Annotated in this window: 48 protein-coding genes and 1 tRNA gene (1 of these 49 running past the window's edge); 25 read left to right on the forward strand and 24 right to left on the reverse strand. The window is 40.4% G+C overall.

What is annotated here, in order from left to right:
* Positions 1-286 precede the first annotated feature (286 nt).
* The 12 genes from DS742_RS22270 to dnaA all read right to left on the reverse strand — a co-directional run bounded on the left by DS742_RS22270 (position 287) and on the right by dnaA (position 13,442).
* Positions 287-374 (reverse strand) — tRNA-Ser (locus DS742_RS22270).
* 86 nt (positions 375-460) lie between these two features.
* Positions 461-1,174 carry a lysophospholipid acyltransferase family protein gene (locus DS742_RS22275; protein ID WP_117419162.1) on the reverse strand — a complete coding sequence of 238 codons (714 nt, stop codon included), beginning with the start codon at positions 1,172-1,174 and terminating at the stop codon, positions 461-463.
* Positions 1,175-1,182: 8 nt separating this feature from the next.
* The gene (locus DS742_RS22280; RefSeq protein WP_117419163.1) at positions 1,183-1,734 is read right to left on the reverse strand and encodes a Fe-S-containing hydro-lyase; all 552 of its coding nucleotides are present in this window, start codon (positions 1,732-1,734) and stop codon (positions 1,183-1,185) included.
* A gap of 25 nt (positions 1,735-1,759) precedes the next feature.
* Complete coding sequence (locus tag DS742_RS22285; protein ID WP_117419164.1) at positions 1,760-2,602, reverse strand: fumarate hydratase; 843 nt, start codon at positions 2,600-2,602, stop codon at positions 1,760-1,762.
* Positions 2,603-2,719: 117 nt separating this feature from the next.
* The gene (locus DS742_RS22290) at positions 2,720-3,145 is read right to left on the reverse strand and encodes an RrF2 family transcriptional regulator (RefSeq protein WP_117419165.1); all 426 of its coding nucleotides are present in this window, start codon (positions 3,143-3,145) and stop codon (positions 2,720-2,722) included.
* Positions 3,146-3,258: 113 nt separating this feature from the next.
* On the reverse strand, positions 3,259-4,581 hold the full coding sequence (locus tag DS742_RS22295; protein ID WP_117419166.1) for a hemolysin family protein: 1,323 nt from the start codon (positions 4,579-4,581) through the stop codon (positions 3,259-3,261).
* Positions 4,582-4,735: 154 nt separating this feature from the next.
* Positions 4,736-7,309, reverse strand: coding sequence for a DNA gyrase subunit A (gyrA, locus tag DS742_RS22300; protein ID WP_117419167.1), 2,574 nt, complete (start codon positions 7,307-7,309; stop codon positions 4,736-4,738).
* A gap of 14 nt (positions 7,310-7,323) precedes the next feature.
* A complete protein-coding gene (gene gyrB, locus DS742_RS22305) occupies positions 7,324-9,237 on the reverse strand; it encodes a DNA topoisomerase (ATP-hydrolyzing) subunit B (protein WP_117419168.1) in 1,914 nt (637 codons plus the stop codon).
* 24 nt (positions 9,238-9,261) lie between these two features.
* A complete protein-coding gene (gene recF, locus DS742_RS22310) occupies positions 9,262-10,347 on the reverse strand; it encodes a DNA replication/repair protein RecF (RefSeq protein WP_117419169.1) in 1,086 nt (361 codons plus the stop codon).
* 63 nt (positions 10,348-10,410) lie between these two features.
* Positions 10,411-10,617 (reverse strand): RNA-binding S4 domain-containing protein, encoded by a 207-nt coding sequence (locus tag DS742_RS22315; protein WP_104439514.1) that lies wholly within the window; start codon positions 10,615-10,617, stop codon positions 10,411-10,413.
* A 68-nt stretch (positions 10,618-10,685) separates the two neighbouring features.
* Positions 10,686-11,807, reverse strand: coding sequence for a DNA polymerase III subunit beta (gene dnaN / locus DS742_RS22320; protein ID WP_117419170.1), 1,122 nt, complete (start codon positions 11,805-11,807; stop codon positions 10,686-10,688).
* Positions 11,808-12,065: 258 nt separating this feature from the next.
* Positions 12,066-13,442, reverse strand: coding sequence for a chromosomal replication initiator protein DnaA (dnaA, locus tag DS742_RS22325; RefSeq protein ID WP_117419171.1), 1,377 nt, complete (start codon positions 13,440-13,442; stop codon positions 12,066-12,068).
* Between the two features lie 458 nt (positions 13,443-13,900).
* On the opposite strand from dnaA, the gene DS742_RS22330 reads away from it, so the two are divergent.
* Entirely contained in the window at positions 13,901-14,530 is a 630-nt protein-coding gene (locus DS742_RS22330; RefSeq protein WP_117419172.1) for an ECF transporter S component, read from the forward strand.
* Positions 14,531-14,611: 81 nt separating this feature from the next.
* Here DS742_RS22330 and DS742_RS22335 read toward each other — a convergent pair whose 3' ends face one another.
* The 6 genes from DS742_RS22335 to DS742_RS22360 all read right to left on the reverse strand — a co-directional run bounded on the left by DS742_RS22335 (position 14,612) and on the right by DS742_RS22360 (position 21,136).
* A complete protein-coding gene (locus DS742_RS22335) occupies positions 14,612-16,057 on the reverse strand; it encodes an MGH1-like glycoside hydrolase domain-containing protein (RefSeq protein ID WP_242996686.1) in 1,446 nt (481 codons plus the stop codon).
* Positions 16,058-16,080: 23 nt separating this feature from the next.
* Positions 16,081-16,923 carry a carbohydrate ABC transporter permease gene (locus tag DS742_RS22340; protein WP_117419173.1) on the reverse strand — a complete coding sequence of 281 codons (843 nt, stop codon included), beginning with the start codon at positions 16,921-16,923 and terminating at the stop codon, positions 16,081-16,083.
* Between the two features lie 13 nt (positions 16,924-16,936).
* Positions 16,937-17,842 (reverse strand): carbohydrate ABC transporter permease, encoded by a 906-nt coding sequence (locus tag DS742_RS22345; protein WP_117419174.1) that lies wholly within the window; start codon positions 17,840-17,842, stop codon positions 16,937-16,939.
* A gap of 69 nt (positions 17,843-17,911) precedes the next feature.
* Complete coding sequence (locus DS742_RS22350; RefSeq protein ID WP_117419175.1) at positions 17,912-19,225, reverse strand: ABC transporter substrate-binding protein; 1,314 nt, start codon at positions 19,223-19,225, stop codon at positions 17,912-17,914.
* 169 nt (positions 19,226-19,394) lie between these two features.
* Positions 19,395-20,255 carry a helix-turn-helix domain-containing protein gene (locus DS742_RS22355; RefSeq protein WP_117419176.1) on the reverse strand — a complete coding sequence of 287 codons (861 nt, stop codon included), beginning with the start codon at positions 20,253-20,255 and terminating at the stop codon, positions 19,395-19,397.
* On the reverse strand, positions 20,252-21,136 hold the full coding sequence (locus DS742_RS22360; RefSeq protein WP_117419177.1) for a glycoside hydrolase family 43 protein: 885 nt from the start codon (positions 21,134-21,136) through the stop codon (positions 20,252-20,254). The genes DS742_RS22355 and DS742_RS22360 overlap by 4 nt, the downstream gene beginning before the upstream one ends.
* Before the next feature lie 247 nt (positions 21,137-21,383).
* Here DS742_RS22360 and rpmH point away from each other — a divergent pair, with 247 nt between their 5' ends.
* From rpmH to rsmG, 8 genes are all read left to right on the forward strand, one after another.
* Positions 21,384-21,518: a 50S ribosomal protein L34 gene (gene rpmH, locus DS742_RS22365; RefSeq protein ID WP_013274848.1), complete on the forward strand. Its 135-nt coding sequence runs from the start codon at positions 21,384-21,386 to the stop codon at positions 21,516-21,518.
* A 72-nt stretch (positions 21,519-21,590) separates the two neighbouring features.
* A complete protein-coding gene (gene rnpA, locus DS742_RS22370) occupies positions 21,591-21,938 on the forward strand; it encodes a ribonuclease P protein component (RefSeq protein WP_117419178.1) in 348 nt (115 codons plus the stop codon).
* A 4-nt stretch (positions 21,939-21,942) separates the two neighbouring features.
* Positions 21,943-22,158, forward strand: a complete 216-nt coding sequence (gene yidD / locus DS742_RS22375; protein ID WP_117419179.1) for a membrane protein insertion efficiency factor YidD — start codon at positions 21,943-21,945, stop codon at positions 22,156-22,158.
* Positions 22,159-22,177: 19 nt separating this feature from the next.
* Entirely contained in the window at positions 22,178-23,458 is a 1,281-nt protein-coding gene (locus DS742_RS22380) for a YidC/Oxa1 family membrane protein insertase (protein WP_117419180.1), read from the forward strand.
* Positions 23,459-23,470: 12 nt separating this feature from the next.
* A complete protein-coding gene (gene jag / locus DS742_RS22385) occupies positions 23,471-24,136 on the forward strand; it encodes an RNA-binding cell elongation regulator Jag/EloR (protein ID WP_117419181.1) in 666 nt (221 codons plus the stop codon).
* Between the two features lie 93 nt (positions 24,137-24,229).
* On the forward strand, positions 24,230-25,609 hold the full coding sequence (gene mnmE / locus DS742_RS22390; RefSeq protein ID WP_117419182.1) for a tRNA uridine-5-carboxymethylaminomethyl(34) synthesis GTPase MnmE: 1,380 nt from the start codon (positions 24,230-24,232) through the stop codon (positions 25,607-25,609).
* A 23-nt stretch (positions 25,610-25,632) separates the two neighbouring features.
* Positions 25,633-27,534 carry a tRNA uridine-5-carboxymethylaminomethyl(34) synthesis enzyme MnmG gene (gene mnmG / locus DS742_RS22395; RefSeq protein ID WP_117419183.1) on the forward strand — a complete coding sequence of 634 codons (1,902 nt, stop codon included), beginning with the start codon at positions 25,633-25,635 and terminating at the stop codon, positions 27,532-27,534.
* 10 nt (positions 27,535-27,544) lie between these two features.
* Complete coding sequence (gene rsmG, locus DS742_RS22400; RefSeq protein WP_117419184.1) at positions 27,545-28,276, forward strand: 16S rRNA (guanine(527)-N(7))-methyltransferase RsmG; 732 nt, start codon at positions 27,545-27,547, stop codon at positions 28,274-28,276.
* Between the two features lie 70 nt (positions 28,277-28,346).
* Here the strand turns inward: rsmG and DS742_RS22405 are convergent, their stop codons facing one another.
* The gene (locus tag DS742_RS22405) at positions 28,347-29,297 is read right to left on the reverse strand and encodes an alpha/beta fold hydrolase (protein ID WP_117419185.1); all 951 of its coding nucleotides are present in this window, start codon (positions 29,295-29,297) and stop codon (positions 28,347-28,349) included.
* Between the two features lie 229 nt (positions 29,298-29,526).
* Between DS742_RS22405 and DS742_RS22410 the strand changes: the two genes are divergently transcribed.
* The 4 genes from DS742_RS22410 (at position 29,527) to DS742_RS22425 (ending at position 32,093) form a co-directional block, all read left to right on the forward strand.
* Positions 29,527-30,297, forward strand: coding sequence for a ParA family protein (locus tag DS742_RS22410; protein ID WP_117419186.1), 771 nt, complete (start codon positions 29,527-29,529; stop codon positions 30,295-30,297).
* A gap of 2 nt (positions 30,298-30,299) precedes the next feature.
* Positions 30,300-31,244: a ParB/RepB/Spo0J family partition protein gene (locus DS742_RS22415; RefSeq protein WP_117419187.1), complete on the forward strand. Its 945-nt coding sequence runs from the start codon at positions 30,300-30,302 to the stop codon at positions 31,242-31,244.
* A 24-nt stretch (positions 31,245-31,268) separates the two neighbouring features.
* Complete coding sequence (locus tag DS742_RS22420) at positions 31,269-31,775, forward strand: DUF4446 family protein (protein WP_117419188.1); 507 nt, start codon at positions 31,269-31,271, stop codon at positions 31,773-31,775.
* Between the two features lie 66 nt (positions 31,776-31,841).
* Positions 31,842-32,093, forward strand: a complete 252-nt coding sequence (locus DS742_RS22425) for a hypothetical protein (protein ID WP_147325849.1) — start codon at positions 31,842-31,844, stop codon at positions 32,091-32,093.
* Here DS742_RS22425 and coaW read toward each other — a convergent pair whose 3' ends face one another.
* The gene (gene coaW, locus DS742_RS22430) at positions 32,094-32,936 is read right to left on the reverse strand and encodes a type II pantothenate kinase (RefSeq protein WP_117419190.1); all 843 of its coding nucleotides are present in this window, start codon (positions 32,934-32,936) and stop codon (positions 32,094-32,096) included.
* Positions 32,937-33,385: 449 nt separating this feature from the next.
* Between coaW and adhE the strand changes: the two genes are divergently transcribed.
* Positions 33,386-36,001 (forward strand): bifunctional acetaldehyde-CoA/alcohol dehydrogenase, encoded by a 2,616-nt coding sequence (gene adhE / locus DS742_RS22435; RefSeq protein ID WP_117419191.1) that lies wholly within the window; start codon positions 33,386-33,388, stop codon positions 35,999-36,001.
* Positions 36,002-36,129: 128 nt separating this feature from the next.
* On the opposite strand, the gene DS742_RS22440 is transcribed toward adhE, so the two are convergent.
* Positions 36,130-37,143: a LacI family DNA-binding transcriptional regulator gene (locus DS742_RS22440; protein WP_117419192.1), complete on the reverse strand. Its 1,014-nt coding sequence runs from the start codon at positions 37,141-37,143 to the stop codon at positions 36,130-36,132.
* Positions 37,144-37,301: 158 nt separating this feature from the next.
* Here DS742_RS22440 and DS742_RS22445 point away from each other — a divergent pair, with 158 nt between their 5' ends.
* The 7 genes from DS742_RS22445 (at position 37,302) to DS742_RS22475 (ending at position 46,365) form a co-directional block, all read left to right on the forward strand.
* Positions 37,302-38,702, forward strand: coding sequence for an L-fucose/L-arabinose isomerase family protein (locus tag DS742_RS22445; protein WP_117419193.1), 1,401 nt, complete (start codon positions 37,302-37,304; stop codon positions 38,700-38,702).
* Between the two features lie 16 nt (positions 38,703-38,718).
* A complete protein-coding gene (locus DS742_RS22450; RefSeq protein WP_117419194.1) occupies positions 38,719-39,537 on the forward strand; it encodes a transketolase in 819 nt (272 codons plus the stop codon).
* On the forward strand, positions 39,534-40,478 hold the full coding sequence (locus tag DS742_RS22455) for a transketolase family protein (protein ID WP_117419195.1): 945 nt from the start codon (positions 39,534-39,536) through the stop codon (positions 40,476-40,478). Before DS742_RS22450 ends, DS742_RS22455 begins: the two co-directional genes overlap by 4 nt.
* Positions 40,475-41,947, forward strand: a complete 1,473-nt coding sequence (locus DS742_RS22460; RefSeq protein ID WP_117419196.1) for an FGGY-family carbohydrate kinase — start codon at positions 40,475-40,477, stop codon at positions 41,945-41,947. The genes DS742_RS22455 and DS742_RS22460 overlap by 4 nt, the downstream gene beginning before the upstream one ends.
* On the forward strand, positions 41,904-43,010 hold the full coding sequence (locus DS742_RS22465; protein ID WP_170313549.1) for a LacI family DNA-binding transcriptional regulator: 1,107 nt from the start codon (positions 41,904-41,906) through the stop codon (positions 43,008-43,010). The genes DS742_RS22460 and DS742_RS22465 overlap by 44 nt, the downstream gene beginning before the upstream one ends.
* A gap of 202 nt (positions 43,011-43,212) precedes the next feature.
* Positions 43,213-45,066: a beta-glucoside-specific PTS transporter subunit IIABC gene (locus tag DS742_RS22470; protein WP_117419198.1), complete on the forward strand. Its 1,854-nt coding sequence runs from the start codon at positions 43,213-43,215 to the stop codon at positions 45,064-45,066.
* Positions 45,067-45,087: 21 nt separating this feature from the next.
* The gene (locus DS742_RS22475; RefSeq protein WP_117419199.1) at positions 45,088-46,365 is read left to right on the forward strand and encodes a glycoside hydrolase family 140 protein; all 1,278 of its coding nucleotides are present in this window, start codon (positions 45,088-45,090) and stop codon (positions 46,363-46,365) included.
* A gap of 81 nt (positions 46,366-46,446) precedes the next feature.
* On the opposite strand, the gene DS742_RS22480 is transcribed toward DS742_RS22475, so the two are convergent.
* Positions 46,447-47,277, reverse strand: coding sequence for a pentapeptide repeat-containing protein (locus DS742_RS22480; protein WP_117419200.1), 831 nt, complete (start codon positions 47,275-47,277; stop codon positions 46,447-46,449).
* Between the two features lie 204 nt (positions 47,278-47,481).
* Here DS742_RS22480 and DS742_RS22485 point away from each other — a divergent pair, with 204 nt between their 5' ends.
* A complete protein-coding gene (locus DS742_RS22485; RefSeq protein ID WP_117419201.1) occupies positions 47,482-48,042 on the forward strand; it encodes a PadR family transcriptional regulator in 561 nt (186 codons plus the stop codon).
* Entirely contained in the window at positions 48,042-48,515 is a 474-nt protein-coding gene (locus DS742_RS22490) for a flavodoxin family protein (protein ID WP_117419202.1), read from the forward strand. Before DS742_RS22485 ends, DS742_RS22490 begins: the two co-directional genes overlap by 1 nt.
* Positions 48,516-48,523: 8 nt before the next feature.
* Here the strand turns inward: DS742_RS22490 and DS742_RS22495 are convergent, their stop codons facing one another.
* Complete coding sequence (locus tag DS742_RS22495; RefSeq protein ID WP_117419203.1) at positions 48,524-49,333, reverse strand: MBL fold metallo-hydrolase; 810 nt, start codon at positions 49,331-49,333, stop codon at positions 48,524-48,526.
* Positions 49,334-49,402: 69 nt separating this feature from the next.
* Between DS742_RS22495 and DS742_RS22500 the strand changes: the two genes are divergently transcribed.
* Entirely contained in the window at positions 49,403-50,035 is a 633-nt protein-coding gene (locus tag DS742_RS22500) for a DUF3267 domain-containing protein (RefSeq protein WP_117419204.1), read from the forward strand.
* Here the strand turns inward: DS742_RS22500 and nudC are convergent, their stop codons facing one another.
* On the reverse strand, positions 50,036-50,902 hold the full coding sequence (gene nudC / locus DS742_RS22505; protein ID WP_117419205.1) for an NAD(+) diphosphatase: 867 nt from the start codon (positions 50,900-50,902) through the stop codon (positions 50,036-50,038).
* Between the two features lie 456 nt (positions 50,903-51,358).
* On the opposite strand from nudC, the gene DS742_RS22510 reads away from it, so the two are divergent.
* Positions 51,359-57,671, forward strand: the 5' portion of a protein-coding gene (locus tag DS742_RS22510; protein WP_117419206.1) for a SpaA isopeptide-forming pilin-related protein. Its footprint extends 3,662 nt past the window's final position; the window shows 6,313 of its 9,975 coding nt (coding positions 1-6,313); its start codon is at positions 51,359-51,361; its stop codon lies off the right edge, out of view.

The following is a 57,671-nucleotide window of genomic DNA, read 5'->3' on the forward strand; positions in this document are numbered from 1 at the left end:
TTTATTCGTTCTGAATTTCTCATTCAAAGCTGCTCAAACGCAGCTTATTATTAGAATTTTCAGGGTTTTACATACTGTTCAATCTTCTGTTTTCAAAGTGCTTTTTGTTGTTTTGTTTCTCAACAGCAACTTGTTAAGTATATCATATTGTTTCTGTCTTGTCAACAACTTTTTTTATTTTCTTTTTACTGTTTTTCGACAGCTGATATATAATACCATGGTTTTTTATATGTGTCAACCACTTTTTTCACTGCCCAGAAGAAAAAAATAATCATCTGGAAATGAGCGGAGAAAGAGGGATTTGAACCCTCGCGCCGGTTGCCCGACCTACACCCTTAGCAGGGGCGCCTCTTCGGCCTCTTGAGTATTTCTCCGTAGTTCTTAATCTCCATATGATGCCGTCTATCAAGTATATCTTTTCCAGACGCATTGACAATTATACAAGATATAATTCGACTTGTCAACCTATTTTTTGATTTATTTCTTCCTGTATTTTATTGTGCACGTATTCAGCAATCTGAGTGGTTTTTAAATGCTGATAATCCTCATAATAAAGGGGTTTTAAAAAGCAGACTTCCACCTTTTGTTTTCTGGATGAATTCTCATCAAAGGGTTTGAAACTGTCGATCAGCGCAACTGGTACAATGGGACAGCGGGCATTTACCGCACTTTTAAACGTACCTGCTTTAAATGGCAGCAAGCTGTTTCCCTCTCTGCTGCGGGTTCCCTCTGGGAAGATTACAAAATTCTTCTTTTCTTTCACTCCAGCTGTCATCTTGGATATTATCTCTAAGGAAGCTTTTATGTCCTGGCGGTCTATATAGAAACCATCCAGTGCTTTTACTACTTCCTTAACCAGGATCAGATTGGCCGCCTCTTTTTTTACAACTACGCTTAATGGTTTAGGACAGGCCTCCATAATCGCCAGCATATCAAACAGACCCTGATGGTTGGGAAAAAGAATAAATCCGTTCTCAGAAGGAATATTCTCTATTCCATGAACGGTAACCTCCACACGCCCTGACTTATTTACTTTCTTTACTACATTGCGGATATATTCATAACGTTCTTTGTGAGGATAATATTCCTCCTTAATTCCCATCTTCCTGATTTTATAGAACCACAGGGGCACACGGTAAAAATTTCTTACTACCATATAGATAATTCGGTTCATGGACTGGTCTATTCCTCTCTGAATTGTGCTAGCGCGGTTTCATATAAATTATTACCTTTACTGTCAATTACTACGATAACAGGAAAGTCTTTTATTTCCAGACATCTGACTGCCTCTGTTCCAAGATCTTCGTAAGCAACTACCTTTGATGAGTAGATACATTTGGAAAGAAGTGCACCTGCCCCACCTACCGCTGCAAAATAGACGGACTGATTTCTTATTATTGAATCAATTACTTCTTTACTTCTTTTTCCTTTTCCAATCATAGCTCCAAGTCCCAGGTCCAGTAGCTGTGGCGTATACCGGTCCATACGGCTGGCTGTTGTAGGACCTGCAGACCCGATAGGACGCCCTTCTCTGGCCGGGGATGGTCCCATATAATAAATTACATTTCCTTTTATATCAAAAGGAAGGGACTCATTATGATCCAGTGCTTCTTTCATTCTTTTGTGTGCTGCATCTCTGGCTGTATATATAGTTCCTGTAAGATAAACGTAATCTCCTGCATTCAATCTTTGTGCATCCTCTTTACTTACTGGCGCTTTCATATGATAATCCATGGTTTCCTCCCTTTTCTAACCAATCCTATATAATTCTGTGTGCATGACGGTTCACATGACAGCAGATATTAACTGCTACTGGCAGGCCTGCTATGTGGGTAGGATATGTTTCAATATTCACTGCAAGCGCAGTAACGGTTCCACCTAATCCTCCGGGCCCAATTCCCAGTTTATTGATTTTATCCAGCATTTCTGTTTCCAGTTCTTTTACATATGGAACAGATGGTTTTTCATCTAAGTCTCTGGTCAGCGCATGCTTTGCCATCTGGGCACATTTTTCAAAAGTACCTCCGATACCCACTCCTACAACCATGGGCGGACATGCATTGGGTCCTGCTTCCTTTACAGCTGTTAGAATTGCTTCCTTTACCCCTTCCAGGCCATCCGCGGGTTTCAGCATAAAAATACGGCTCATATTTTCACTGCCGAATCCCTTTGGTGCAACGGTTATATCAATCTGTTCTCCCTGTGTGATTTCATAATGAATGACCGCTGGGGTGTTATCCTTCGTATTAATTCGTTCAATGGGTTCAACTACGGATTTTCTTAAATACCCTTCTGTATACCCTTCGCGCACTCCCTGATTCACGGCATCTTCCAGGCTGCCTCCCTCAATATGTACATCCTGACCTATTTTTAAAAATATCACTGCCATACCGGTATCCTGACAAATAGGTATGAGATCTTCTCTGGCTATTTTCAGGTTTTCTTCAAGCTGGCAGAAAATCTGTTTTCCCAAAGCTGATTTTTCTTTCCTGGCTGACTGCAAAAATACTTCTTCCATATCCTTTGACAGGACATGATTTGCTTCTATGCACATTTCCTTAATATTTTTTGTGATTTCTTCTGCTCTTATGGTTCTGATCATGATCTCCTCCAGATAAACGGTAATTCACTGTCTTTACTTAATCATATACGAATCATATGACGAAATCAAGATAAAAAAAGGGGAATGGCATTCACCACTCCCGCTTACTTTGTTTCACTATATAATAAGCCGATTCCGGATTAATTTTTCATGTATATCCTTTATCGTTATCTGCTCCATTCTGTCTCTGCATAAATCATTAAGTTCTCCATAAATCTCATCCATCACTCCGGACATCCCGGAAGCGACCATGCAGGGATTGTTCTCATCTCCTGATTTCCAGGAAGACGACACAAAGGCTACATCAAGGGCATCGCATATCTGCTTCAAATTAATTGTGTCCGGATCACCAATCAGATGATATCCTCCTTCCAGACCTTCTTTTGTTGCAATGATACCTGCCTTTTTCAGTTTTGCCATAACTTTTCTGACACGGGCAGGATTTGTGCAGACATTGGAAGCCAGTTCTTCACTGGATGTGGTAATCTGTCTCTGATTCAGATATACCAGTCCGTGAACTGCGACTGCAAATTCACTTGTCATGCTAATCCCCCATTCTCTTAAATCTCGCATCTTTATCTGTAATTGTTATAGTTTCAGTTTGTATCTTACCAAGTTGTATGCTGATTGTCAAGCAGGAGACCGAAAACAAAGTTCTATTTAATCTTATCTTTTATACGGATAATAACTTTCTTAATTACCCGGTCCTCTGCCTCAAGAATGGTATAATGATTTGATTCATCTTGAATTTCCATGGGAATCTGGGACTGCATGGGAATAAAGCCCAGCAATTCAATTAAATATCCGGAAAGTGTATCACAGGAACTGTCAATTTTTTCATGAAGGACTCCATCCAGATCATAGAGGGAGATTCCTCCTGAAGCTTTGAAGACAAATGGCTCCAGTTCTGTGAGCTGCGGTTCAGATTCTTCATATTCATCCTGAATATCTCCCACAATTTCCTCAATTAAATCTTCCATAGTTACTAGACCTGAAACACCTCCGTATTCATCAATTAATATAGCCAACTTCAACTTTTTTTTCTGCATTTCAAGAAACAGATTATCCGTTTTTTTATTTTCTGGTATGAAATAAGGTTTCTGAAGTATGGTACGGATATCAATGGTATTTGGATCCATCCTTGTCATTTCTATGGAAAAATCCTTCATAGACAAAATTCCGATTATATTGTCAATCTCACCCTCATAGACTGGAATTCTGGAATGCCTGGTATTTAGAATATTGTGAAGTACCTGATCTACCGGCTGCCCAATGTCAATGGTTATCATATCCTGCCTTGGTGTCATTATTTCTCTTGCTCTTTTGTCATCAAAAAGAAAGATTGATTTGATCATTTCCTCTTCTATTTTATTAAACACACCGCTTTCCCGTCCCGTCTGCAGCATGGATCTTATTTCTTCTTCGGATACCTCTTCATCCAAATTTTCAGTCTTCATACCAAGTATTTTTAAAACACCATTGGTAGATATTGAGAGAAGTTTGATGAACGGGGCCATTACTTTTGATATTGCATAAATGGGTCCCACTGCAAACATACTAAATTTTTCCGCCTTTTGAAGAGCAATACGCTTGGGTACCAATTCACCAAAAACCAGGTTGAAATAAGACAGAAGTATGGTAACTGCCACCATGGATAAACTTCTGGCATAAGGAATTCCCAGTAAATCCAGCTTTACTCCCAGAACCTGGGAAATTCCAGTTGCTGCTGAAGCACTTGAAAAAAAACCTGCAAATGTAATAGCCACCTGGATGGTTGATAAAAATCCTGTAGAGTCTTCTGAAAGCTTTTGAATCAGAGATGCCTTTTTATTTCCGCCGTCTGCTAACATTCGGATCCTGTTTTTATTGACTGATACAACGGCCATTTCTGCCCCTGCAAAAAAAGCATTCATTACGGTAAGGGCAATAAGCAATAAGATCTGTGCGGCTATCTGCGCCGCGCCTGGGTCAGTTTCCAAGCTGAATTTCCTCCTTTTATCTGGACTAAAGAAAAAGTCTCAGGTAGCAGTAAAATAATAATTGCTGCATCCTGAGCCTTTTTTACTGTCCTCTGTTTGTGATTGGTATTATAAAATAAAGAACAGTTTTTTTCTATATTGTTTGTGTTAAGATTTATTCTTCTGTTTCTGGAATTTCATTTATATCAGAACTATCCTCTGTCTCTTGGATATCCTCTGCATCTTCCAGATCCAGTTCATCTAAACCTTCTCCTTCGGATTTGCTTCCGTCATCCCTTACCTTTGCAATACTTGCAACAATAATATCGGAATCCTGGTCAATGTTCATCAGTTTTACACCGGACGTATTTCTTCCAATAACAGAGATATCATTAACGGAAATTCTGATTACTATTCCTTCGGTTGTTATAAGAAGAAGATCATGATCATCCTGAACCAGCTTTGCCCCTACTATATCTCCGGTTTTTTCTGTAATCTTATAGCACAGAACACCTTTACCGCCTCTTCTCTGAGGAGTAAATTCTTCAATAGGAGTTCTCTTACCCATTCCGTTTTCAGAAACGATCAATAGCTTTGGTCCCTGAGAATCCATCTGCATTCCCACTACCTGATCATCATCATTAAGCTTCATACCAATTACACCTATGGAAACACGGCCGGTTACACGTACATCCTTTTCATGGAACCGGATACACTGTCCCTTTTTCGTCACCAGGAATATATCGTTGGTATCGTCTGTAGCTTTTACTTCAATCAGTTCATCATTTTCACGAAGAACAATTGCCTGAAGACCGTTCTTTCTGACATTGGCGTATTCCATCATCGGTGTTTTCTTAACCATACCGTTTCTGGTTGCCATGAATAAGAACTTGTCATCATCATATTCTTTCATGGGAATAATGGCTGTAATATTTTCTCCCGGGAGCATCTGTAAAAGATTTACGATGGCAGTTCCTCTGGAAGTTCTGCTTCCTTCGGGAATCATATATGTTTTTAAGCGGTAAACCCTTCCCGTATTGGTAAAGAACATGAGATAGTGGTGGGTCGTTGTCATCATCAGATCTTCGATGTAATCCTGATCAATGGTCTGCATACCCTTGATACCTCTTCCGCCACGATTCTGGTTTTTGAAATTATCTACGGACATTCTCTTGATGTAGCCCAGCTTTGTCATGGCAACGATGGTATTTTCATCAGGAATTAAATCTTCCATAGACATATCAAACTCATCAAATCCTATAGAGGTTCTTCTGTCATCCCCGTATTTTGCGGAAATGATGCTGATCTCCTCTTTGATTACTCCCAGAAGTTTTTTCTCATCAGCAAGAATAGCTTTTAATTCTGCAATTTTCATTTCCAGCTCTTTGTATTCGTTTTCAAGCTTCTCTCGTTCCAGACCCGTAAGAGCTCTTAACCGCATATCAACGATTGCCTGGGACTGAGGATCACTTAAACCGAACCGGCTCATAAGTTCTGCTTTTGCAACCTGAACATTCTGGGATGCTCTGATGATGTGAATCACTTCATCAATATTATCCAGAGCAATGAGCAATCCTTCCAAGATATGGGCACGTTCCTCTGCCTTGTTCAAATCGTAACGGGTTCTTCTGGTTACAACCTCTTTCTGGTGTTCCAGATAGTAACTTAACATCTGAACCAGATTTAATACTTTAGGTTCAAGAACACCGGACTGATTTTTTACAAGTGCCAGCATGATTACACCAAATGTATCCTGAAGCTGGGTATGCTTTAACAGCTGGTTTAAAATTACGTTAGCGTTGGCGTCACGGCGCAGTTCAATGCAGATTCTCATACCGGTACGGTCTGATTCATCCCGAAGGTCCGTAATTCCATCAATTTTTTTATCTTTTACCAGTTCTGCAATTTTTTCAATCAGACGGGCTTTATTAACCATGTAAGGAAGCTCAGTAACGATTATACGGCTCTTTCCATTGGGCATAGCTTCAATATCGCTGACCGCTCTTACACGAATCTTGCCTCTTCCTGTACGGTAAGCCTCTTCTATGCCCCGTTTTCCCAGGATGGTTGCACCTGTAGGGAAATCAGGTCCTTTAATAATATCCAGAACCTCTTCCATGGAGGTTTCTCTGTTTTCTTCCACCTGGTTGTCTATAATTTTTACAACGGCTCCAATGACTTCTCTCAGATTATGAGGAGGAATGTTGGTTGCCATACCTACTGCAATGCCTGATGTACCATTAACCAGAAGATTGGGGTAACGGGATGGAAGTACATCCGGCTCCCTCTCTGTCTCATCAAAGTTCGGACTGAAATCAACGGTGTCTTTATTGATATCTGCAAGCATTTCCATGGAGATTTTACTTAAACGGGCTTCTGTATACCTCATGGCAGCTGCGCCGTCTCCATCCACAGAACCGAAGTTTCCGTGCCCGTCAACCAGAGGATATCTGGTGGACCATTCCTGTGCTAAATTTACCAGGGCTCCATAAATAGAGCTGTCACCATGAGGGTGATACTTACCCATGGTATCACCGACGATACGGGCACATTTACGATGTGGCTTATCCGGACCGTTGTTGAGCTCTATCATGGAATACAGGACTCTTCTCTGAACCGGTTTTAATCCGTCTCGGACATCCGGCAGTGCCCTGGAAACAATGACGCTCATGGCATAATCGATATACGATTTTTCCATGGTCTTTTTTAAGTCCACGTCATGAACTTTATCAAAGATATTTGGTTCCATTTTATTTCCTCCAATTAAATATCAAGATTCTGTACGTATTTGGCATTCGCATCGATAAACTCACGTCTTGGTTCTACCTGGTCACCCATCAGGGTTGAAAATGTTAAATCCATTTCGGACTGGGAATCTTCATCCATATTGACTCTTAAAAGAATTCTTCTTTCCGGATCCATGGTTGTTTCCCAAAGCTGTTCTGCGTCCATCTCTCCCAGACCTTTATAGCGCTGAATCTTATTGTTATTGTCTCTTCCCACCTCTTTTAAGATGGAATCCAGTTCTTCATCGCTGTAAGCATACCATACTCTTTTATTTTTCTCAATTTTGTATAACGGCGGCTGTGCCAGATATACATAACCCATTTTGATCAGATCCGGCATGAATCTGTATAAGAAGGTTAAAAGCAGAGTGCTGATATGAGCACCGTCTACATCGGCATCGGTCATAATAATGATTTTATGATATCTCAGTTTAGTTAAATCAAAATCATCATGAATACCGGTTCCGAAAGCTGTAATCATGGCTCTGATTTCCGCATTGGCATAAATTTTATCCAGTCTTGCTTTTTCCACGTTTAAAATCTTTCCGCGCAAAGGAAGAATTGCCTGGGTATTTCTGGATCGGGCTGTCTTTGCAGAACCGCCGGCACTGTCTCCCTCTACGATATAGATCTCACAGTTCTCCGGGTTTTTATCAGAACAATCCGCAAGCTTGCCTGGAAGAGCCATACCTTCCAGAGCTGTTTTTCTTCTGGTTAAATCTCTTGCTTTTCTGGCAGCTGCTCTTGCTCTCTGAGCCAGAATGGATTTATCACAGATAGTTTTTGAAATTCCCGGATTCTGCTCCAGATAATAAGTCAGCTGTTCTCTTAGAAGGCCATCTACTGCACCTCTGGCTTCGCTGTTTCCAAGTTTCTGCTTGGTCTGTCCCTCAAACTGTGGCTCTTCAATCTTTACGCTGATAATGGCTGTCATACCTTCCCGGATATCTTCACCGGATAAATTAGCTTCACTTTCCCTTAACAGCTTGTTCTTTCTGGCATAATCATTTAACGTAGTTGTAAGTGCATTCTTAAATCCAACCAGATGGGTTCCGCCTTCCGGCGTATTGATGTTATTCACAAAGCTGTAAATATTTTCTGTATACGAGTCGTTGTGCTGCAGGGCTACCTCCACGTACACACCGTCTTTGGTTCCCTCGCAGTAAAATACCTGATCATAAAGAGGAGTCTTCCCTTTATTTAAATAGGTGACAAATTCTTTAATTCCACCTTCATAATGAAATACATGTTCATGAGATTCCTCTCTCTCATCACGAAGAATGATCTTTAAATTCTTAGTCAGAAAGGCAGTTTCTCTTAAACGTATTTTCAAAGTATCATAATCAAATACAGTTTCCTCAAAAATGTCTTTATCAGGAAGAAATGTAACTGTGGTTCCATGTTCCTCGGGATCGCAATCTCCAATTACCTTTAGAGGGTACATGGTTTTCCCCTTCTCATAGCGCTGCTTATAGATCTTTCCTTCTGTACGGATCTCTACTTCCAGCCACTGGGATAGAGCATTTACAACCGAAGCTCCTACTCCGTGAAGTCCACCGGATACCTTGTATCCTCCTCCGCCAAATTTTCCGCCGGCATGAAGAATGGTAAACGCTACCTCAACAGCAGGAATGCCTGCTTTCTTCTGAATTCCTACCGGGATTCCGCGTCCATCATCCACTACTGTTATAGAGTTGTCACTATGAATGACTACTTCTATGCTGTCACAGTATCCCGCAAGAGCTTCATCCACCGCGTTATCCACGATTTCGTATACCAGATGATGAAGTCCTCTGATGGATGTACTGCCGATATACATACCGGGTCTCTTTCTTACTGCCTCAAGCCCTTCTAATATCTGGATTTGATCTGCACCATATTCTTGACTCATATTCGTACGCTTCCTCCTGAATCGTTAATTTTCATTGTCTACGGTACCGTTTATTACCTTAAATATTTTATCAATGTGGAACCGGTCATTTACAAAATCCTCCAGTCCCGTACAGGTAATTACAGTCTGTATATGATTAATTCCTGCCAGTAATTGATTCTGTCTGCTGTTATCCAGTTCAGACAATACATCATCCAGCAAAAGAATGGGATAATCATGCACAATATTTTCTACCAGTTCTATTTCTGCCAGTTTTAAAGATAAAGCGGCTGTCCGCTGTTGTCCCTGAGACCCAAACCGCCTGATGTCAATGCCATTAACCATGAAACTTAAATCGTCCCGATGGGGTCCTGTCAGAGTAGTTCTCTGCTTTAAATCCTGACCTCTGCTTCGCCTTAATGTTTCTTCAAAAGAATCTGCCTCCACATCCGGCTCATAGAGAATACATAAAGTTTCTTTACCACCGGAAAGCTTACGGTGTATGGGTTCAATAATCATTCCAAGTCTCTCAACAAATTCTTTTCTGTAAAGAATGATCTCTTTCCCATACTGCACCAGCTGCATATCCCATATATCCAGTGTTTCTTCATAGTCCGGACGGAATGCCAGATCTTTTAATAATTTATTTCGCTGTGTCACAATCCGGTTATACTGGACCAGTGAGTGTACATACAGCTTGTTAAGTTGACATAATTCCATGTCAACGAACCGGCGCCTTTCTGCCGGTCCGTTTTTTATGAGATTTAAGTCTTCCGGTGAAAAAAATACAACGTTGACGATTCCAAATAACTCGCTGGCCTTGCGGATGGGAACGCCATTTACCGCCACGCCTTTGGCCTTATTCTTTTTCAAATGCATGTCAATCCGGTATGGAATATCATTCTTTCTGACGTTTAGCTTGATATGCGACTCATCCCTGTCAAACTGTATAATTTCCTTATCCTTGCTGCCTCTGTGGGATTTTGTCGTAGCACAGACATAGATTGCTTCTAAGACATTCGTTTTCCCCTGGGCATTGTCCCCATAGAGTATATTGGTTCCCTGACTGAAATCCATATGTAATTCATCATAGTTGCGATAATTCTTAAGCTCTATCGATTCAATGATCATGGATGTTGTGATTTCCTCTCTATTGTCCACGCTTTTTGGACATAAAGGTATGGCTGGGCAGCATTACTCAATTTTAATGCTCTTACCATCAAAAGTGACCATATCTCCGCTTCTTAATTTCTTTCCTCTCTGATATTCAGGCTGTCCATTTACGGAAACAAGACCGTCCTCAATGACAAACTTCGCATCAACACCGGACCCTACCAGACCGGCAGCTTTTAAAGCCTGTCCCAACTTGATATACTCATCCCTTAATTTTATAGTTTCCATAATTTCCTCTTTCTTGTCCATGCTTTTTGGACATAAAGGTATGTCCGTAGGACGCTCCTGCAATTATTTTAAACAGCTGCCGCGTTAAAGTTAACAGGGAGAATTAAATAAATATATTTTCCCTCTTCATCCCGGATAAAGCACGGGGATTTGGGATTTAGCATATAAACTGTCACTTCTTCATCATCAATGATCCTTAATGCATCGATTAAGAACTTTGGATTAAATCCAATCATGATGTCACTGCCAGTTTTATGAGTTGCTACCTGAGCATTCATGGATCCGAAGCTGGAATTCATGCGAAGTTCCATTTCCTGATCTTCAATGTTGATGATCAGAGGTTTCTTATCATTTTCCCTTACCAGGATGGTTGCCCGGTCAAGGCAGTCTAAAAGTTCTTTCTTGTTTACACTTACCTTGGTTTCATAATCACTGGACAACATTTGATCTATACGGAAATAATCGCCTTCTATCAGACGGGATACAACGATTGTATCATCAAATTCAAACAAAATATGGTTCGTACTAAAGAAGATAAGAACTTCTTTTTCGTTATCCCCACCAAGTATCTTGCTTATTTCATTTAGAGTCTTGCCAGGAACAATGACTTTTATATCACGATATGTATCTTTTAATTCAATATTCCGAATGGAAATCCGGTGACCATCCAGAGAAACCACTTTCAGCTGGTTTCCGGTAACCTGAAACAGTTCTCCAGTCATCATCTTATTGCTGTCGTTCGGTGCGATGGAAAAGATGGTCTGTCTGATTACTTCTTTTAAGGAAAACTGGGATAAACAGATATAGTGATCCCTCTCAATATAAGGTAAGTACGCAAATTCTTCACCATCCCGGCCCTGTATATGGAAAATAGAGTTGTCACAGGAAATGGTTGTAGTAAATTTTTCATCACTTTCAATCGTTACCATGGAGTCACCGGAAGAGGACAGCTTTCTGACGATTTCTGAAAGAAGCTTGGCTTCCAGAGCAATTTTTCCCCTCTCCAGGATGGTTCCATCCACCTTTGTCTCAATACCAAGTTCCATGTCATTGGCAGTGAGCTTAATTTCAGAACCGCTTGCATCAATAAAGATGCATTCCAGGATGGACATGGTTGTTTTGCTGGGAACTGCTTTTAATACAATATTAATACCATTTAAAATGGCATCCTGCTTAAATGTCAGTTTCATAATTGTTGATAACTCCTTTGCTCTCAAAATAACAATAAATAGATAAATAATATAGTTTAATTTCGTCGTATTAGTAGTAGGGGCTGTGGGTTTGTGTAAAAGCCCTTATAACCGTTATAAAGCCTTAAGTTGTCCTGTTCATAACAATGTGAATAACGTCCACAAAACGTGAGGAAAAATGAAAGGTTATCCACAGACTGATCAGAACACTTATGATCTGTCTAATTATCCACATGAAATTAACAGGTGATTCACACTCTATTGTGGATTAATTTTCTTTTTTAATATCTCAATGGTGTTATTTAAGGATTCGTTCTTGTTTATATCTCCGGAGATCTTTTCAATACCATGGATGATGGTGGTATGATCTCTTCCTCCAAGGAATTTTCCAATCATCTGCAGAGGGGTTCCAACCATCTCACGGCAGAGGTACATCACAATCTGGCGTGGATATACAATTTCCTTGTTGCGTTTCTGAGAACAGATATCAAGAGGAGTCAGACCATAGTGGTCGGCAACAACCTGAATAACCAGTTCAGGAGTGACTTCCCTTTTATCATTAGGAGATATAATATCTTTTAAGGCTTCTTCAGCCAGCTCTACGGTGATTTCCTTATTATCAAGGCGTGAGAGTGCAACGATTTTTGTCAGGGCGCCTTCCAGCTCCCGAATGTTGGATTTGATATTGGTTGCTATGTATTTGATAACCTCATTGTCGATGTTGTAGCCTTCCATCTCTTCTTTTTTGCGAAGGATGGCCATCCTGGTTTCATAATCAGGAGACTGTATATCCACTGTTAAGCCCCATTCGAAACGGGAACGGAGACGTTCTTCCAGTGTTTCAATTTCCTTTGGCGGTTTATCAGATGAAATAATAATCTGCTTCTTCGCTTCATATAATGCATTAAATGTATGGAAGAATTCTTCCTGTGTACTTTCTTTACCGATGATAAACTGTATATCATCGATTAAAAGAACATCGTTATTTCTGTACTTTTCCCTGAATTCAGTAGGAGAGAAGTTGTTCTTGTTTCGGATCGCATCGATCAGCTCGTTGGTGAATTTTTCACTGGTTACGTAGAGAACCTTTGCATTCGGATTGTTCTTTAATATGAAATGACCGATGGAATGCATTAAGTGAGTTTTACCCAGTCCCACACCTCCATAGATAAAAAGAGGGTTATAAATTTCACCGGGGGATTCTGCAACTGCTAAGGATGCTGCGTGTGCCAGATTATTATTAGCACCTACAACAAAAGTATCGAAGATATATTTCGGATTTAAATTAGCGTTTATGATCGCGGACTGACTGACCGCATTCACCGTATTTGTAATAAGTGTATTGCCTGCAGGAGCGGGAGCTGCTTCTTTTTGAATCTGATTTTCCACAACAAAATCGACGCTGCATTCAAAGCCAGTCACTTCTTCTATGGTTATTTTTAGAAGAAACCCGTATTTTTTACGGATGTATCCCAGAAATTCTACATCCGGTACCGTGACGATTACCTTTTCTCCGTCAACGGTATGAACTTTTAGCGGGAGAAGCCAGGTTTTGAAAGAAACATCTGTAATTTCGTGCTCTTCTTTTAAATTCAATAAGATTTCGTCCCATTTTTCCTTTAACTTTTCTAACATTGTATGTCTCCTACATCTATTAAAATGCAAATATGCGCATTAGCCCAATCTACTGTTCATTCTATACTATTTTGTAATAATTTTCAATGATAATAGTAAAAAATTGTGGATAAGTGTGTGAAAGGGTTGTGAATTAGATGTTTATGGATTGTTGATAAACATCCAGAGAGAAAGTTGTCCACAAAAAACAGGATTTTGAAAGTTAAGTTATTCACATCCGGGAAATACTGAATTTATCAAAATGTTCAGGACAGGCATGTGCACAAAAAAAGGTTATCAAGATTCTATCCAGAGAGTTTTCCACAAGTTATCCCCATAATGTTGATAACTTTATGTAAATTAACAAAGAAATGTCGATTTTATAGACAGGATTGACGGATAATGGTCAGTTATGTATAATGCAGATGTAACCACATGCATTGTATCTTATAAAAGAACAGTAGCACAGGAGGAAAAATATGAATACTGGAAACAAAACACGCGACATGGTACTGGCAGCTATATTTGTTGCCCTTATCATCATCATGGCGTTTACGCCCTTCGGATACATTCCTTTGGGATTTATGAACGCCACCATCATTCACGTTCCTGTCATTATTGGAGCCGTAATACTTGGACCAAAATATGGCGGATTTCTGGGAATGATTTTTGGACTGACAAGTCTGTGGAAAAACACTAACATGCCAAATCCAACTTCGTTTGTCTTCTCACCATTTGTAAAAGTGGGAGAGTACGGGGGCAATCTGGGAAGCCTGGTTATCTGTATGGTACCAAGAATTTTAATTGGAATCGTGGCGTATTATGTGTTTAAAGGAGTACTAAAAGCTTTAAAGGGAAGTAAGTTTAAAATGACTGCAGCACTTGCGGCGGCAGGAGTTGCCGGATCATTAACCAACACATTGCTGGTAATGAATCTGATTTATTTTCTTTTTGGTAAAGAGTACGGACAGGCAGCTAAGGGTCTGACGGAAGGGATTTATACAGTTATTATTGGAATTATCTGTATTAATGGGATTCCGGAGGCAATCGTTGCGGCGATTCTGACTGTTGCTATCACTCAGGCACTTTTTAAGGTAATGAGAAATTAATAAATGAATTACGTTTATTGAGTTAAAATAAGAATTAATAAAGTCTCCGGTAAATGAATCATGCCGGAGACTTTATTTGTTTTATGGTAATATTCCGTATGCTTTTATATTCCTTAAGTCAGCGTCAGCAGACAATTGCTTTATATAAAGAAGATTACCGGAAAGATCGGTTATGATCTTTAAATCCTTTCCTGATTGAAAAACTTTTTTTCCATCAATAAAAGCCAGAGCGCTTTTTCCATCATTTTGAATTTTAAATGAGTGATTTCCCCAGATCTGCTCATAGTTACTTTCATTTCCTCCGGCTGTTCCCCAGAAAATATGATTCCGTTCCAAGTGTACACCATACATACGGGAAGTATATTCCATAACTGATAACATGGCTGGACCATAGGAATCCTGCAGACCATCCAGCGATATCAGGGATGGGGAACCTGTAAACGGATCATATTGCTGTACGAAAACACAGGAATCCCCAATGGCATGAAACAGTTTATTGCCCAGCTGGGGGATCAGATAATCATAGCCATAATTCTCAAGAGCCCGGATGGCCCTCTGATAGGTCAGGGCCTCACATTGTCCGCTCCAGTTATTCGTTTTTATATTACGGAAAAGAGGATCATTTACTGCGACAGATGGGAGAGGCATATAAGTCCAGAACTCATCTGGGTTTAATAAATGTTTTGTAACGAAACGTTCTGCCATGGATCTGGTAAAACTGTTCCAGTACATGGCTCTTAAATTATTGTGAAATAAAACATTTATAATATTGTGGTTTTTATCACGGTCAAAGCAGGCATCTTTTGATTCGATCCAGAGATAGTCTTTTATGGCTTTCTGGATGGCTATTGCTTTTTTTTTCCATTCGTATTTACGGTTTTCATTACCTTGTATAGAGCTGATTATGGAAAGAGTTTCTCTGGCAGAGTAAGAAAAACTCATAATATCCAGAGAGGCCATGGGAACAGCTTTACAATCTGTGGGAGGAATCTCTTTACTCCAGGAATCGGGAGCATCATGATAGCGAAGTGCATGATCCTCGCCGGTATCGTATTTACACCAGCTTTCCAGACAGCCGTCACCGTCTGAATCTCTGGTTCTCCATAAATAGGAATCAAATTTTTCTAAAGTGAGGTAAAGAAGCGTTAGATATTCTTCATCTTTACCCATTAAGTAATACATGTTAAGAGCAGAAGAGGGGAAACAAAAGCCCTGAAATTTATCAAACTGAGGAGTGATCCGATTGTTGAGTAAAGCGATGCTTCCGGGAAAACGGCCATCCGGCCTTTGATGTTCCATGAAAAGAAGCTGGTTATTAAGCCCTGCCTCCATATTACGTTTGGCATACATTTCTCCGCCCATAGGCTGGGTCTCCAGCCATATTTTTTCATATCCCCCTCCTTCTATCAGGACGAGCCGGTTCTCAAACATTTTTAAATTATTCAGAGTTTTTCTTTCTGCAGAATCCATCAGTTTTTGCAAAAGTTCATTGGATGTCTGAAATGATACACTGGTTTCGATTTTCACGTTTTTTCCTCTCTGTATGTTTATTATCCTTTGATCCCACTTCCGCTGATTCCTTCCACCAGATAACGGTTAAAGAATAAGAAGATCAGAAATACGGGGATCAATGAGAGCGTGGACATGGCAAACATTGCTCCATAATCGGTTGTGGATGTTGAATCTGCAAAATTTTTTATTGCTATAGAAGCAGTATACATGCGGGGCTTACTTAAATAAATCATGGGAGACATAAAATCATCCCATTTCCAGTAAAACTGAATAATGACTGTGGTTACAATGGATGGTTTCAAAAGAGGAAGAAAAATTCTGGTAAATATGGAATATTTGCTGCAGCCGTCTATAATTGCAGCTTCATCAAGGTCCTTTGGTATTCCGGCACCAAATTGCATCATCTGATAGATGAAAAATGCCTGACCGAAAAAATGGGGAAGTATAAGCGGAATATAGGTTCCTACAAAGCCAAGTTTATTATAAATAATGTATTGGGGTACCAGAATAATCTGGGCCGGAAGCATCATGGTGCAGATCATTGACATAAACCAGATGTTGCGTCCTTTAAAGCTTACCCTGGAAAATGCATAAGCAACACAGGATGATGACAGAACAGTTGCAAGTGTGGAAACAGATGCGATAAAAAATGAATTGGAAAAAAAGGTTTGAAAGGTAATACCTCCGAAACCCTTAAAGCCAGTAAAAAAATTGGAAAATCTCCACTGGGGTGGAATTAAACTCATTCCTCCATTTAATAGTTCTGTATTATTTTTAAGTGAGCCGCTGACCATCCAGAGAACCGGATAAATCATCAGCAATCCAAGAACACAGACGAATAAATGATAGACAGAAGCCTGTATTTTATGTTTGTTTGTCATGTTATTATCCTCCTTATTGGTCTGCTTCTGTAAATACCCAGAATTTTGATGTCTTAAATAGCAGGAATGTAATAATGCTTATTAAAGCCAGCATGACCCAGGACATGGCACTGGCGTATCCCATGTTGGACCATTTAAAGGCATGATTGTAAACGTAGAGCGCGTAAAAATTAGTGGAATCATTGGGACCGCCCTGTGTAATTACGAAAGCCTGGGTAAATGCCATAAAGGCAGTGATGGTCTGCATGATGAGATTATATAAAATAATGGGGGAGAGGCAGGGGAGTGTGATTGCTTTAAATCTCTGCCATTTGTTTGCACCATCAATTTCAGCAGCTTCGTAGTAAGTTGGAGAAATTTCTTTTAATCCGGCAGCAAAAATAATCATAGAAGAGCCAAATTGCCAGACAGACATGAGAACGAGTATTCCCATTGCCAGATGGGGTTCACCCAGCCAGGAGAGCTTTGGAAAACCAAGTGAGGCCAGAATGGTGTTTGCCAGACCTTTTCTAGAAAAAATGGTTTTCCAGACAAGTGCAACGGCAATGCTTCCTCCGATCAGGGATGGGACGTAGTAAAGAGAGCGGTAAAAGGTTACTCCCCTCCGTTTCTGAGTTAGAAGATATGCGATAAAAAGGGCAAATATCAGTTTGGAAGGAACGGAAGTAATGACATAAATAAGGGTTACTTTTACCGAATTCAGAAAACGGTCATCAGAAAATAGATTTCTATAGTTACCAAGTCCTACAAATACCGGATTTTGCCCAAGCTTATAGTTGGTCATGGAATAATACATTGATACGAGAACCGGAATCAATGTAAAAGCAAAAAATCCGAAAAGAAAAGGGAAGGAAAAAACATAACCTACGGTATTGTTGTGATAAAGGATTTTTTTCCAGTTATTTTTTTGTTCGTTCATTGTTTATTACCTCCTTTTTTCCATAGGAAAGGCAGGCAAAGAGAATCCTTACCTGCCTCTTCATTATACTTAAGGCTGAAATTTTGACTTGGAAAAATCCAATAATTGTTTTGCTGCATCTTCCGGTGTTACATCGCCATACTGCACTTTTTCAATCAGAAGTTTATATTGGTCTTCAATCTCAGCTTTTGGATCAGGGCTTATAACATTGCTGTTTTCTTTTGGAAAATTTCCTATTTTATCAACAAAATCATAGATGATTCTGCCGGAGTCATCTGCCTGTGAAACCACAGCTTCTCTTACCTTAGACATGATAGGAACTCCACGTTCTCCATTTAATATTTTATTAGCTTCAATGTCATTGACAAAAAAGTTAATAAATTTAGCTGCTTCTTCCTTTGCTTTGGAATTACTGGAAATACAAAGCTGCTGTGAGGACTGGACTCCCATTCCATAAGGACCGTTTTTGGTTAATCTTGGTACAGGGGCAATTTTAATTTCCCTGCCGGAGGCATGAACAATGGAAGAAACCTGATTGGAGGTAACCCAGGTCATCGCTGCATCCCCGGTTACCAGATAATCTCCCTCTATGTCTTTAATTTCTTTTATAGCCCCGGCATCCGGATAGGCTCCGGCGTCTGTCAGTTCTTTGATCATCTTTAAGTAGTCTGCAAAGGGGGAGGGATCCTCTGATTCTATGCCGTCATTGGTTTTCTTAAAGAAATTTGCATCTTTTTTCGTCTGTGAGGCTCGCATGGTTACACCTGCTATAAAATGATCAATTTTTGAACTTCCGTATATACCGAGTTTTTCTTTTATGGTGATGCAGTCTTTTTTCCAGTCATCCCAGGTCCAGTCATTGTCAGGTTCAGGCAAGCCGGCTTTTTGAAATAATTCCGGGTCATAAGCAATTCCATAGGTGTTTGTACCAATGGATATACCAATCTGAGAACCTTTACTGTCTTTTGTTGTTGCCAGAAAATTTTCGGTCGTATCACTGGTATTAATAATTCCGTCTTTTATATATCCATCCAGTGGTTCTATATTTTTGATGTATTTGGGAAAGTTTCCACCCAGCTGAAATATATCCCAGACATCGTCAGCAGCAACCAAAGTATCAAGCTTGGTAAAGTAACTGTCAAAATCGTAAAATTCTGCTTCAATATGTACACCTGGATTCTGTGATTCGTAAAGCTCTATAACCTTGTTTGTAGCGTCATGTCTTGTCTGAGAACCCCACCACGCCATGCGGAGAGTTATCTGATTTCCGGTATCCTGGGAAACTGACGCAGAAGATGCTGCAGGTTTGTTTCCGGAGCAGCCGGCAAGAGAAAAAGTCATCAGACCAGACAGAAACAGTGCGGTAAGCTTTTTTGTTTTCATATATCCTCCTATAGTGATTACTTTGAAAAATATTGTGAAAATGTACTAATGATAAAATCCGGATTTGCTTTTATATAGGTGTATTTTAATATTAATCAGAGATAATCACAATACATTTGGAAGAATGCCTCAATACATCAAAAAAAACCTTGAATTTGCACTAAATTTACTAAACATCATTTTCTTTCTTTGATTTTTTATATTGCAGAGGCGATAATCCAGTATATTTTTTAAACACACGGTCAAAGTAGGACAGCCGTTCATAACCCAGTTTCCGGGATATATCTTCCATGGACAGATCATCATCAAGAAGCAGAATTCTGGCATGATCGACTCTCTGGCAGTTGATGAATTCATTGACAGTAAAATTAGTTACTTCTTTGAAAATCCGGCTCAAATAGCTTTTATCTAAATAAAAAATTTTAGAAAGATCCTCCAGACCAAAGATTTCTGAATAATGAATCATAATATACTGTATAATTTCTGCAACTTTTACATAGCGCATCATTTTTCTTTTTGGCATATAATAGACTTCCGGTTTACTTCCGGCACCATTTAAGATCATGAGAAATATGGATATCAGTTGGTTCTTTACCTCTGAAGCACCAAAGATTTTCTGATTTTTCAGTGAAGATTCCATCCGGAATAATTTTTTTTCCAGAATGTTCTGCTGTTTTTCATCTAACTGGAGAACACCGTGATTATTCTGAAAAAATTCCAGAAGGTTAAGTTCCATTGCATTGCCTGCGAGACGAAGCCAGGACTCTTCCAGTTCAATCAGAATCCGCTCATGATAGTTTCCACCTATTACATTGGTAAAAGGGATCAGTTTTTTATCAATAAAGGTCAATGTGCCTTTTCCCATACGGTAGCTGTGGTTACCATAATAAAAAAAACGCTCTCCATTTAGTATATAATAAATCTGATATTCATTTTTATAAAATCCTATGGTTTCAGCAAGATCGCAGTCTCTTAATACATGGCTGATACCGATGCCCTGACATTTTCCTGTGAAAATAACCTCTTTCATCGATATAATCCTTTAACTATTAAAGTGTTGTCCTCTTCTTTCAGACTATAGAAAACAGGGTGCTCCTTTCTGTGCTCATTAGGTGTATGAAGGGTGAGGATGAGTTTCCCCTTTTTGTCTTTAAAGATCATGCCATGGCCGCCGTCTTTTTCAAAAAGCAGAGTTTCCTGCTGTATCCAGTTTCCGGTAATATCTCCATTATCAGAATAAGCGATGGCCTGGGTGTATCCTTCTTTTCCAAAACTTGACCACAGCATAAGAAGACGGCCGTTATCAGTCCGGTGAAGGAAAGGACCATCGGTGACATAATGTTTACCGGGCCTGTTTTTATTTTCGATTGTCACTACCCAGCTTTTTGCCTCAGAGGCATGAAAAAGAAGTTCTGGTTCTGATATGGCATGACTTAAATCGCTGCTTAACTTTACTGCGCAGATGGATCCGTCAGATATCTGAACCCACTCATGTACAAAAACCATGTAGGGAGTTCCATCAGGGTTTACATAAAATGTTCCGTCAATGCATTCCCAATCTTTCGGAGTGATCTGTTTCTGACTGTGTAAGGTGAACGGTCCAAGAGGATGGTCTGCTTTTAATATGGCAGTTCCGCCATAATTTTTAGTGTCTTTAAATGTGGCAAACATATAATAAAAGTCTTTATAACGGTGAACTTCGGGTGCCCAGCAGTTTTTATCGGCAAAAAAATTCTCCGGTTTATGAAAAACTTCATGGGGGCCATCCCAGTTAATTAAGTCTGTGCTGGTATAGCAGTCAAAGCCGGTAGCGGCCATCCAGCAGGTTTCTGCCCTGGTTCCGTACATATAATAGATACCGTCGGACAGCAGTACATAAGGATCTCTGATGTTGATTTGTTCACTTTTCATTGTAATAACCCATCCTTTTTTTATATTTGGTTCTTCCCTTCCGGGAAATTATATAGTTTTATTTATTATACTGTATAAACAGGGAATGTGGAAATTATTAGCAGTCAAATGAAAACTTATATTTTTCCCTTGACGAACCATGCTTTGTTCTATATAATTGATATGATGTTTAATTAAAATAGTCTCAATATGTTTCATCATATTGCCTATGATAAGCTATTGTAACAAGAGGAGGTGTCCGTAGATTATGAAAATGACGTTCCAGCCAAAAAAGAGACAAAGATCAAAAGTTCATGGTTTCAGAGCCAGAATGAGCACTCCAGGCGGAAGAAAAGTTTTAGCTGCCAGAAGAGCAAAAGGAAGAGCAAAATTATCAGCTTAATGGACCAGGCCGCAAGTAATTGTGGCCTTTTCTTTTCTCAAATTCCAGAAAAACGGAAAAGGAAAGAGTTGAATGAAACATTTTAATTCGATTAAAAAAAACAGGGATTTCAAAGAAGTTTATCAGAGCGGTAAATCCCTTGCTAACAGACTTCTTGTCATGTATGTTTTAAAGACGGACAGGCCGGATACAAGAATCGGTATTTCGGTAAGCAAGAAGGTAGGAAACAGTGTTGTCAGGCATCATATAACCAGATTAATCAGAGAAAGCTTCAGGCTTCATGAAGGAATGGTTGAGACAGGATTGGACATCGTGGTCGTTGTGAGAACAGCGGCAAAAGAAGAAAAATACAAGACAATCGAAAGTGCATATCTGCACTTGTGCGGACTTCATAACATTTTAAAAAAAGAATCGAAGTGATCTTATGGTAAAAAAAATCATGATTTTGATGATCAGGGGATATCAGAAATATTTATCACCTCTGAAGATAAGAACTCACTGTATTTACACACCTACGTGTTCTCAATACGCCATTGAGGCACTCCAAAAGTATGGTGTGTTTAAAGGTACGTTTTTGGCTTGCAAAAGAATCATTCGCTGTAATCCTTTTGCAAAAGGCGGTTATGATCCAGTTCCGTAAATGATGAGGAGGTAGTTCATTGGAATTCTTAGTACTCACTAAGGTAGGAGGCTTTCTGGGACCATTTGCAACTGTTCTGGGTGTGATCATGGATCTGCTTTTCCAGATGACCTCTGCAGTTGGAATCCAGAATATTGGTTTATGTATCATTTTATTTACTCTCGTAACAAAGCTTTTAATGTTCCCGCTGACGTTAAAACAGCAGAAATCATCCAAGCTGATGAGCGTTATGCAGCCGGAACTTACCGCCGTTCAGGCAAAGTATAAAGGAAAAACTGACCAGGAATCCATGAGAAGACAGAACGTGGAGATGCAGGCAGTTTATGAAAAATACGGAACATCCATGACTGGAGGCTGTGTCCAGCTGGTGATCCAGATGCCCATTCTGTTTGCTCTTTATCAGGTTATTTATCATATTCCTGCTTATGTGCAGAGTGTAAAGGCTGTTTTTGTTAATGTAGTTACTGCAATTACTTCTCTTGGAGGAGATCATGTTTCACAGCTGACACAGTTTGCGGCTGATCATAAGATTACCTTATCAAGAATCGGAGATTTAAATACCAGTAATGGAATGGTAGATTTTTTATATCAGCTGAATCCGGATCAGTGGAATGCGTTAAAGACTCTTTATCCAACCATCCAGGATACCATTACTACCAATGCTGCTCAGATTGAGCATATGAATTCTTTCCTTGGGATTAATCTGGCATCGACTCCGGCAAGTGTTATTTTTCCAACCGGAGGCGGGTTCCATTTAAGTCTTGCGCTCCTGATTCCTGTACTCGCAGGTGCGAGCCAGTGGTTCAGTACAAAGCTTATGACTGTGAATCAGCCTAAAACTGGAGCAGATGAGAATAATGCCATGGCTCAGTCCATGAAGAGCATGAATACAGTAATGCCATTAATGTCTGTATTCTTCTGTTTCACATTTGCATCTGGTATCGGTATTTACTGGATCGCATCCAGTGTGTTCCAGATTATTCAGCAGGTTTTAATTAACCGTCATTTAAACCGTATTGATATGGATGAGATGATTAAGAGGAATCTGGATAAGGCGAATAAAAAACGTGCAAAAAAAGGTCTTCCACCTCAGCGTGTTTCTCAGAATGCTACAGCAAGCCTTAAGAATCTTCAGGCTGCCAATGAGAAGGCAGAAGAAGAACTGAGTGCTAAAATAGAAAAAGCGAAGGAGCAGGTAAAGGCTTCCACTGATTACTATCAAAGCACAAGTTCTGATCCTAACAGCATTTCTGCCAAGGCACGTATGGTTTCGAAGTACAATGAAAAGCACAGCAAATAGGAGGGGTGACCTATGGATATGATTACAGTTTCAGCAAAGACCGTTGATGAAGCGATTACAAAAGCATTAATCCAACTGGAGACAACCAGTGATAAACTGGAGTATGAGATTGTTGATAAAGGAAGTAATGGTATTCTGGGATTTATCGGTTCAAAGCCTGCTGTCATCCGCGCAAGGAAGAAAGAAACCTTGGAGGACATGGCAATAACCTTTCTTTCCGATGTATTTGGTGCAATGAATATAAGTGTTTCCATGGAAGCAGCATTTGATGAGGGTGAACGTGAACTCTCCATCAATATGTCAGGCGATGACATGGGAATTCTGATTGGAAAAAGAGGACAGACTCTGGATTCTCTGCAGTATCTGGTAAGTCTTGTTGTAAATAAGGAAAGCGAAGATTATATTCGTGTGAAACTGGATACGGAAAACTACAGAGAGCGGAGAAAAGAGACTCTGGAAACGCTGGCTAAGAACATTGCTTACAAAGTAAAGCGTACCAGAAGACCGGTTTCTCTGGAGCCTATGAATCCGTATGAGAGAAGAATTATTCATTCTGCACTTCAGAATGACAAATTTGTTGTTACAAGAAGTGATGGGGAAGAACCATTCAGACATGTGGTAATATCCTTGAAAAAGGAACATATAAAAAAAGAGCGGTATCAGGATAGAGATAAATAGTCAAACAACAATGAGGGGTTGGGGCTGTCGGAAGGCACCCTCAACCCTTTTCTCACGCCGGTATATTGACTGGCGCTAAACAGGTGACAGAATATGAAGATGAATACAATAGCGGCTATTGCCACAGCGATGTCCAGTTCCGGAATCGGAATTGTAAGAATCAGCGGCGAGGAGTCATTTCAGATTATAGACAGGGTTTTTAAGGGGAAAGGAAAACGGGTTAAAAAGCTTTCTGATGAAAAATCCCACACGATTCATTATGGGTTTATCTATGATGGAGAAGAACTGATTGATGAGGTTCTGGTATTATTAATGAGAGGACCAGGCAGTTATACCGGAGAGGATACGGTTGAGATTGACTGTCATGGAGGCGTACTGGTTACAAAAAGGATACTGGAGACAGTATTAAAGTATGGAGCAAGACCGGCTGAGCCGGGGGAATTTACAAAAAGGGCATTTTTAAGCGGAAGGATCGATTTAACTCAGGCAGAAGCTGTCATTGATGTAATTAATGCAAAAAACCAGTATGCTTTGAAATCTTCAGTCAGTCAGCTGGAGGGAGCTGTTTCCAAGCGTGTCCGCGCATTGAGAGATACTATTATTTATCATATTGCATTTATTGAATCGGCACTTGATGATCCGGAGCATATATCTCTGGATGGTTATCAGGAATCTCTTCTTCATGCAATGGAACCTTTAAAAGAAGAGTTAAAACGTCTCATCAAATCTTCTGAGAATGGGAGAGTACTTTCCGAAGGGATCGAGACGGTCATATTGGGTAAACCCAATGCTGGTAAATCGTCTCTGCTTAATGTTCTTGTAGGCGAGGAGCGTGCCATCGTTACAGATATTGCGGGTACGACCCGTGATACATTAAAGGAGCAGATCATGCTTGAGAATCTGAGCCTGAATATGATAGATACTGCCGGAATCCGTGATACAGAGGATGTAGTGGAAAAGATAGGGGTTGAAAAGGCCAGACAGGCGGCAGAAGGTGCGGATCTAATCATCTATGTGGTGGATGGTTCCTGCCCGCTTGATGAGAATGATGATGAGATATTATCATTTATCGACGATAGAAAAGCAGTTATAGTTTTAAATAAGTCAGATTTGTCCATGGTGGTGACACCGGATCTGATAAGCAAAAGAACCAGTCATAAGGTGATAACGATTTCTGCCAGAAACCGCTCAGGGATAGAAGAGCTGGAGCATGAAATTAAGACGATGTTTTATGAGGGTGAAATTGATTTTAATGACCAGGTTTATATCACGAATGTCAGACAGAAAAATGCACTTGAGGAAGCTTTAAAAAGTCTTGGTATGGTAGAACAAAGCATAAATGATGGAATGGCTGAGGACTTCTATTCCATTGACCTGATGGATGCGTATGAACAGCTTGGAATCATTCTTGGAGAGTCAGTAGAGGATGATCTGGTCAATGAAATATTCAGCAAATTCTGTATGGGAAAGTAACGATCAGAAAAGAGGAGATAAAAATGCAGTATTTAGAGGAGTCTTATGATGTTGTAGTAGTCGGCGCTGGTCACGCCGGCTGTGAGGCAGCCCTGGCATGTGCCAGACTGGGCCTTGAGACGATTATGTTTACTGTCAGTGTGGACAGTATTGCCCTGATGCCCTGTAATCCGAATATCGGAGGGAGTTCAAAAGGCCACCTGGTAAGAGAACTGGATGCGTTAGGCGGAGAGATGGGAAAAAACATTGACAAGACCTTTATTCAGTCAAAAATGCTTAACCAGTCCAAGGGTCCAGCTGTTCATTCTTTAAGGGCACAGGCGGATAAACAGGACTATTCCAGATCCATGAGAAGGGTTCTGGAGAACACAGATCATCTGACCATTAGACAGGCAGAGGTATCGGAAATTATAACTGAGAATGGTATACTGACAGGAGTTAAGACTTATTCCGGAGCCGTTTACCGCTGCAAGGCCGCTGTACTTGCAACTGGTACCTATTTAAGAGCCAGATGTATTTACGGTGATGTAAGCAATTATACAGGTCCCAATGGACTCCAGGCTGCCAATCACTTAACAGACTCCTTAAAGGCTAATGGGATTGAAATGCGGCGTTTTAAAACGGGTACTCCTGCAAGAGTGGACAAGAGAAGTATTGATTTTTCTAAAATGGAAGAACAGCTGGGTGATGAGAGAGTAGTGCCGTTCTCCTTTTCTACAGACCCCGGATCCATCCAGAAGGAGCAGATTTCCTGCTGGCTTACTTATACGAACAACAGCACTCATGAAATTATCAGGAATAATCTGGACCGTTCTCCGCTGTATTCTGGTGCAATTGAGGGTACAGGGCCAAGATACTGCCCATCTATTGAGGACAAGGTAGTAAAGTTTCCGGATAAAGACCGTCATCAGGTTTTTGTTGAGCCAGAGGGACTTTATACCAATGAGATGTATTTGGGAGGAATGTCAAGTTCTCTTCCTGAGGACGTTCAGTATGCCATGTATAGAACAGTTCCTGGACTTGAGAATGTTAAGATTGTGAGAAATGCTTACGCAATCGAATATGACTGTATCAATTCCAGGCAGCTGAATGCCACTTTGGAATTTAAGGCTGTAAGCGGGTTATTCAGCGGAGGTCAGTTTAACGGAAGTTCCGGCTATGAAGAGGCAGCGGTACAGGGATTTATGGCGGGGGTTAATGCTGCCATGAAGATTTTGGGAAGAGAACCGGTTGTATTAGATCGTTCTCAGGCATATATAGGAGTCCTGATTGATGATCTGGTAACGAAGGAAAACTTAGAGCCATATCGGATGATGACCTCCAGAGCAGAATACAGGCTTTTACTCCGTCAGGATAATGCAGATCTTCGTCTGATGGGAATCGGACATAAAATTGGTCTTGTCAGTGAGGAACGGTATGAGAAGCTGATAAAGAAAGAACAGGCTATTGATTCAGAAATCAGGCGTTTGGAATCAACAAATATCGGAGCATCCGGAGTGGTTCAGGAATTTTTAGAAAAGCACGGGAGCACGCCTCTAAAAACAGGAACAACATTGGCTGAGCTGGTGCGCAGACCAGAACTTGATTATGTTATGTTAACTGATATTGATGAAAAACGTGTTCCTCTTCCTGTAGATGTGATGGAGCAGGTAGATATCAATATCAAGTATGAAGGGTATATACGCAGACAGAAGCAGCAGGTGGCACAATATAAGAAGCTGGAAAACAGAAAGCTGCAGTCGGAATTTGATTATGGGGAAGTAAAAGGATTGAGAAGAGAAGCCATTCAGAAGCTGAATTTATATAAACCCATGTCTATAGGCCAGGCTTCCAGAATATCAGGCGTTTCTCCTGCAGATATCTCTGTACTTCTTGTTTACTTAGAACAGATGAAGTATCATAAAAACGTGGATCAGAAGGAGTGAGGAAGATAACATGACAGAAGCTTTTTATGAGAAGTTTCAAAGTGAATTGAATTTATTATCTATTAATTTGGAAAAAAATAAATTAGATCAATTTTATAAATATTTTGAACTATTAGTTGAATGGAACAAAGTGATGAATCTCACTGCAATAACCGAGATGGATGAAGTAATAACAAAACATTTCGTTGACAGTTTGTCTCTTATTAAAATTGTAAATGATCTTGATACAAAATCTTACAATATAATTGACGTAGGGACGGGAGCGGGATTTCCCGGAATACCTTTAAAAATAGCATTTCCCCAACTTAATATTACTTTAATGGATTCTTTGAATAAACGGATAAATTTTCTAAATGAAATCATAGAAAAATTGGGTTTAGAAGATATTTGCGCCATTCATGGAAGAGCAGAAGATTTGGGCAGAGATGTGAAACACAGAGAGCAATATGATCTCTGTGTTTCACGGGCAGTTGCAAATTTAAGCATTCTATCGGAGTATTGTATGCCATTTGTAAAAGTAGGTGGCTGTTTTATACCTTACAAGTCTGGTAAGATAGATGAGGAGTTAACAGAAGCAAAGCATGCAGTTTTTTTGCTAAGCGGAAAAATTGAAAAAACAGAACGTTTTTTACTGCCGGGTACAGAAGCAGAGAGATCATTGATACAAGTCGTAAAAACAAACGGGATTCCTAAGAAATATCCGAGAAAGGCTGGATTACCTTCGAAAGAACCGTTAAAGTAAAATGTTTCACGTGGAACATCCAAGAGATTAGTAATAACCTCTGTAGGAATGTTTCACGTGAAACATTTTTTTATAGAAAATACATTTGTATTAATTGATATAGGCTGGTAGGATTCTCCAACTGTGGAAGATATTTACTTTTTGATATTAAAGAACTTTCGATGGCAGGATTATATTTTTGATATTCCATTATTATGTCATTAATATGATCCATTTCCTGACCACCAGTAATATAAATACTATTGTTGATTTTCTTTAATGCATTTGTTACATTACATTTTGTATAATTACACTTGACACTGGCATAAAGTGATTTTGGAGAATCTCCTAAATGTGCTGATTCGTAATATGCATCAATAATTGAATTTTTTACAGAATAAGGATTGAAGTAATAATTCCTGGTAAATTCTTCTGTTATGGATTGCTTACTCACTGATATATGATATAGGAGAGTTCCCAAAATCGGAAGGTCCAGAATAAACTTATATACTTTGGAATGATTGTTGGGAATCTGGCTACACATCATAAGGCTTTCCGGATTGATCAGCATAATCTGATCGAACAGTTCTGGAGAATTATTACATGCCATAAGTGCCAGAGCAGAAGAGCCGCCTGTAGCAATTATATTAGTCCTATGCCCAATCTCAGATTTAATAAAATCAGAGATCATCTGTACATAGAGATAATTTGTATATGTGAGATCTGGTTTTTCTGAACGGCCACAACCCAGCAGATCAATGGTATAGACAGTATACTGTTCTTTTAGTAAGGAAATCATGCTGCTCCATTCATAGCCGTTGGAGCAAGCGGTTAGATCATGTATTAAAAGAAGCGGTTTTCCTGTACCGGATTTTGTATAATGAATATTTCCAAATCTCCATTTGTAACATAAGGATTTTGCATCTGCTAATATATTTTTAGAGGATGCAGAGAGTTTGACAAATTTATTAATAACTGCAGTAGTAGCAGCCGTACTTGCCGAAAGAATGAGCAGAGTTAGTAATTTACTCGTGGTTTTCATTATTTACCTCCTGATAGCGGATAATCTCTTCCTATTATAATATAATCAATATAGACTTACAACGGCTAACATATTAATTTATTCTTAAACTTGGAAAAATGTTTCACGTGAAACATTTATTGTAATTTCTGCAATTTTTTTACTTGAAACCATAGGAAAAAAAAATAAAGTATGTTATACTCTAGTTTGAACTGCAATTTCCGGACGTTGTTACAGGAGAAAATTAAAAATGGGAAGAATCATTGCGATAGCAAACCAGAAAGGCGGAGTCGGTAAAACGACTACTGCAATCAACCTATCAGCTTGTCTTGCGGAGTCAGGACAGCGGGTATTAGCTGTGGATTTTGATCCTCAGGGGAACGAAACCAGCGGATTGGGTATGGATAAGTCAGTCATTGAACGTACTGTATATGATCTGCTGGTAGGAGAGTGCGAGATTGAAGAATGTTTGATTACTAACGTTCAGGAAAATCTCGATCTATTGCCATCGAATGTGGATCTGGCAGGAGCTGAAATAGAACTGTTGGAAATCGAAAATAAGGAGATACTCCTTAAGTCATATCTTGAAAAAGTCAAGAAAAACTATGATTTTATTATTATAGATTGTCCTCCGTCATTGAGTCTGTTGACAATTAATGCCTTAACCGCAGCTAATACCGTACTAGTACCCATTCAATGTGAATATTATGCATTGGAAGGACTAAGTCAGGTATTAAAAACTGTAAATTTAGTAAAAAAGAAACTGAATCCTTCATTGGAAATGGAAGGTGTGGTATTTACCATGTATGATGCGAGAACAAATCTCTCGTTGGAAGTTGTTGAAAGTGTAAAGAACAATTTAAATCAGAACATTTATAAAACAATCATACCCAGAAATGTCAGACTGGCAGAGGCTCCCAGCCATGGAATGCCGATCAATTTATATGATTCCAGATCAGCGGGAGCGGAAAGCTACCGGTTATTGGCGGCAGAAGTTATCAGCAGAGGAGAAGAGATCTAGATATGGCAAAGAGAACAGGTTTAGGAAAAGGGCTTGGTGCAATTTTTGGAGATGAAGTAATGGAATCTGCAGCAGAGGAACAGGAAATTAGAAATCATAAAGAAACAGATCATACTGCTGCATCTTCTGATAAAGAAAAAGTGGATTCGGAAACAGGAAAGGAAATGTTTATAAAAATTTCCTTGGTTGAGCCCAATCATAATCAACCAAGAAAAGAGTTTCGCGAAGAAGCACTGGTTGAATTAGCTGAATCCATGAAGGAATATGGCGTTCTGCAGCCTCTTCTGGTCCAAAAAAAAGGCGATTATTACGAAATTATCGCCGGGGAACGGAGATGGAGGGCGGCGAAGCTGGCTGGATTGAAAGAAGTACCGGTAGTGATACGGGAATATACAAAACAGCAGTCTATGGAAATTGCTTTAATAGAAAATGTACAAAGAGAAGATTTAAATCCGATAGAAGAAGCCAGAGCTTATTCTATTTTGATGCAGGAGTTTGGATTAAAGCAGGAAGAAATCGCAGCCAGGGTAGCTAAGAACAGGGTTACCATAACTAATAGTATGCGATTATTAAAGCTGGATGAACGTATTCAGGATATGCTGATTCAGGATCAGATCAGCAGCGGACACGCCAGAGCATTATTAGCAGTAGAGGATCAGGATTTACAGTACCAGCTTGCAGGGAAGATTGTAGCTGAGAATTTAAGTGTCCGGGAAGTAGAAAAACTTGTAAAATCCTTATCAAAAAAGAAAGAACCAAAGGAAATCAGAGAAGAAGATGAAAGCATCTCGCTGATTTTCAGGGAACTGGAAGATCGAATGAAAACTGCCATGGGTACGAAGGTCAGCATTAACCGCAAAGATAAAAATAAAGGAAGAGTTGAAATCGAGTACTATTCTGAGGCAGAATTGGAAAGAATAGTAGAGTTATTAGAATCCATAAGATAACATCATGGAAGTGAGGACGAAAGAATGGATAACAGTATATTGAATCAGCTGCCGGTTGATCCTGCTTTTTTAATCATAGGATTATCCGTGCTTACATTAATATTACTGATTGTTGTAATTATATGTATCATACAGATTAGAAAACTATATCGCAGATATGATTTTTTTATGCGGGGCAAGGATGCAGAAACACTTGAGGGCATTATTATGGAACAAATGGAAGATATTGCCCAGTTAAAATCAGAGGATCGTGCCAATAAAGACTCCCTTCGTAATACAAACAAAAACTACAGAAGTGCATTTCAGAAGTTTGGACTTGTAAAATATAATGCATTTAAAGGAATGGGCGGTAATTTAAGCTTTACTATGGCATTGCTTGATTATACAAACAGCGGCTTTGTGCTGAATTCTGTTCACAGCAGAGAAGGGTGTTATGTCTACATTAAAGAAGTAGAAAGAGGAGAGACAGAAGTACTTTTGGGAAGCGAAGAAAAAGAGGCTCTGGAGCGGGCATTGGGATATCATTCTTAAAAACACGGTTTTTACCGTGTTTTTTTATATTATTTTATAGATATAGTTGAAACATGAAAAGGAGAATTGACGTGGAAGAGATCCGGCGAGGGTGCGTCCTTTTGGAGCAGTATGAGCCATGGCACTTGGATTCGTCTTCAGTGCGAGGTGGTTCTGGATACCAGAAGAGAAGCGAGAGCAGCAATGATTGAAGAATATGGACCAGCTTTGAGCAGAATGTATTCGGTTGACGATAATTTAATAGAAGTCTTTTATTTACAAAATGCCAAAGCTGTAATCCTGTCATTTACCAATGAAAAAAGAGAAATTTTATTCTGATTAACGGATTTCAGTCATCTCCAGGTGATGTTCTTCTGTAAGAGCTGCACCGATGGCAGTTCCGTATTCAGCATGTTCAGGAATAATAAAGTGCACATCAAACATGGTCTCCAGGGATTGGAAGATCTCCCTGCATTGAGGAAATTTGGAAAGATTTCCTGTCATAACGAAATCTTTAATATTGCTGTTTAATGCGGATAGAATGGCGGATTTACCAATTACCTGGAGTACCATATGAATAATTCCGATGGCAATATCCTCATCTGATACAAAACCTCTCACTTTACCAAAGTTTGATGCAGTTGCAGATAAAGGCAGCCCGGGAAGAGGGGTTCTTGATATATCCTGAATCTGTAAATCAATATTGCTTAAATTACCTCTGCTGGCCAGATCCATAATATGGGAGATATCCTGAGTTTTTAACAGCAGACTGGAAAGACCCAGGATGGTTCCGCCCCCTATACCGATACCACCGGTATGAACGATTGAATCACCATTCACTTGTACAAGGGAAGTACCGGTTCCCATACTTACCACAATTAAATCTTTTAATCCGGTAAAATACTGACCGCCTAATCCGTTACAGGTGAACTCGTTCACCTTATAGGTGGGAATTCCATAAAGAGGCTGCTCCACATAAGCACTTCCTACACCTGTTATCATAATTTTTTCTATTTCATTCAACTGAATGCTATTATCATAGATAAATTTGCCCAGAGCTCCGAATAGGGAAGCAATGGGATTATCCGCTTTCACAAACGTTGGTATTTTCAATTTATGATCCTGAAAACCTACAATCTTTGTTGTACTTCCTCCAAGATCAATTCCAATGGTTATTTTCATATATGTCCCCTTAAATCGCGTTATCTGATCTGGCCTGCCGGACCTTTTTAGAAGCAGGTATTAAGGCTAACTATACCATAATTATAGGTAAATGCCAAGTTCTTAAATGTGTTCATAAGAGTTGGATATAAGGCGGGTCTTTCATAAGCCTGTTTGGATTAAAAACAATGAAAATTTAAGATGTAAGGGATTATTGATTATTTTATATCACTATAATCCCATAAATCTCCTTATTTTATAAGAATTAGTATATTCAGACCGATTCTTATATAAGTAAAAAAATATTTATAAATAATACATAAAAAAAGTATCGAACGATGTATATTTTTGTGAGTTATCACATTGACAAAAAAATAACGATAGAATATAATAAAACCATAAAGATCGTTAAAAAAATATCGATCAAGAAACCAATGGGATTGATACTTATAAAATGGAGGAAAATCAAGATGGCAAAAAAAGAAGAACTGATTAAGGTTCCCCAGATAATTGATAGTGTAGATACCCTGATCGCAAAAATGGAGGCAATGAGAGAAGCTCAGAGAGTATTCGCAACCTTCACTCAGGAGCAGGTTGATAAAATCTTTTATGAGGCAGCCAGCGCTGCAAATAAATTAAGAATCCCTCTTGCAAAGATGGCTGTTGAAGAAACAGGGATGGGCGTTGCAGAGGATAAAGTAATTAAAAACAATTATGCAGCTGAATATATTTATAATTCTTATAAAGATACGAAAACCTGCGGTGTAATAGAAGAAGATAAGGCTTTTGGAATTAAGAAAATTGCAGAGCCAATCGGTCTGGTAGCTGCTGTTATTCCTACCACAAACCCAACTTCAACTGCCATCTTCAAAACACTGATCAGCTTAAAGACAAGAAATGCAATTATCATTTCCCCCCACCCAAGGGCTAAGAACTGTACGATTGCAGCTGCAAAGGTAGTTCTTGATGCTGCTGTAAAGGCAGGTGCACCAGAAGGAATTATCGGCTGGATTGATGTACCTTCCCTGGAATTGACCAACGAGGTTATGAGAAGTGCAGATATTATTCTGGCAACAGGCGGTCCTGGAATGGTAAAGGCTGCTTATTCTTCCGGTAAGCCGGCTCTGGGCGTTGGCGCAGGTAATACTCCGGTTATCATTGATGATACGGCAGATATTAAGATGGCAGTTAACTCCATCATTCATTCCAAAACATTTGATAATGGTATGATTTGTGCGTCTGAGCAGTCTGTTACTGTTCTTGAAAAGGTTTATGACGCAGTTAAGAAAGAGTTCGCAGCAAGAGGATGCTACTTCTTAAAGGGCGAAGAAATTGAAAAAGTACGTAAAACGATTATAATCAATGGTGCTTTAAATGCCAAGATTGTTGGTCAGAAGGCTCATACCATTGCAAAGCTTGCAGGCGTTGAAGTTCCCGAATCAACAAAGATTTTAATCGGTGAAGTAGAAAGTGTACATCTTGAGGAAGAATTTGCACATGAGAAACTGTCTCCGGTTCTGGCAATGTACAAAGCGAAGACCTTTGATGAGGCCATTGAAAAGGCAGAACAGCTGGTTGCAGACGGCGGTTATGGACATACTGCTTCTCTGTATGTGAATGTAAATGAAACGGAAAAGATGGCAAAACATGCAGCTGCAATGAAGACCTGCCGTATTCTGGTTAATACTCCATCTTCCCATGGCGGTATCGGTGATATTTATAACTTTAAGTTACAGCCATCCCTGACTCTGGGCTGCGGTTCCTGGGGAGGAAACTCTGTATCTGAAAATGTCGGCGTGAAGCATTTGCTGAATATTAAAACCGTTGCTGAGAGGAGAGAGAACATGCTGTGGTTCAGAAATCCGGAGAAAGTTTATTTCAAAAAGGGATGTATGCCGGTTGCGCTTAGTGAGTTAAAGGATGTTTATAATAAAAAGAGAGCTTTTGTAGTAACAGACTCTTTCCTTTATATGAATGGCTATACCAAGGCAATTACCGATAAACTGAATGAAATGGGCATTGTTTATACGGTATTCTCAGATGTTCAGCCAGACCCGACTCTTGCAAATGCAGAGGCTGGTGCAGCAGCTATGAAGGCTTTCCAGCCGGATACAATCATCGCACTGGGCGGCGGTTCCGCAATGGACGCTGCGAAAATCATGTGGGTAATGTACGAGCACCCGGAAGTGGATTTCCAGGATATGGCGATGCGTTTTATGGATATCCGTAAGAGAGTTTACACATTCCCGAAGATGGGCGAGAAAGCATATTTTGTAGCAATCCCAACTTCTTCCGGTACTGGTTCTGAGGTAACTTCTTTCGCTGTTATCACAGATCAGAATACAGGAGTAAAATATCCGCTTGCAGATTATCAGTTAATGCCCAATATGTCCATTGTTGATGCGGACAATATGATGAGCCAGCCAAAGGGTCTGACCAGTGCTTCTGGTATAGATGTTCTGACTCATGCACTGGAAGCATATGCTTCTGTAATGGCTTCTGACTATACCGATGGTCTTGCACTGAAGGCTATGAAAAATGTATTTGAATACCTGCCAACTGCTTATAACGACGGAACCAATGTAGAGGCAAGATGCAAGATGGCAGATGCTTCCTGTATGGCTGGTATGGCATTTAATAACGCATTCTTAGGAGTTTGCCACTCCATGGCTCATAAATTAGGAGCTTACCACCACATTCCTCACGGTGTGGCAAATGCACTGTTAATCACTCTGGTTATGGAATTCAATGCTTCAGAAGTACCGGCTAAGATGGGAACCTTCCCGCAGTATCAGTATCCCCATACTCTTGCAAGATATGCAGAATGCGCACGCTTCTGTGGAGTCGACGGAAAAGATGATGCGGAGGTATTGAAGAAATTCATTGCAAAGGTTGAGGAGTTAAAGAAGGCAGTAGGCATTAAGGCAACGATTAAAGATTACGGTGTTGATGAGAAGTACTTTTTAGACACACTGGATGAGATGGTTGAGAATGCATTTGATGATCAGTGTACTGGTGCAAATCCAAGATATCCGCTGTTCAGCGAAATTAAGGAAATGTATTTAAAGGCTTACTACGGTAAATAAATTTAAACTGACAAAGAGATAGTAACAGTATCTTTTGACAGGACAACTGAAAAGAGAACAGATATTGATTGAGTTTTGATGTCAAATCTGTTCTCTTTTACGTTGTCCTTTTTTGTATTCCATTAATATTAAGTAGATTTTCTAAGAACCAGAGAGGTACTGATCTCGATTTTTACGGGGGAAGAGGATTTGGTTTGAATAAGCTCTGCCATACGCTTTGCTGCCATCAATCCCATATATTGCTTGGGTACGTGAATGGTTGTGAGGGGTGGGTCCAGGAAGGTACACAAAGGCATATTATCAAAACCGATTACAGCGACATCCTGTGGAACCCGGTATCCGTATTCCTTCAGCGCTTTAATGGCCCCGGCTGCAATAAGATCATTGTCCGCAAAGTAACAGTCTGACGGAGTTTCTCCCTGTTTTAAAATAGCCGTCATGTCAGCATAGGCACCATCCATGGACGGAGATAATTTATAAACCTTTGAATTGGAAACGGACATGCCGTTTTTTCTGACTGCCTGGTAAAAGCCGTCAGATCTTTGCTCAAAATTCTTGATGGGATAAGAGGATTTTAGATATCCCGGCTGTTTTTTTCTCTTTCTGATCAGATAGTTTGCCGCAAAAAAAGCACCCTGTACATTATCAATTATGACACAGTCTGTGCTCCGGTTTTCAAAACAGGTATCTACGACTACGACAGGAACAGGAAGATTTAAAAATGGTTTAAAATCTTCTTCCTCCATTTCTGTTCCCAGAAGCAGAATACCCCTGCAGCCCAGACGTACCATCTCTGAGACTTTGGAAGGAATATCATCTTCTTCATAAAGATAAGAAATGTTCAGGTAATAACAGGCTTCTTTGCAGCCAGTATCAATTCCTTCTGATAATTGGGAAAAGAAAGGGGTATCTGAAACAACGGCACCGTTTTTCTTATATATGATAAATTGTATCATGCCGTGGGGGCTGGTACTCACGGAGGTTTCTTTTATTCTTGAAAAGTCATAATCATGTTCTTTGGCAGCCGCTATGACCTTCTTTCTCGTCTGGGTGCTGACGCCTGGCTTATGATTAAGAGCCATGGAGACTGCAGCCTCTGAAAGATTAAGCAGTTTAGCTAGCTCCTTTGCTGTTATGGACATCAGGATGGGCTCCTTTCTTACAGATAAACTCTTTTTTAACAACTTAACAGATTAAGTAGATTAAGTCAATAATATACTATATTTTACTTAATTATTAATTGTAATTAAGTTTGCTCCAGTAAATAATATGGGTAACAGTTAAAAAAGGAGACATGTGTATGACGAATATAGTATTGGGATTCGCGCCCACGAGAAGGAGCATATTCTCTGCGCCGGACGCAGTTAAATATGCGGATTTAACCAGAAAGAAACTGGAGGAAATGGGAGTTACTTTTGTTGATATCACAGATATTTCAGAGGATGGATTGCTGCATAAGGAAGATGACAGAATAAAGATAGCAGAGAAATTTAAAACTGAAAAGATTGATGGTCTGTTTATCCCCCACGGGAATTTTGGAACAGAATATGAAGCAGCCAGATTATGCAGAGAATGCAGCGTACCGGTACTGCTGTGGGGACCAAGAGATGAAAGACCGGATGAAAATGGGATCCGCCTTCGGGATAGTCAGTGCGGGCTATTTGCTACCGGAAAGGTTCTTCGGAGATTTAAGATTCCTTTTACATATTTATGTAACTGCCGACTGGAGGATGAAGCTTTTTACAGAGGAGTTACTAATTTTCTGGCAGTATGCAGCGTGGTAAAGGCATTTAAAAATACCCGCATTCTTCAGATAGGACCAAGACCTTTTGATTTCTGGTCTACAATGTGCAATGAAGGTGAACTGCTTGAGAAATTTAATATCCAGCTGGCACCCATCCCCATGCCGGAGCTTACCAGAGAAATAAACCAGGTAAAAGAGGATGAAAACAGGATTCAGGAGATAGTAGATTACTGTAAGAAAAATTTTGAAGTAGGTATATGTGATGAAGATTTAAAGACTGTGGCAGCCCTGAAAGCGGCTATGAGAGCCCTGGCAGAACGCTACGGGTGCAACGCAATTGCCTTACAGTGCTGGAATGCGCTCCAGGACGAAATTGGAATTATGCCCTGTGCAGCCAACAGTCTGTTAAACGAAGAGGGTCTTCCGGTTGTATGTGAGACTGATATTCATGGTGCAATTACAGCAATTATGTGTGAGGCAGCAGGGCTTGGTGAAACGAGGACATTTTTCGCTGACTGGACTGTTCGGCATCCTGACAATGAAAATGGAGAACTGCTGCAGCACTGTGGTCCCTGGCCCCTGTCCTGCGCAGCGTGTAAGCCTTCTATCGGGTATCCACTTGCTTTCAGCCATCCGGGAGCCGTGGAAGCTCAGGCAAAACTGGGTGAGATGACGCTCTGCCGTTTTGATGGGGACAATGGAGATTACAGCCTGCTTCTTGGCAATGCAAAAGGAATTGAGGGTCCCTACACCAAGGGAACCTATGTATGGGTGGAGGTTGAAAATCTAAAGAGGCTTGAAGCCAAAATTGTGGAAGGACCTTATATCCACCATTGTGTTGGAATTCATAAAAATGTGGTTCCGGTGCTGTATGAAGCATGTAAATATCTTGGTATTAAACCGGATCTGTACGATAACAATGACGAAGAAGTAAAAGCTTGGATACGGGGCGAATAGGAAAGGACGGTAAAACATGGACAGACTCACCAGGAAAGCTTATGAACTTCGAAGAGATGTAATTGAGGAAGTATATCGGTCAAAAGCCGGTCATATTGGTGGAGATTTAAGTGTGATTGATATCTTAACTGTGCTCTATTTTGAAGTAATGAATGTCAGTCCCCAAAACTGGAAGAATGATGACAGAGACCGGTTTTTACTGAGTAAGGGACATTGCACAGATGCACTCTACATAACTCTGGGAGACCGGGGATTTTTTGACAAGCAGATAGCCATAGATACATTCAGCAGATTTGGTTCTGAATTTATTGGCCACCCCACAATGGATGTACCTGGAATAGAGATGAATTCGGGATCATTGGGGCACGGACTTTCTCTGGGAGTGGGAATGGCACTGGCAGCCAGAATGGATGGCCGGTCATACAGAACCTATGTTGTGCTGGGAGACGGTGAAATGGCCGAAGGATCTAATTATGAAGCTATGATGGCAGCCGGACATTATGGTCTGGACCAGCTGTGTGCAACGGTTGATTTAAATGGTCTCCAGATCAGCGGTACAACAGACGAAACCATGAAAAGCAATGATCTTGGTAAAAAGTTCAGAGCATTTGGCTGGAATGTCATAGAGGTGGAAAACGGCAATGACTGCTTACAGCTTCTTGCGGCCTACAAGGAAGCAGAAAGAAAAAAGGGTTGTCCCTCTGTAATTCTTGCCCATACCACAAAAGGAAAAGGGGTGTCATTTATGGAAAACCAGAAGAAATGGCATCATGGTGTCATGACAGAGGAACAATACCAAAAAGCAGTAAAAGAATTGGAGGGGGTGCTGGCATGAATCAGATAACAAACAGACAGGTGATTTGTGATTCACTGACAGAGGCAGCAAAGGAAGATAAGGATATTGTGGTGGTATGCTCGGATTCCAGAGGTTCCGCATCCCTTGCACCGTTTGCGGAGCAGTACCCCAACCAGTTTGTTGAAGTGGGAATTGCAGAGCAGAATCTGGTATCGGTGTCCGCAGGGCTGGCATCCTGTAAAAAAAAGGTTTTTGCAGCGTCGCCGGCAAGCTTTTTATCAACCAGAAGCTACGAACAGGTAAAGGTAGATGTGGCTTATTCAAAAACCAATGTTACGTTAATCGGAATCAGCGGAGGTGTCAGTTATGGAGCACTGGGCATGACCCATCATTCCTGCCAGGATATTGCTGCCATGGCCAGCCTGCCGGACATGCGGGTTTATCTGCCATGTGACCGTTTCCAGACCAGAAAGCTGATAGAGGCACTTCTTGAGGATGAAAAACCCGCTTACGTAAGGGTCAGCCGCTCTGCAACAGAGGATGTATATGAAGAAAATATGGATTTTAAACTGGATCGTGCCAATGTGATCAAAGATGGAACAGATGCAGTCATTATATCCTGCGGAGAACTGCTTCCTTATGCAGTGAAAGCAGCAGAAGAGCTGGAAAAAGAGGGATATCGTATCGGTCTGATCGATATGTACTGCTTAAAGCCGATGGATGAAAGAGCTGTGGTGGATGCAGCAGAGAAAGCTGATTTAATTGTGACAGCAGAGGAGCATTCCCCTTACGGCGGTCTTGGGAGCATGGTGGCACAGATTGTGTCTGCCAACTGTCCGAAAAAGGTGGTGAACCTGGCTCTTCCTGACGGTCATATCATTGCAGGCACGAATCATGAAATATTTAAATATTATGGTTTGGATGACCAGGGGATTAAAAAGGCGGTATTAGACGGATTAGGTCAGGGGCTGGTAAAATGAAATATGTGATTGCAATAGATCAGAGTACTCAGGGAACAAAAGCCGTTCTCTTTGATCAGACAGGAAAGCTGAGGGGAAGGGCAGACCGGAAGCACAAACAGATTGTCAATAAAAAAGGCTGGGTATCCCATGATCTGAAAGAAATTTATGAAAATTTGATTTTAGCTGTAAGGGAAGTGCTGGATCGTTCCGACATAGGAAGAGAGAATGTGGCAGCGGCAGGTATCAGTAACCAGAGAGAATCAACCGCTGTGTGGAGCCGGAGCGGGGAGCCTTTCGCTCCTTCTGTTGTATGGCAGTGCAGCCGGGCAGCCCGGATCTCTGACCGATTTCAGAACTTTAGTCCCGTCATTTATGAGAAGACGGGCCTTCCCCTTTCGCCCTATTTTCCGGCAGCGAAAATGGCATGGCTTTTAGAAAATGTTTCTTTAAAGGAACCGTATTGTCTGGGAACAATGGACAGTTATCTGGTTTACAGGCTAACAAAGGGAAACAGCTTTTTAACGGATTATTCCAATGCTTCAAGAACCCAGTTATTTAACCTCCATACGTTAGAATGGGATGAGGAGCTGTGCCGGATGTTTGGGGTGCCCATAGAGGCACTTCCCAGAGTTTGTGACAGTAATGCCTGCTTTGGGTATACGGATTTTGAGGGATACTTAGATCTGCCGGTTCCAGTATACGGAGTAATGGGAGATTCCCACGCGGCCTTGTTTGGGCAGGGATGCCATATGCCGGGACAGGCAAAGGCAACCTATGGTACGGGCTCTTCCATTATGATGAACGCAGGGGATTCATTTATAAAAAGCAGTGCAGGTCTTGCGACCTCTCTTGCGTGGGGGATGAACGGCCGTGTAGAATATGTTTTAGAGGGGAATATTAATTATGCGGGAGCAGTGATTTCCTGGATGAAAAATGAAATGGGTCTCATTTCTTCGGACGAGGAGGCAGAAGATCTTGTTAATAAAGCAAATCAAAAGGATACTGCAGTACTAATTCCTGCATTTACGGGACTTTCCGCACCGTACTGGAGAGAAAATGCCAGAGCCATGATTCTTGGTATGAGCCGGACTACGGGCAAGGCAGAGCTTGTAAAAGCAGCTGTTGAAAGCATTGCCTTTCAGGTATCGGATGTGCTTACTGCCATGGAAAAGGACAGTAAAAAAGTATTAAAAGAACTTTGTGCAGATGGCGGGCCTGCTAAAAACCGTTATCTGATGCAGTTTCAGTCTGACATATCGGATATCAGGATGCGGGTATCCAGACAGGAGGAACTTTCTGCAATCGGGGCCGCTTATATGGCAGGAATCGCGTCTGGAATTTATGACAGGGATAAAATATTTACGAATATTGATTATGATATTTATGACAGCCATATGGGCATGGAAAGCAGAAACGAGAGAAAAAACCGATGGAGGGAGGGGATTGATCTGGTCTGCAAAAATGCCGGTGGCTGTGAAACATCATGAAAGAGAGGACACGGCAATGCGGCTGAAAGCAAAGGATATTGCGGCGGCGCTTGGAATATCTCCGGCGACCGTTTCCCTTGTTTTAAATAATAAGCCGGGGGTTAAACCGGCAACAAGAAAAAGGGTTCAGAACTATATCCTGATGGAAGAAGAGAAAAATAACAGCAGGTTAAGGGCTGAGTATAACGAAAGTAAAGGGACTGTGCTGATGCTTAACTATATTAAGCATGGAATTATTTTAAAGCAGAGGGAAAACAGACGGGACCCTCTGCTTTTTGGTGATTTTGAATGCATTTGTAATAAAGCAGGATACCGGTTTGACTACCAGGAATTTTATGAGAAAGCAGGAAATCTGGAAAAATTACTGGATAAATGCAGGAGAAGTGATATAAAGGGGATTTATATGATGGCAGCGGAAATGAATTACAGTGATATTTATCCCTTTGGCCAGCTTAAAATCCCTGTGGTGGTGGGGGATAATCTGTTTTATGAACAGGGTATGGACAGCTTTCTTATTGATAATAAAGAGGGAATCTGCAGAGCTGTGGATTATCTGGTTGATAAGGGACACAGCTATATTTCCTATCTTGCGGAGAAAGTTGACATCTTTAATTTCACGGAACGGAGAGAGGCATTTGTGGAAGAAATGGAGAAACGGCACTGCGGGGATGGGAGCAGCCGCATTATCCGTTTAGGCAACCAGATTGATGAAGTGTATGAAGCGATGAACCGTTATTTAGACGGAGGGATTAAGAAAACAACTGCTTTTGTCCTTGAAAGTTCTGTGATATCACTGGGAGTAAGCAAAGCCCTTTTAGAGAGAAATATCCGGGTACCGAAAGAGATATCCTTAATCGGGTTCGATGCACTTCCAAAGCTTAGTATACCCGGTATTAATCTTACATTAATAAAGGGTACCCATACGATGAGGCATAAAGCTGCCATGAGTCATTTAATCCGTCATATAGAGGATGAAGAAGGGGAAATGGTTCGGGTTTACTACAAGACCAGGCTGCTGGAGGGAGAAAGTGTATTTGATAAGAACAAATACATTTATAAATGATTTTATTTAAAGAAAATTTAAAAACCTATCATAATTACACAAAAAATGTGGAAATACATGGCGAAAAACTATGGTATTTTGATTGATACGGAGAAAAGTGCCAAGGGGATTGATTGAGAAAAAAACGGGTGTTAGTATGAAATTACAAAGCAATTTACGAAGAAGGTTCAAAGGGTATGACTCAATCTCAGGAGGGATAATCATGGCTAAGAAAAATTACGATGAGCTGGCGAAACAGATAGTGGCCAGCGTAGGGGGAGCGGATAATGTTAATTCGCTGATTCACTGTGCAACAAGATTGCGGTTCCAGATTAAGGATCCGGCTAAAGTTGATAAAAAAAGGCTGAGTCAGACGGAAAAGGTTATAACGGTGGTGGAAGCAGGCGGTCAGCTTCAGGTAGTGATCGGAAATACTGTGGGAGATGTTTATGATTCCATATTAGCAACCTCATCCATAAAAGCCGGGGATATGAGTACGGAGGGCAAGGAGAGTAAAGATAAAAATATCATAAATTTGTTTATGAGTACTGTTTCCGGAATCTTTGCACCCATACTGGGAGCGATGTCCGGAGCCGGTTTGCTAAAGGGGCTCCTCATTCTGTTTACAACGATGGGATGGTTGTCAAAGGACATGGGAACTTACCGGATTTTATTTGCAGCGGCAGATGGTGTGTTTACATTTCTTCCGGTTTTTCTTGCCTATACAGCGGCTAAGAAATTTAAGGCAGATCCTTTTGTGTCAGTGGCAATTGCGTCCGCGCTGATGTATCCGGATTTATCAGCGGCATTTGCTGCAAAAGAATCTCTCACATTTTTAAATATACCGGTAGTTCTTGTGAGCTATACTTCGTCAGTAATACCAATTATTCTTTCCGTTTTTGTACTTTCTAAGCTGGAAAGAGGGCTGCGGAGAATTCTTCCGGATATAATTAAAAATATTTTCACACCGCTTTTATCTCTTGCAATTATGGTGCCTTCTACCTTTCTGGTACTAGGTCCCATCTCTGATTTTGCGGGAAAAATGCTGGCCGGAGGTTATACTGCCATGGTCTCCGTCAATCCGATTATAGCAGGATTTATTCTGGGGCTTATATGGCCGGCAGCAGTTATGTTCGGACTTCACTGGGGATTCATTCCAATCGTTATAAATAACATTGCACAGACAGGAAGAGATACTCTGTTCACAATAACAGGACCTAATAATTTTGCTCAGGCAGGAGCCACATTGGGGGTATTTTTAAAGACTAAAAGCAAAAAGGTAAAAGATATTGCCGGACCGGCAGCAATATCCGCTGTACTTGCAGGTATTACAGAACCAGCAATCTACGGAGTAACATTGAAATACAAAAGGCCATTCTTTATCGGAGCATTTTTTTCCGGTATTGCAGGTGCAATTACCGCAGCAGTAGGAGCAGGAGCCCCTACAGTCTTAGGTACAAGCCTTCTTACAATGACAGGTTATATTGGAGTCGGTTTCGCGGGATTCTGTGCAGCATGTGCCATTGCATACTTTGGTTCTGCCATCTGCACGTATCTGTTCGGATATAATGATAATATGCTTCTTGAAGATGAGACTGCAGAGTCTTCAGCCGGTCTGGCTAAAAAGGAAGAAGAATTAACAGCACCTGTAAATGGAACTATCATTTCATTATTAGAAGTGAAGGACCAGGTATTTGCAGGAGGGGGATTAGGAAAAGGAAGCGCAATTATACCGGCTGAGGGGACTTTTTATGCACCTTGTGATGGAATGGTTGAAACCGCATATCCACACGCAGTGGGAATTAAGACAGACCTGGGAGCAGAAGTTTTTATCCATGTAGGCTTGGATACGGTAAAGCTGGAAGGTAAATATTTTGAACTTATAGTAAAAAACGGAGACAGAGTTAAGAAAGGTGATCTTCTGTTAAAAGCAGACTTAGACAGTATGAAGCGGGAAGGTTATGATGTCACTACCATGGTTTTGGTAACAAACAGCAATGAGTATGCAGATGTTTTAACGGCAGAGGCAAAAATGGCTGTGGCAGGAGATGTTATGATTCGCTGCATTCCCAGGTAACAGAAGATTTGGAGGTTTTCCATGAGCAGACTTAAGATACATGAGAACAAGAGGAATTTTACACTGGATGGCCGGGATTTCTTTTATCTGGCTGATACGGTATGGAGCGCATTTACTTCAATCACACTGGAGGAATGGGAAGATTATCTGGAAAGACGCTGGGTACAGGGATTTAATGTACTCCAGATTAATACTCTGCCGCAATGGGACAGATGTATGTCCGATGTAGGAGTATATCCGTTTTATACAGAGGATGGACAGAAATTTGATTTTACCAGGTGGGATGAAGCATATTATTCCAGAGCAAGGAAGATGTGCCGTATGGCTGTTGATAAGGGATTTCAGCTGGCACTGGTGGTGTTGTGGCTTAATTATGTTCCGGGAACCTGGGGGAGCAGACTGGTAGATTTTAACGTAATGCCGGAGGAGTTTGTCAGTACTTATGCAGAAAAAACAGTGGAAGTATTTGACGAGTTTGAACCTATTTATGTAATCAGCGGTGATACGGATTTTGATACGGATGAAGCAGTCTCCTATTACGAAACAGCACTGAAGACAGTATGCGAGAAATCGCCCCATTCATTAAAAACAATGCATATTAAGAGGGGATATGATTATATACCGGAACAGTTTTTAGATCGGCTGGACTTTTATATGTATCAGTCGGGGCATTTTGCAGATGGACAGGATATGGCATACCTGCTTGCAGAAAAATTTTACAGGGATTATCCGGTAAAACCGGTTGTGAACGCAGAACCCTGCTATGAACAGATGGGATACAGCCGGAAGATGTATGGACGTTTTCAGCCGTATGATATACGAAAGGCAGCGTGGAGCGGAATTCTGTCCGGTGCATGCGCAGGTGTTACGTATGGTGCCCATGGAATCTGGAACTGGAAAAAAACAGGAAAGAAGCCAAATCCGGTGTTAGGTGAGGGGTTTGATGAAGCGTTTCCTGCCAGGGAGGCAATTCATTTTCAAGGAGCCTGGGATTACGGATTTATTGCAAACTTTCTGGAAACCAATCGTATTGGAGAACTGATACCCGCACAGGAGCTTATACTTGGAAAATCAGAGCAGATTCGGATGGCTGTAACCGGTGATAAGCGGTACCTTATCTATGTTCCTTATACAACAAGGATCGTTTTAGATAAGGAACTTAAGGGGTATTCCGGTAAAGCAGTGGATCTTATCACGGGAAGAACGTCACGAATCAGGCTGGCTTCAGAGGCGGGAAAAACGTCTGTGTCCATGCATAACTTTAAAGGCGATGGACTTATAATACTTGAAAGATATTAAGAGATATGAAAAAATACAGGGGAAGTGATAATTAACTTTCTCCTGTATTTTTTATTCTTAAAATTTATTATTCTAACATTGTTATATCCAGGATGCCGGATGGCATAAACTGCCAGGTAGTTTTGTGTTATTATTCCCATTTGCAGAATTAATCTGCATTTGTGTTAAAAAAATGCTCTCGCTTAAATCAGTATCTTTTAAGTTTGCATCCCGGATATCGGCACCTAAAAAATTTGTTTTCTTCAAACTGCATCCTGTAAAATTTGCAGCAATCATCAGTGACATGCTGAAGTCTTTTCCATCAAGATTTGCTTTTTTAAAGTTCTTTCCCAGATAAGTCATACCAGAATGGTTATTTGATGATGTATTTTGTGAAATTGTGCTGCATATTTGCTTCAGAACTGTGTTTACCTTTAATCTGTATTCTGAGAGATCAATCTTTGAACCATGATCTGGAAGCTTTTCTATTATCTGGTCATTCTCAATTATAAGTTCATCAATGGTTGATTTTAGACGTTTATCTGCTGTTAAATAATATGCTTCAACCAGGTACCACAGCATCTGATGCATTTGAAATACAGTCATAAACGTTTGAAAGATCATGTCTGCCTGTTTGGGGTTTGTTTTCCAGGAACCTTTTGATAAGCAGAGTTGAGTGGTTCTTTGACCTGCGCCGAAACAGTCATAGGCTAAACAACCTTTGTAATTCTTTTCAGAGAGTTTTGCGTGTATATTACATCCATAATCAGAATCGAGATAGACACATGGCGTTCCGGCCTCTTTATTGGAAGGAAAACCATCTGTTTTTGTACAGTATAGAGAAACACAACATAAACCACTGCAATTTTTACAATCTATTTTTAGTTTTACCGCATAATCAGCATATTTGTTATCAATATTTTTATTAGTCACTTTGAAACCGCCTTAAAATTTCTGTTTTAGTTAAATGTGTATTTATTTACGATCTTTTCGTAGATATTATATCATAGGGGCAAGTCTGTTACCATCACCTTTACAAAATCAACTCAGTAAAAGAAATAAGATTATAAAATTTCTGCTTGATTTATATATCAATTTGATATATCATAAAGTTATATTTCAAAAGGAGATGCACAAATGAAGGAAAACACGGGAAAATCAAAATATGTAATGCTGGGAATGCTTGCCCGTATGCCGCTGACCGGTTATACAATAAAAAAATGGCTGGAAAACGAATACAGTCATTTCTGGCAGGAAAGCTATGGACAGATATACCCTACGTTAAAAACGCTGGTTGCACAGGGACTGGCTGTCTGCTCTGACAATGGGGAACATGGTAACGGAAGGGGGCAAATCGTATACAGTATTACCGAAGCAGGAAGAAAAGAACTCTCGGACTGGATGCGTGAAAAACCGGAGATTGAGAAGCTTCGTTATGAGATACTTCTTAAAATTTCTTTTGGGGAGAATACCGAATCGGAAGTATTGATTGGACATCTGGACGATTTTATCAAAAGAAATGAGGAATTGGTAAAAGACATGAACAGATATATGGAGCAGATTACCCAGTTCAAAGATCAGGGAATCGATTGTACTTATAGCCGTCTGACTGCGCTCTGCGGTGTACATGTTTATTCTGCAATGAAGGATTGGGCGATAGAAGCCCGGAAAATTATATCTGAGAAAGGGGAATTATAATGAGCGTTTTAGTTGTATATTTTTCATTTGAGGGAAATACGAAATTGATCGCCGAAAAAATAAGGGAGACATTAAATGCGGATATGGTTGAATTGAAGACAAGCAAGAAGTATCCAACAGAGGGGCTTGGAAAGTATTTTTGGGGCGGAAAAAGTGTTGTTTTTGGAGATAAACCAACGTTGACAAATGAAAGCATTGATCTTAGCCGGTATGAAACGATTATAATTGGAACTCCGGTCTGGGCGGGATCGTTTGCACCGCCCATAAGAAGTTTTGTTAACGATTATAAAATAAAGAATAAACGGATTGCAATTTTTGCAAGCCATGGAGGAGGCGGAGCAGTGAAATGTTTTGCCAAACTGAAAGAAGCACTGCCGGAAAATAAATTTATAGGTGAAACTGCTTATGTAGAACCTAAGAAGAATCCGGAGAGTATTGACAATGCTGTGAAGTGGGCATCGGGACTTTTATAAAGGATTTGTCAGATAGTTATTGTCAGACCAACACCTACTTCATGTATGGGTAGGCGGTTGTTTATTTCAGCTTTAACCTTAAATGAGACACAGTGGCATGGGTATAGTTCACGTATTCCATTATCAATGAAATACTGAATTGTCTGTTCAAGTCTTGTGTCTGTATTAAAAAGATGAAAACCTCCAATTACTCCTAAAACAGTATTATTTTTACAAACAGTTTTTGCGTATTCGATGATATTGCAGATGCCGCTGTGTGAACAGCCTGTGATAATAAACAGCCCTTTGCTGCATTTATATACAAGGGCCGAATCGTCCAGGATGTAATCATCGCGGTAATGATTATTAGAAACTTTTTGCTCTCCAATTGGGTTTCTTGTTTCAAAAGAATTCGTATTGGGTATCTCGCCTAAAAAAATTATATTTTTGCTTATGGCAACCGGACGTTTTGTAACAAATAAGTTACAGGTTTTAGCTGTTGAATCTACCGTAAGATTCGAACCAATAGATTCTCCGGAATCTCTCTTTTCCTTAAAAACATCCGGATGAGCAAAAAGTTTTATATGAGATAAATCATATTGATCACTTAAGTAATGGAACCCGCCGGTATGATCATTATGACCATGAGAAAATACGATTTTAGTTAAATCAGATAAATTAATCTGCAGCTTATCTGCATTACTTATGAAAACATCAGAATATCCTGCATCAAACAATATTTTTTCAGCTTCATCTTCGATATAATAGCTGACAGCAGGCTCCCCTAAAAAGTACTTATCAATTAATGTATTGTTATCAACTAAAACGGTTAATTTCATAATGTACTCCTTAACGTGTATTTGTGTGATACAATATAAAAGTATTAAAATATAATATTTGAGGTGACAATGAAGTTTATTAAAAAAATACCGCCGGAAAATGTAGACAGAACCATGTATCTGAAGGAGCAGGGTTGGAATCGTTTAAAAGAACCAAAATCTGTTTCGGCCGCAATTCTGTGGTCTATGCCCATCAGCGTTATTTTGATGGTATCCGGAGCTGTATGGTGTTATTATTTATATCCGCCATTTAAGAAGCTGCTTTCCGGACCGCAGGTTTTTTCCCTGGAGATATCTATAGGTATAGAGATTGTATATTATCTTTTGGGAATGTTTTTATACCTTTTGATTCACGAGATGATTCATGCAGCATTTATACCAAAAGTATGGAAATCAGATAAGACATACTGGGGATTTAACGGATTGTTTGGTTTTGTATTTACGGAAGAGTTACTTTCAAAGAAAAGAATGGTTGTTATATCACTTATGCCGCTGTTTATTCTTTCGTTTGCTGTTCCGCTTCTTTTTGCAGTTACCGGTCATTTGAATGGTTATTTTATTTTTCTGAGTGTATTAAACGCAGGAGGTGCATGTGTTGATGTACTGAATGTTCTTCTTATTCTTTCACAGGTTCCCAAAGAGGGAAGTCTTATTGCTAATGGATATGCAACTTTTTATAGAAACACAGGAAGGAAAGCCTGATCAGGCTTTTCCTTCCTGTGTTTCGTTTATTTTCCCATTCTTAAACAACAGAATCATCTCGTGGGTCAGGCTGATATTGGTGAAATCATCGGGGATATCCTCAGGAGCCATCCAGACTGCTGTGGATAATTCGGTTTCATCCAGCGTGACTTGTGGAGAACCATCTAGCTCCGCCCAGTAACCCATTAAAATGGAATCAGAAAAGCCCCAGGGCTGGTTTTTATAGTAACGGATATTTTTAACACGCAGTCCTACTTCTTCCATGACTTCCCGGTTTACCGTATCTTCCAGGGTTTCACCAAATTCTGTGTATCCCGCCAGAAGTGCGTAACGGGTGTATTCCCTGCCTGCATATTTCGTAAGCAGCAGCTTTCCATCATGAATGATCCCGACAATGACAGCAGGCGCTATTTTGGGATAAACAGTGTTACCACAGGATGAACAGATCATAGAACGTTCTTTTTTACTTTTAATCATCTCTGATCCGCAGCATCCGCAGTATCGGTTGGTTGAGTAGAACCGGTGAAGCTGGGAAGCACAGACTGCTGAAAAAGATACCCACATAGGGGTTAATTCCCGTATTATACTGTTTTTATAAAGGCTGAGACCAGGAGTTTGGGCAAAAGTTACACTGGTTTCATCAGCCAGAAAAAAATCCATCTGATCGATGGAAAACAGAAAGTCACAATGGGACATGAAGCGGCCGCGGTCCTCTTCTTTTAATGCAGAAAACCGTGGGATTGTTTTGGTTTTACCTTCAGTCAGACAGATACTTCCATCAGAAAAGTAGAAAAAAAAGCTGTCAGCATTGGGTGTTTTAATTTCAAATTCGTTATGAAATACGTGGGGGAAAATATCCTGAATCATATGTTTAAGACCTTCTTCTTCGTAATTATCAAATCGACAGATGAACTTATTTTAGAATTAATCTGACGTTCTGTCAAGATGGCACCAGGATTAGCACTGTTATTATAAGTTAATCAGGGTTTTGCAAAAATTCCGCAATGCCGTATTTTAATATTACTATCAGCATACAGGAGTATAAATGTAAACAATTTAAAGTGGTAAAGTTAACAGTTAATATCAGACAATAATTTTATGTAAAAATATAACAAAAAATGTACTTAATTAACGAAAAAAAGCATACAAAGTAGTGGAAAAAACATTGTAAAAAATATTGGGTTAAAAATCAATAAGTAAACAAAAATAACTGGTTTGTAACCAGTCTCAGGTATACTGACAAAGAGGGAAATATTGCCATTTTATGGCTTGCATATAAAAGACAGAATGAGAAAGGAAAAATATATAAGGAGGGTGTGAAAAATGAAGGGAGCAATGAAAAAAATCCATCGCTTAAAACGGATTATTGCCTGGTTGTTAACAATAGCCATTGTTTCGGGAAATGTATCACAGCTCACCGCTACTACGGTTTATGCGGCAGAGTATACAGAACAGAAAACGGCTACTCCATCCAATGCGTCCAAGGCATCTCCGTCAGAAGCAACGCCGTCACAGGCAAAACAGGTAATCGATGTTAAAGTTACCCAGTCTGCCATAGAAAAAGTCCTTAAAAAGGATATTGACAAAAGACCTGAATTAAAAGAAGATTTAATTCCATTTAAAGGGGAACAAAAAGATCTGGTTATCGGAAAATTATATGAGGAACTGGAAGGCAAGACCTTAATTCTTCAAAGAAAAACAGGCAAGGCTATGTATCTTGTGGTAGTTTCTGATGCTCTTGACGGTGAACCCTTTCCCCAGACTGATGATTCAGACCGGATTAAACAGGAATCTATCCTTCAGAATGTTCAGATTATTGGTGTAAACGGATATAAGGATCGGGAATGTGAATTTCGTCTCAGGGTAGTAAGTGACAATTTTATTATTACACAAGCCCAGATGGATGAGTATGCGGTTGTTGGTGAAAATGCAGAGGAAACCGCTTTGCAAAATACCCAAAATAACGCATCCGGGGGTGCTTCTGCAGCAGAAACGGCAGCAGGAACAAACGCGGAAACATCCGGGGAAACAGCAGCAGAAACACAGGCCTTGGAATCCGATTCAGCAAATAAGGAAACCGAAGCTGCTATATCAACTGAGAAGGAATCAGAAGCTGCTAAGACGCAGGCAAATGAAGATGAAACTTCAAATACCGAATCAGATGATACAGCTATAGAAAATAAAGATGATGTGAAGCAGGAAGAGGTTGAAACGGAAAAAGCTGAACCGGAAAAAGCTGAGCCAAAGGAGGATAGTAATAATTCAGGCCATTCTGAAGCCGTCAGCGATATTTCAATTAGTAAAAATGAAGTAGTAGGTCAAAGACTTTCTCTCTCCAGACACGAGGTTCCGGTACTTACAGAGGCACTGGAAACAATTGCTACCTCTTCGAAAGCAGTTTTGGAAACAGAGACCTTTGATAGCGCAGATATTGTTTCTATCGGAGATGGCCGTGTTCTGTCTGGTGATGAAAAGTCTGCCTTAATGGGAATAGACGGGCAAGAGGAAGAAAGTAACTTCAGTCTTACCTCATTATTTGTTCAGCCTTCTTTCTCCATGGTAGTTCCCAGTTACGGAATTACATTATTAAACATGGAAGTAAGTGACGAGGCAAAGCTTTCTCCCTATGATACAGCATTAAGCTATTATGGAGATGATGCAACAGATAAAAAAGAAACAGTAGAAATCGATCTTGCCCAGAGTATGACCGGAGAGATAAAGGCAGGAAAGCTTTTTACTTATACCATCACCTATACAATGCAGCCTGCACCGGTTTATGAATATGCAGCAGGCGGAAAACTGCCCCTGTTTGATACATATGAAAATGCGGTCATTTATTTTACGGTTCCTGCCGGCATTACACTGGAGGAACAGAGCGGAAAAGTAGAACTCTATACTTCAGACAGCGAAAAAAGCGTCTATGCAATCCAGGCAGGAGATGAGAATCATAACATCCGTCCGGGAAAGTCGGATAATATAATAATTAACGCATATATAGACGGTAACGGTAAAAGGGCGGTAGGAGAGACGTTTTCCCTTTCTGAAAACAGCGTAGCATTTCATGCTGATGTTAAAGTTGCAGATAAGACGGATAAGGAAAACATTACATATCCGGGGAATATTCCAACAGTTACTTATGCCAGACAGCCGTCACAGACCCAGCTCCAACTGATTTCCGATGATGAGTGGCATATTAAAAAGAGAGTTTATCCTACGGATCAGTCTTACACTGTTATCAAGGATGATCAGGGGAATCCCCAGTATGTTGATATTACCTATATGATAGAGGTGGGAATGTATGGAAACCATGGTGAGATATCAAGACAGCCGGATGGAACCGTTTATCAGACTTACGGACGTACTGGATTTAAGGAAAATTCTTACCATATAACTGATACACTTTCTATAACAACCCCAAATGCTCCGGCAGAGATGAAACCGGTATCGGTCACTGCAGCATGGGGGGATGGAAGCAGCATACCTGTGAGACAAAACGGAGATGGCTCCATTGTAATAGATAATTATAAAACCCAGGGTCAAAACGGGGCTGATCATATTTATGTTTCGGAACTGGCACCGACCTACAGCTCTTATCTGGTCACAGCCAGGTATCCATTTGAACCATTTATTTTAAAATACAATGACCCGCGAGCGAATGATTCTTCCGTATTTACTGTTTTAAACCAGGCTCATCTGGAATACGTAAAGCTGGGAACCACTCTTATTATGAAAGATGATTCAGAAGCAGCTTTAGCGGTTCATGAAGTAAATAAACCCGCAGTCATTCAGTTAACGAAGATGCTGGATGAAGGAATCGGAGTTTTAAAACCTTATGATCTGACAATGGAAAGGGAATATCCCGGATTTGCCGAATTTGAGATTTACTCTGTGGATTCTATGGGGAATGAAACACCTTATGACAACTATACGGTTGTGGATCCAAATGGCAATGCTTTAAAAAAAGGAACAATAGCGGTTAATCCATCCAGCGAAGATGGAGAGAGCATCCCATATACAACTGGCAGCAGAGGCTATATTCAGATTCAGGCTGATCCTGGAACCTATGTGATTAAAGAAGGCAGGAAGCCTGCAGGAACAGAATACAGTTATGCAGTGGTGGATTCCCAGACCTTTAGAGACACTCAGGAGATTAAGTTCACCATTAAGGCCGGTGAGAATAAGGAAATCAAAGTAGTTAATAACGTTGTGGGAAAGGGTGCAATTGAATTTTATAAGAAAGCACGCACCTGGAACAGTGCGGATACAAAGGAGGCAGATTTAAGTCCATTAAGCGGTGCACAATTTACACTGATTGAGAAGGCAAGCGGTACTGAGGTAACAACGGTTCAGTCAGACGAGACCGGTCTGGTAAGGTTTAAGCCTGTTACACCCGGCGAATACATTGTCAGGGAAAAAAGTGCCAACGGATATATCATGGACACGAAGGAATACCCTGTTACAGTAAACAGGGGGCAAACTTCTGTCTTAAAGGAAGGCGGCAACTACCTTGTTAATACTTTAAACCAGGCAAAAGTTCAGATAACAAAGCTGCTTCAAAAGGACAGTGGGGCTTATGAAGCAGTCCCCCAGCAGTACAGAGGGAATTTTGACAACCATTTCTGGTTTGAATCCACTTCAGATGGAAGCAGCTGGTCCAGAGTTTCTGTAAATTCCAGGGATACCTATTCACTGGATGGCAACAGCGGATTTGAAGCGGTTCTTCCTGTTTACGACAGCAGCAGTCACCAGATTCGGTACAGAGTGGCGGAAGAACTTCCGGATGGATATTCGGATGGCAATTCTGCAGAAAGTGGGTTCACCACAGAAATTAAAAACGGTAAGGCTTATCTTTATAAAGAGTTTACTCTCGTACCATTAAAAACAACTTCATTCGATATTAAAAATAACAGACAAGGGATTTTAAAACTCCAAAAGGAGACATGGACGTTTGGAAATCAATGGTCAACCGGTTGGATCAATACAAGTAATTCCAATGCCGGTTACCAGTTTAAACTGTATGCTGCTGATAAAAATCAGAATAATTACAGCGAAGTAACTCCTGGAAAAATCTATGTCACTGATCAGAGTGGTATAATTACTGCCGGAAATCTGGATATCACCAAAGATTATTACTGGAGCGAGACCGGAAGTGCGGATCGCCTGGAGGCAGAGGAGGCAGAGAAAACTGTTGATCAGGCAATTATTAATGGAGTAAAGACACCTCTTATCGGTCCTTATACAGTCAGCAGGGAATCGGATACCAGTGTAAAGGCATATAACATACCTCAGAAAGTTCCTTACTGGCTTCACAAGTATGATATAACTGATAACAGTAAAAAAATCACTGCAACATTCCGCATTACAAGAATTTCGGATGGTGCGGAAGTATTTAATGGAACCGTTTCCCTGGAGGGAACCTTTGTTTCTCTTGATCCGGGAACAGCGTACCGGGTAGAAGAAGTACAGACACCGGCAAACTATGTTGGAACAGAGATACGGGAGTTTACTACACCAAGCGGACCGATTAACAAGGAACAACTGAAAGAATGGTTCTGGTATCCCAAAGAGGCCACGACCACCCATTTAAAGTTTTATAATAAACCATTCAAATCAGTTAATTTAAAGAAGGTTAAATATAATTCAAGTGGAAGCGTGGACAGTAACGTTAAGATTACCTTTGAAGTATATCAGAAAGATGGGGATCATTTTACAGCAGTTACACTTCCAGGCAATAAAAACACAATTGTATCCAATACTGATACGGTCATGGCACCGGGAACATATTACTTCAAGGAAATTCCGGGTTCGGATATTATCAATCCGCTGTTTCTGATGAACAACAAGGCAGATGGACAGTATGATGGTTATATCATTCAGAATGGGGCAGTGTATTACGGACCGGCAAACGTAACGGCAGCAGAGACAGCAGCAGATAAAAAAATGAATATCTACTTGAATGGAAACAAGTCTCTGGAAAACTATCAGAATATCGGAAAAGTGATGGTTACCAAAAAGGATGCCTTAAGAAATACGACAGTGAGCGGGGCTGTATTTGGAATTTATTTAAGATCTCAGTTCCGTGAGGATGACTGGGCAAACAGTATTAAAAATCCCATTCAGACAAAGACTTCCGGGACTAACGGTCAGGTAGTCTTTGACAGCAGTAAGCTGCGCATCTTCGATGACAGCGGAAACCGGATTCCCTATGTGATTGCTGAAATTACACCACCTTCGGGATATCTTCCTTCTTATGAAGTGCTGACAACTACACTGAAAGAGGGAAAAACGATATCCACTGTAAACGGAGAGTCAACGGGAGCACCTCTTGTTATTAAAAATGAGCCAAAGCTGACCATCCGCACCCAGAAATACTGGCGGGATGGCTGGAATGATCAGTTCTATGAGGTGAACAGGGCGTTAGGAAATGTAAATCTGGCTCTTTATAAAGTGAATCGAAACCAGCCGGATATTGCTGATTTTGTACAGGTACAGGTGACAAATGAATTTGACGGAATTGCTACCTTTAACGACATTGACCGGAATGATATCTATTATGTAGCAGAAGTCCGGGTTCCCGCAAGAAGTGAATCCAGACTGCCATTTGAATTAAATATGGGGAATAAAGAACCTCTTCCTATTGACAAAGGACAGCCGGCAAAGAGTCTTACGGTGGCGGATTTGGAGAACCGGTATAATGCGGTTATGTTTAGCGGAAAGGATCTTCCGGCTAATGCGGATTCACTGGTCAGATATACGAAACCTCTGTACAATTATAAATCCTGGATTCAGTTTAACATATGGAAAACCTGCGACGGGACAACAGTTGGAGGAGAAATCCATGATGAGCGCCACATGGTAAACGGTGCAAGATTTACACTCTATAAGATGCTTGCTGACACAAAGAATTTGTCCTCAGTTCAAATAAAGGATTTGGCTGATGAAAGCAGGTTTGAGGCAGAAGGCAGGTATGAGAGCGGCACCCGTATAGATCCCCAGACAGGTAAAAGGATGGACGGTCAGTTTGACACTGCTATTCTGGAGGATGGATATGTATACTGGCTGGTTGAGGATGAGGCGGCACCGGGTTATATTCTGGAGGAAGGCGGGAAGATCGCTGCTGTATTTGTTCCCGGCAATTCAGGATACAGTGGATATGATGATATCCGGCATACTTATCACAGTGAAAGAAATGAAAAAATAGCAGTTATTACCAACCAGCATTCAAACGGAGGAACCGGACTTGAAAATTACCATTTCCAGGTTGCTTTAAACAAATGGCTAAAGGATGACAGCACAGGAAAAGAACCCACACTTCTTGGCGGTGCGAAATTCCAGATATGGCTGTTAAATCCGGATAATAATGAAAAACTAATGCCTATTGATGTGGTGGAAACAGGCCTTGAATCTGACGGTACCTATAAAACAGGTTATGCATTGTCAAAAACCATCAGGCTGGATGAATTAAGCAATAAAATTACAGCAATGGGTAAAGATCCCAAGGATATCCTTCAATATAATGCAGAAGGTGACCCGGTTAAGTTATTGCTGGGGCTGGAAGAGATCTATGCTCCGTCTAAGGTTACCATAGATACAACGCTTCATCTTTTAAATGTTACGGTGCCCATTAACAAGGACC

The sequence above is a fragment of the Lacrimispora amygdalina genome (assembly GCF_003432035.1).
GTDB lineage: Bacteria > Bacillota > Clostridia > Lachnospirales > Lachnospiraceae > Lacrimispora > Lacrimispora amygdalina.

What these genes read in the sequence shown, in the direction of transcription:
- rnpA (WP_117419178.1), top strand. Translation starts at nt 21,591, where the DNA reads ATGAAACATTTTAATTCGATTAAAAAAAACAGGGATTTCAAAGAAGTT.
- DS742_RS22495 (WP_117419203.1), bottom strand. Translation starts at nt 49,333, where the DNA reads ATGAAATTAACCGTTTTAGTTGATAACAATACATTAATTGATAAGTAC.
- DS742_RS22290 (WP_117419165.1), bottom strand. Translation starts at nt 3,145, where the DNA reads ATGACAAGTGAATTTGCAGTCGCAGTTCACGGACTGGTATATCTGAAT.
- mnmE (WP_117419182.1), top strand. Translation starts at nt 24,230, where the DNA reads ATGAAGATGAATACAATAGCGGCTATTGCCACAGCGATGTCCAGTTCC.
- dnaA (WP_117419171.1), bottom strand. Translation starts at nt 13,442, where the DNA reads ATGTTAGAAAAGTTAAAGGAAAAATGGGACGAAATCTTATTGAATTTA.
- DS742_RS22360 (WP_117419177.1), bottom strand. Translation starts at nt 21,136, where the DNA reads ATGAAAAGTGAACAAATCAACATCAGAGATCCTTATGTACTGCTGTCC.
- DS742_RS22475 (WP_117419199.1), top strand. Translation starts at nt 45,088, where the DNA reads ATGAGCAGACTTAAGATACATGAGAACAAGAGGAATTTTACACTGGAT.
- DS742_RS22450 (WP_117419194.1), top strand. Translation starts at nt 38,719, where the DNA reads ATGGACAGACTCACCAGGAAAGCTTATGAACTTCGAAGAGATGTAATT.
- DS742_RS22455 (WP_117419195.1), top strand. Translation starts at nt 39,534, where the DNA reads ATGAATCAGATAACAAACAGACAGGTGATTTGTGATTCACTGACAGAG.
- DS742_RS22445 (WP_117419193.1), top strand. Translation starts at nt 37,302, where the DNA reads ATGACGAATATAGTATTGGGATTCGCGCCCACGAGAAGGAGCATATTC.
- DS742_RS22420 (WP_117419188.1), top strand. Translation starts at nt 31,269, where the DNA reads ATGGATAACAGTATATTGAATCAGCTGCCGGTTGATCCTGCTTTTTTA.
- DS742_RS22410 (WP_117419186.1), top strand. Translation starts at nt 29,527, where the DNA reads ATGGGAAGAATCATTGCGATAGCAAACCAGAAAGGCGGAGTCGGTAAA.
- mnmG (WP_117419183.1), top strand. Translation starts at nt 25,633, where the DNA reads ATGCAGTATTTAGAGGAGTCTTATGATGTTGTAGTAGTCGGCGCTGGT.
- gyrA (WP_117419167.1), bottom strand. Translation starts at nt 7,309, where the DNA reads ATGGAACCAAATATCTTTGATAAAGTTCATGACGTGGACTTAAAAAAG.
- DS742_RS22345 (WP_117419174.1), bottom strand. Translation starts at nt 17,842, where the DNA reads ATGAACGAACAAAAAAATAACTGGAAAAAAATCCTTTATCACAACAAT.
- DS742_RS22275 (WP_117419162.1), bottom strand. Translation starts at nt 1,174, where the DNA reads ATGAACCGAATTATCTATATGGTAGTAAGAAATTTTTACCGTGTGCCC.
- yidD (WP_117419179.1), top strand. Translation starts at nt 21,943, where the DNA reads ATGGTAAAAAAAATCATGATTTTGATGATCAGGGGATATCAGAAATAT.
- DS742_RS22440 (WP_117419192.1), bottom strand. Translation starts at nt 37,143, where the DNA reads ATGTCCATAACAGCAAAGGAGCTAGCTAAACTGCTTAATCTTTCAGAG.
- DS742_RS22485 (WP_117419201.1), top strand. Translation starts at nt 47,482, where the DNA reads ATGAAGGAAAACACGGGAAAATCAAAATATGTAATGCTGGGAATGCTT.
- coaW (WP_117419190.1), bottom strand. Translation starts at nt 32,936, where the DNA reads ATGAAAATAACCATTGGAATTGATCTTGGAGGAAGTACAACAAAGATT.
- dnaN (WP_117419170.1), bottom strand. Translation starts at nt 11,807, where the DNA reads ATGAAACTGACATTTAAGCAGGATGCCATTTTAAATGGTATTAATATT.
- DS742_RS22315 (WP_104439514.1), bottom strand. Translation starts at nt 10,617, where the DNA reads ATGGAAACTATAAAATTAAGGGATGAGTATATCAAGTTGGGACAGGCT.
- DS742_RS22470 (WP_117419198.1), top strand. Translation starts at nt 43,213, where the DNA reads ATGGCTAAGAAAAATTACGATGAGCTGGCGAAACAGATAGTGGCCAGC.
- nudC (WP_117419205.1), bottom strand. Translation starts at nt 50,902, where the DNA reads ATGATTCAGGATATTTTCCCCCACGTATTTCATAACGAATTTGAAATT.
- DS742_RS22330 (WP_117419172.1), top strand. Translation starts at nt 13,901, where the DNA reads ATGAATACTGGAAACAAAACACGCGACATGGTACTGGCAGCTATATTT.
- DS742_RS22460 (WP_117419196.1), top strand. Translation starts at nt 40,475, where the DNA reads ATGAAATATGTGATTGCAATAGATCAGAGTACTCAGGGAACAAAAGCC.
- DS742_RS22350 (WP_117419175.1), bottom strand. Translation starts at nt 19,225, where the DNA reads ATGAAAACAAAAAAGCTTACCGCACTGTTTCTGTCTGGTCTGATGACT.
- DS742_RS22500 (WP_117419204.1), top strand. Translation starts at nt 49,403, where the DNA reads ATGAAGTTTATTAAAAAAATACCGCCGGAAAATGTAGACAGAACCATG.
- DS742_RS22340 (WP_117419173.1), bottom strand. Translation starts at nt 16,923, where the DNA reads ATGACAAACAAACATAAAATACAGGCTTCTGTCTATCATTTATTCGTC.
- gyrB (WP_117419168.1), bottom strand. Translation starts at nt 9,237, where the DNA reads ATGAGTCAAGAATATGGTGCAGATCAAATCCAGATATTAGAAGGGCTT.
- jag (WP_117419181.1), top strand. Translation starts at nt 23,471, where the DNA reads ATGGATATGATTACAGTTTCAGCAAAGACCGTTGATGAAGCGATTACA.
- rsmG (WP_117419184.1), top strand. Translation starts at nt 27,545, where the DNA reads ATGACAGAAGCTTTTTATGAGAAGTTTCAAAGTGAATTGAATTTATTA.
- DS742_RS22490 (WP_117419202.1), top strand. Translation starts at nt 48,042, where the DNA reads ATGAGCGTTTTAGTTGTATATTTTTCATTTGAGGGAAATACGAAATTG.
- adhE (WP_117419191.1), top strand. Translation starts at nt 33,386, where the DNA reads ATGGCAAAAAAAGAAGAACTGATTAAGGTTCCCCAGATAATTGATAGT.
- DS742_RS22415 (WP_117419187.1), top strand. Translation starts at nt 30,300, where the DNA reads ATGGCAAAGAGAACAGGTTTAGGAAAAGGGCTTGGTGCAATTTTTGGA.
- DS742_RS22280 (WP_117419163.1), bottom strand. Translation starts at nt 1,734, where the DNA reads ATGGATTATCATATGAAAGCGCCAGTAAGTAAAGAGGATGCACAAAGA.
- DS742_RS22405 (WP_117419185.1), bottom strand. Translation starts at nt 29,297, where the DNA reads ATGAAAACCACGAGTAAATTACTAACTCTGCTCATTCTTTCGGCAAGT.
- recF (WP_117419169.1), bottom strand. Translation starts at nt 10,347, where the DNA reads ATGATCATTGAATCGATAGAGCTTAAGAATTATCGCAACTATGATGAA.
- rpmH (WP_013274848.1), top strand. Translation starts at nt 21,384, where the DNA reads ATGAAAATGACGTTCCAGCCAAAAAAGAGACAAAGATCAAAAGTTCAT.
- DS742_RS22355 (WP_117419176.1), bottom strand. Translation starts at nt 20,255, where the DNA reads ATGAAAGAGGTTATTTTCACAGGAAAATGTCAGGGCATCGGTATCAGC.
- DS742_RS22285 (WP_117419164.1), bottom strand. Translation starts at nt 2,602, where the DNA reads ATGATCAGAACCATAAGAGCAGAAGAAATCACAAAAAATATTAAGGAA.